The following is a 57,671-nucleotide window of genomic DNA, read 5'->3' on the forward strand; positions in this document are numbered from 1 at the left end:
AACAGTAGCAAATACCTCTGTTGTGTGATTATGGGGAAATAATATGCCTGCGTCCGAAGGACAAACAACCGCCGTGAACGATGTAAACTAGAGAGGAAGCTAGAACACGGGCCATGATGATGATTACCCGCCGAATAACGTACACCCCACACCCAAAACCCGCTTTTGACTTTCAGCAAAACTCCCTTAATTAAAATTAATGTTAAACTTATTGCAATATAACTTATGAGCTATTTATGCGCATAAAAGTATGCCTATACATAAGAACTTCATAGCGCTTGAATAACAGGTCTTGGGTATAAGGCTGCCCATAGTATTCCCGCATCATAAAACGCCTGCCATAGGTCATTTTCGAAAGCCATCCTAAATCACCTTTATTACAGAATCTGAGACTTAGGCGTAAAAATATTTTGAAACAAGATGACACAAAAAAGAACATGTAATACAATCTGACAAAATATGAATTTTTTTGAGCAAGCAATCAAATTGCTTAGTATCCAGGAATAAGTAATAGTTTTACATTTATTGGACTAAGGGAGTCAAAATGACACACAATGATATAAAAAATTCATCAAAGTACAGAAAAGTTGATTTTGATGATGCTCCTCTCTTCGCAGGACTAGAAAATGATTTTTTGCCTACCGTTTTCTCTAATCAAAAAACCGACTTAATAGGCAATAATGTTTCAACTGAAAAAAAGAAGACTAAAAGACAACCCCAAAAAACATTACCCGAAACAGATGTTGTTAATTTGGAAAAAAATCAAAATTCCCAGGGCATTAAAACTCGCCCTGCTGCACTTTTTCTGTCTGTAGCTGATTTATGTTCATTACTAAGCATTTCACGGGCGACCCTGGTTCGAATGGATAAAAATGATGCGGTTCCAGGCCGAGTCAAGCTAGGCGGTTCTGTGCGATATCATCGTGAAACTATTGAAAAATGGCTGACCGACTTGGTTGATAAAAAGTAACCTCTTATTTTAGTGGTGTACCTGCATTACTATTCCACTTGCTTTAGTACACTATTATCAGTATTATACGCGATGGATTTGTGAACACACAAACAAGGAGCTTTTAACTGCATGAGTAAAGAAGAAGCAATAGAAGTAGAAGGTACGGTTATAGAGCCGCTCCCGAACGCCATGTTTCGTGTAAAACTTGACAATGATCATGTTGTCCTAGCTCATATTTCAGGTAAGATGCGAAAATATTTCATCAAAATACTACCCGGTGATAAGGTTACTGTTGAGCTTTCACCTTATGACCTGAGTCGGGGACGTATTACCTACCGCGCAAAATAAATCTTTATAAAACTTTTGAAAACAAGAGCCCATGATTACGATGGGCTTCTCGCATTTTCGAATTACATATTAGTGAGGGTATAAATGTACAGTGTTGCAGACCTTAAAAAAGGATTGAAATTAACCCTCGACGGTGATCCTTACGTCGTCATCGCCTTCGATTTCACCAAACCCGGAAAAGGACAAGCCCTTTATCGCACTAAAATGCGTAACATGATCAACGGGACAATATTGGACCGCACTTATCGTTCTGGTGAGACTTTTGAGCCAGCAAGCCTTGAAGAGCGACAGATGGAGTACCTCTACAAAGAAGGCACCCATTACACATTTATGGATCAACAGACCTATGAACAGGTTGTTATGGAAGAGGAAACCCTTGGAGATTCTAAAAATTTCCTTCTTGAAAATCTAAAAGTGGATGTTTTGATTTTTGGTGAGAAAGCAATCGGAGCCTCCTTACCTAACTTCGTAAATCTTCGTGTTGTTCAGACTGATCCATGGGCAAAAGGAGACACCAGCGGTAACGATTCTAAGCCTGCAACGCTTGAGACAGGTTATGTACTCAGGGTGCCACCATTTATTGAAGAGGGCGAACTTATCACAATTGATACTCGAACCGGAGAATATTCTACCCGCGTCAAAGGTTAATAATCTGATTCAGAAAGATTAAGGCGAGTCCAGGACAGGATTCGCCTTTTTTTATGGATAAACATGTTATTTCGTCATAACAATCTCATTCGTAGAGCACGTATCATTCAAGAGATACGTCATTTTTTCGTCTCCCAAGGCTTTTTAGAGGTGGAAACTCCTTTACGAATTCCAGCAAATGCCCCTGAGGAATATATCGATCCTATTTGCAGTGCAAATTGGTTTATGCAAACTTCACCGGAAATTTGCATGAAGCGCCTATTGTGCCAGGGACATGAAAAAATTTTTCAAATTAGTCATTGCTGGCGCCGTGGTGAACGTGGCAGGCACCATGTTCCGGAATTTACTATGTTGGAATGGTATCGTGCCAACAACAGTTATTTGGATTTGATGAAAGACTGCGAGAATTTGCTCAGGTGGCTGGCTGTGGAATGCTGTCAGCAAGAAAATATTGTCTACCAAGGAAAAAACATATATTTGACACACACCGCAAAACGATTAACCGTGAAAGAAATGTTTCAAAAATTTAGTGCGCTGACAATGGAAGAGGCTATAGTCGGGGATACTTTTGACGAGATTATGGTGACACAAATTGAACCTGCCCTGCCTTTGGATATACCTGTCATTCTTATGGATTATCCGGTAGAAATGGCTGCCCTCGCCCGTGTAAAACCGAGTGATTCTACAATAGCCGAACGATTTGAATTTTATCTTGGTGGCCTTGAGTTAGCAAATGGGTTTAGCGAATTGAACGATCCATTTGAGCAGCGCAAACGTTTTTTACTCGCAAATTCAAAAAGATTAGCAACAGGTTCCGCCCCCCTCCCTCTTCCAGAACCGTTTCTTACGGAGCTTGCTGCCCTACCGCCATCGGCTGGCATTGCTCTTGGAGTCGACCGCCTAATCATGCTGTTGGTTGATGCGAATCGAATCGATGAGGTACTAGCTTTTAGTCCTGAAGATCTATAACAGTGGATCAATATCATGATAAGTGACCTTTTCTCCCTGATATGTCATCACAGTTAGCACATTTCCTTTCCGCACTACCATTTCTGGCAATAGTGGTACTTTTCCCTTTCCATTAGGTAAATCGATAACATAATGTGGCACTGCTAATCCTGATACGTGGCCACGTAACCCCCTTATAATTTCTAATCCTGTTGCCACTGATGTGCGGAAATGTCCAGTTCCTTTTACCAGATCCATTTGATGGATGTAATAAGGCCTGATGCGTAATCCCAACAAGCCTGTTACCAGTTCTCTCATGCATCCCACAGTGTCGTTTACTCCCCGCAGCAAGACAGATTGATTGCCCAATGGAATACCGGCATCTGCTAGTAAGGCGCAGGCCTGTGCTGATTTAGTGGTGATTTCTGATGGATGATTGAAGTGCGTATTTAAATAAAGCGGGTGAAATTTTTTAAGCATAGCACATAGCTCTGGCGTGACTCTGTCCGGTAACGTTACCGGAATTCGTGTGCCGATCCTGATGATAGAGACATGTTGAATTTTTCGTAGACTGCTAAGAACGTGATGTAGAGAAAAATCGTCCAACATTAGTGGATCGCCGCCTGAAAGGATAACATCCCGAATTTCAGGTTTCGAAGCAATGTAAGCAAGAGCTGCTTGCAACGCCGCAGGCCCAAGAGGTCTTTCCCCCTCCCCTACGTGCCGTTTGCGCATACAGAATCGGCAATACACTGGACAGCGATTGGAAACCAGCAGTACAACACGGTCAGGGTAACGATGAATGAGTCCTGGGACCGGACTCAAGGCCGTTTCGGCCAACGGATCAGAAGCCTGTTCATCATCTTCAAGTTCTTTTAGATCAGGAATGCATTGACGCCAAACTGCATCATCCTTTTTACGTATCAAAGCTGCATAATGGGCGGAAACACGGAAGGGGTAGGTTTTTATAACATCACTAAGACTGACAAGGTCTTTTGCTAAAGTTTGATTAAAATCTAAATCTTCACATTTTATGTAATGCATACGGCCTCACAATTTTAAGAGCTTAAAAAGGCTATTATGAAATTTATAAATTACTTGAAAATAAAAAGAGTATGTTAGAATATAGCAAAATTAAAATAGAAACTTGAAGAAACGGCCCTTATGTACACAAAATACTTTGGTTTCAATGAAAAGCCTTTCACCCTTACTCCTAATCCTCGATTTATTTTTCTTAGCAAAAATCATAAAGAAGCTTTTGCGCATCTATTATTTGGGATCAACAATCACTATGGTTTCATTGAATTGGTCGGCGAGGTTGGAACAGGAAAAACTACAGTTTTGCGCACTTTACTGGGGCAGCTTAAGGATGAAAGCTATCGCAGTGCTCTGATATTTAACCCCTGTTTGACCGGGGTGGAACTACTACGAAGTATCAATCAGGAGTTCGGTGTCGATGCGAATAGCGAATACGCCAATGAACTTCTAGCTTCACTGAATCAGTTCCTTTTGAACGAAAATAGTAAAGGTCGCACTGTTGTTTTGGTTATTGATGAAGCTCAAAATCTTCAGCCGGATGTACTTGAGCAAATTCGTCTCATATCGAATCTTGAAACTGAAAACGATAAATTAATACAAATCATACTTGCAGGACAACCGGAGCTTGAGGCTCTACTTCAACGTCCGGATTTGAGACAACTCAACCAGCGCATAGCTGTTCGTTATAAGCTCCGATCCATGAGTATGGACGAAACTCGTGCATACATCAGGCACCGCATGGAAGTGGCCGGGAATATGGGCGGTGTGTCTTTTGGCTATTACGCCTTAAAATGGATTTACATGTATACCCATGGCGTGCCCCGTATGATAAACATCCTCTGTGACCGTGCACTGCTGATAGCTTATGGTGACGAGCGTCGCAGTATTAATGCTAGGACAGTTAGCAGAGCGATTAAAGAAATACTTAATCTACCTACGGAAGGCAGAATGTTGTATGCGCGAAAAATTGCTTTCGCACTTGCAATGATCGGACTGCTGATTTTTTCAGTAGCTCATTGGATGCCGATTCCCTCTTCGAACAATGTTGCAGCCAAAACTGATAACATAAAAGCTCTTAAAAAATCGGTCATTACAGATTCTAATGCCTTGTCCCAACCAGCTCAAGTCAGGCAAGTTCCAAAGTTGGAACAAGAACTTCTTGACCGCGATCAAAATAATACCCATATAAAAGCCTTTAATTCATTGGCTTCGGCCTGGGGGGTACGTCCCATAAAAATATTCAAAGGAAAGATGACAGTTCCTGAAATGTTTAATACTCTTGCAGCCAAAAGGAACTTGCGGTGTACACTGTTCAAAGGTTCTCTTGACCAAGCAATTGGTCTAAATGTTCCGTTCCTAATGGTAACCAATGCCAAGGGATGGCTAGGAAATTATTGCGTTGCCGTCACATCTGCCGATAATGGTTCTATAACAGTTTCTCCTGCATTGTTCGGTAGTAGTATGATCAATAAGGAAGATTTAGCAAAAATTTCAACTGGCGCTTTTTATTTGGTGTGGCAAAATACCGGAAATATACCGGATAACATCTCTCCTGGAGAAAAACGTTACGAAATTCGCCAGCTGCAGCGTTTTCTTAAGCTAGCGGGTGTTTACAAGGGAAATATCGATGGAGATTACAGTAGCTTGACAATAAAGGCGGCACGTGATTTTCAACGTTCAAGAAATCTCTCCGTCGATGATACATTGGGAGAAACAACTTTGGCAGCGTTAACCAGCTATGATACTGCACGCCGAGTTCCGATTTTAAAACAGAATGTGGTCAACCGATGAGTTCTATTCTGAAGGCACTCAAAAAACTTGAGGATGAGAAAGTAACTCGTAAACCGGAATCGTTGAAGATACATTCAGAGATTTTACGCGATAGCACGACACTTAACCTGACTCCGCTGAGAGTAGGAATTGCAGCTGTGCTTGTATTTATTTGTGGTGGAGGTGCGACATACCTTTACGTAAAGTCCGATGTTCAAACCGCTCTTGTTTCTCCTGTAACTGAAGCTAATAAACAGCCAGCCCAATCTGCTGTTTCTTCCCCTTCGAAGGACATTCCCGTTGAGCGGGTAGTGTCGAATCCAATCGTGCCGGCAGAACCAAGACAATCACCGACGCCCCCCAGCCTTACTTCTTCGTACCGTGCTGTTGCTGTACAAAAAAACCGGCAGCAACCGCCTAAAAATACTGTTTCAATGTCAAATCAAATAACAACTAAGGAAAAAATAACATCAGTCAAGCCGATCCAACCACTTTTGCCCCTACCTGAGGCCCGTAAAACAACTGCTTCGTCACGTCCGTTGCTTAAAGTAGATGGAATTGCTTTTCAGGAAGGTGATAATAGTGTGGCAATAATTAATGGAGCGCAGGCTACAAAAACCTCCATTATTGAGGGAGCGAAGGTCGAGGCTATTTTAAGGGATCGTGTACTATTCACTCTGGCCGGCGAACGTTTTGAGGTTTTACTTGGACATACGAATCAGTGAATATCTACCGCACAATCACTCGAACAAACCTTACCAGATAATCCATACCTGACCACACTGTAAGCAGAGTAGCTATCCAAAGATAAAACATCCCTACATTGTGCATATTGACAATTAGTAATGGATCCTGAATTCCAAATAACCAATTATAATTGTAATGCAAAAGTAGTCCGATTATGGCAACAATCTGGAAAATGGTCTTGAATTTACCAAGATCGCTTGCGTGGATGATTATCCCCTCACTTGATGCAATCCCCCGCAAGCCTGTAATAATAATCTCTCTGCCCAAAATGACCAGAACCATCCAAGCTGGAACGCGGTTAAAGGGCAAGATCATTATCAGGGCTGCCATGACAATAAGTTTATCCGCAATCGGGTCAAGAAACTTCCCAAAAACAGTTACAATGCCCATGCGTCGAGCAAGATACCCATCAAGCCAATCCGTTATGGAGGCCAGCGCAAAGACCGCAGCTGCCCAGAAACCCGCAGGTTGGGATGGTGACATGAGCAGTCCTGCCAGCAAGGGAATAGCAGCAATACGTGTCATGGTTAAAATATTAGGTATATTAAAAATCGGATGGGGATTTGCGGAACTCATCAGTTCGCCTGATAGGATTGCATATAAGAAATAACCTTGTTTACATAGTTTTTAGTTTCATTATAAGGAGGGATCCCACGGTATTTGGCTACCTTGCTAAGCCCTGCATTGTATGCCGCCAATGCCAGGGAAACATCACCGCGGAAAGTATCCAACAGGAAACGCAGGTATTTTACTCCACCTTCTACGTTATCTTTGGGATTAAAGCTGTCAGTAACCCTAAGTGATCGGGCTGTGCCAGGCATTAACTGCATCAAGCCACTTGCCCCTTTTACTGAAACAGCATTAGGATTATAGCCTGATTCAGCATGGATGACAGCCTTAATTAACGGAATATTGACGCCATATTTTTCCGAGCAATTTTTAATTATGCTTTCATATTCAGCAGGATTAACAGTCTTTGAAAGCTTGAGTCGAGTGCGAAGTTCCTTGTCCTTTTTGATGTCTCGCATGAAAACAATAAATCTTTTGTCAGTTGGGGCGTCTGTGAAATGAACGATGCCTTCGGAATCTTCATAGCGGTATATGTCAGCGTGTGCCGGCAAGCAAGCAATCAGCAGAATCGATACTATCAACACTGTTGCCAGAGACTTTATTTGGTTTGTCTGGTAGATAGGCATGGTTTTTTATAATCGCAAAACAGCATGATTTGTCAAGTTTAAACGCTCCAACGGAGCAGGAACATATTCATTCTCCAGTTTGAAATTGACATTTCTCTGCCCATGTTTTACAAAGTCAGTTCGTCTAAGGAGGATAACGTTGAGCGATCAGAGAATTACTTATAAGGATGCCGGTGTGGATATCGCTGCCGGTAACAGTTTTGTAAACATGATCAAGCCTTTGGTAAAATCTACCTACAGGCCCGAGGTTATGGCAGATATCGGTGGTTTCGGCGGTCTGTTTTCGTTGAATACCTCAAAATTCAAAAACCCTGTTCTTGTTTCAGGCACAGATGGTGTTGGTACCAAGCTTAAAATTGCATTTATGGCTGACCGGCATGAGACGGTGGGAATTGATCTGGTTGCCATGTGTGTCAATGATATTGTGGTACAAGGAGCTGAACCGCTTTTTTTTCTTGATTATCTCGCTACCGGTGCTCTTTTACCTGAGAAGGCAGCTGCAGTTGTCAAAGGCATAGCTGAAGGGTGCCGTCAGGCTGGATGTGCTCTGATCGGTGGAGAAACCGCCGAGATGCCAGGTTTTTATTCTGATGGAGAATATGATATTGCCGGATTCGCAGTCGGTGTTGTTGATCGAGACCATATTATCGATGGATCAGGGATTGGGGTTGGCAACCGATTGATTGGGATTGCTTCAAGTGGGCTTCATAGTAATGGTTATTCTTTAGCCCGGAAGCTCGTCTTTGACTGCATGGGACTCTCTATCGATTCTGAATTACCAGGAACCGGACGTACTGTTGCTGACGAATTTCTAACACCTACCCGCATCTATATTCGTTCAATATTGAATCTGCTTAAAGATTTTACCATTAACGGTATTGCGCACATTACTGGAGGCGGTCTGCTGGAGAATATTCCCCGTATTCTGCCGCGAGGATGTCAGGCCGCAATACATCTTCCTCGATGGGAACGCCCTGCCCTTTTTGACATCCTGCAAAAAGCAGGAAACGTTGAACGAGATGAGATGTATAGAACATTTAACATGGGAATTGGTATGGTCTTGGTTGTGTCTGAAAAAGATGCAGAAGACATGATAGATCGTCTTACCGGCTTACAGGAGCGTGCTTGGATCATCGGTGAAATAACTTCCTGTAGTGAAAATAGTGAAAACATCGTATTGGTGGAGAGTTAATGATAACCCAGTCACCGCTCAAGCTTGCTGTTCTGGTTTCAGGTAACGGCTCCAATCTTCAGGCCATCATAGATGCAATTGAGGCCGGATCTATAAATGCGCGGATAACGTGCGTTGTCAGCAACAACCCCGATGCTTTTGCACTTAAACGCGCCATCAAACATGGCGTAACCACAGTGATTCACCAAAACCAGAACTTTTCCAATCGGCGTGAGTATGACTCAGCGCTGGTGCAGATTTTAAAAGATCATGAAGTTGAACTGGTTATTCTAGCCGGCTTCATGAGGTTGTTGTCTGAAATTATGGTAAACGCTTTTCCCCATGCCATTGTGAACATCCATCCTGCGCTGCTGCCTGCCTTCCCAGGCTTGCATGCTCAAAAGCAAGCACTAGATTACGGTGTTCGCTACAGTGGCTGTACGGTACATTTAGTTGACTGTGGGACCGATACCGGCCCCATAATACTTCAGGCGGTTGTACCCATTGAGCACAACGATACGGAGGAGACTCTCTCTGCCCGTATCCAGCGGGAAGAGCATCGGTGTTTTCCTGAGGCGATCAGGCTTTTTGCTGATGGAAAGATCCAGGTAAATGGACGTCACGTGCATATTAGTCCTTAATTTCCTTGACAATACATGGCAATCAATGGTAATAAACTCGCTTTAACTCAATCACTCAACGTAATTACGTTTATGGAGGTGCAGTTTGGCACATCACAAGTCGGCAATCAAACGGATCAAACAGAACGCGAAGAAAAATGCCCGTAACAGGCATGTTTCATCAACGCTTAAAACATACATCAAGCGTATTCGTGAAGCAGTTGAAGCCAAGGACAAGGAAGCAGCAACCGCAGCCCTTAAGGCTGCAATTCCAGTTATAGACGTTACAGCTACAAAAGGCGTCATTCATCGTTCGAATGCTTCACGCAATGTTTCGCGGCTAACAAAACTGGTAAATACGCTCGGTTAAGAAATAGCTAGTTCTAATGTAAAAAGGGACTTTCCTTATGGAAAGTCCCTTTTTTAATGTACGAAATGATGTTTTTACTCAAATCTGCCTTTACATATACCTACTGCCAGAGCATGCATCAATGTGTAGGGATGCCCTCCCGATTTAGAGGACACATCGCATCGGTAAAGCGCATCAAAGATTATTCGCAATTCCCCCCGTCCAAAATTTTTTGCCTGTTGCAGATATTCACCCAGAAAAAAAGTATTGATCCCCAATTCCCTACTTATGTCACCTTGGGAATTTTTTTGATCGAGCATTTCACGAACACGCCAAAGTTGTCTAAAATGGCGCGAAAGTGCCCCAAGAATGGGCGGTACCCCTTCTCCATTTTTAAAGAGTGTTTCTAGGCTCCTCAATGCATTCTGCAAATCTTTTATGCCTAGAAAGCGAGCGAGCTCAAAAGCAGTAAATGCCTTGCTGCTGCTGGCGATAGTGCGAACGTCTTCTGCAGTGATTCTTTGTCGGGATCCTGCATATACTACCAATTTTTCAATTTGAGATGATAACTCCTGCAGGTTATTGCCTATCAGAAGAGCGAGCAGGTCAGCCCCAGCTGGTTCAATTGGTTTGCCTGAAAGATTTGCTTCGGTCTGAACGAAGTTGGAAAGTTTGTTGTCATACAGACGCTTGAATTCTACAAGAGCGCCCTGTTTTTTAAACTCCGAAAAAATCTTCTTGCGTTGATCCACTTTTGTACCTGTGAAAATCAGGCAGGTTGATTCTGCAGGCTTCTGCACATAAGGGAGCAGTATTTCCAGTGCTTCGGCCTTGAGCAACTCTGAACGTTTCACCAGAACCGCTCGCCGCTCAGCAAACATGGGCAGCGTCTGAGCGGCATCAACGATGTCGATTCCTCTGCTTTCATTGCCGTAGAAAACATTAAAATTAAAATCTTTAAGAGATTGATCAATAGCGCGATCCAGCAACAGTCGCGCTGCACGCTCAACGAGAAATGATTCTTCTCCGTAGAGATAACAAAGTTTGGGAATTTGACCTTTCCTGATATTTGTTTCCAGTTCTTGTGATGTCATTTCAATATGCCTGTTCTGAAGCGACAAGCATTTTCTGCGCTATTATACGTGAAGCGGCAACCAGTGCCGCTTCTTCTGCATTTTGCTGCAACGCTAGATTATCCGATGCAGGGAAATCCTGATATGACTGCAAACTACCTTTCCAGAGTAGAGAATTCATTCCTTTGCGCCGAATTTCCAGTTCCACGTTAAGCATCAGACGGTATTCCCGGGCACGATCGGCAGCTGTGTAGGAAACTGCCTTACTTGAATATGAGCGAAGGGTACCGTTTACCACGAGTTCTGCATCACTCTCGCTAGCCGCTGGAAACAATCCCCGAAGCCGATGGGATTCCTCAAATAGAGCGCGGCGCAGGACGGTCTGGGCAATTGAACTTGTAGATTCGTTACGGATAAAAGAGACCCAGATAGACTGACCCGTAGCAATAGTGTTATCGCCCGAACCGGAAAAATGGTAGCCGCACCCTGACAGTTGCATAACAATAGCTATAGTGAGCAAGGCGCGTAATAGGATCATAAATTTGCTTGTTTTACGGAACACTTCCCTACCCCACCACAATATTGACAAGCTTTCCCGGCACACATATAACCTTGCGCACTTGGACTCCTTCCAGATAAGGCAGAATTTTTTCATCTGCCAGAGCGCGAGATTTAAGAGTCTCCTCGTCTGTTCCTGAAGCGACCGTTAATTTGGAACGCAGCTTGCCATTTACCTGCACTACCACAAGTACTTCTTCGTCGATGATAGCCTCACCATCATAGAGTGGCCAAGAGGATGATGACAATGGTATCGAGTGCCCCAGAATCTGCCATAGTTCCTCTGTAATGTGCGGAACAAAGGGGGAAAGCAGAAGAACCATACTTTCCAGCGCCTCTTTCATGACAGGTCCGCGCTGGGGTGAAGACAGATCGGCATTCTGAAGAGTATTTAGAAGTTCCATTACTGCAGATATGGCTGTGTTGAAATGAAAACGTTCTTCGATGTCTTCGGTCACTTTACGAATGGTTTTATGAACAGCACGACGCAAGGTACGTTCTTCAGCTGTCAGAGCTGTAGTATCCACCGCACCGCAGCCCTTCGTCATCTCAACTTTGTCTTGAATCAAACGCCATACTCGATTGAGAAACCTGAAAGAACCATCCACCCCTTGGTCACTCCAGTCCAGATCCTTTTCAGGTGGCGCGGCAAACAGTGAAAAGAGACGAGCAGTGTCTGCACCATAACGTTCAATAAGTGCATTGGGATCAACGACATTCCCCTTGGACTTGCTCATCTTGGCGCCATCTTTGATGACCATTCCCTGGGTTAGGAGATTGGTGAAAGGTTCGTCGCAGGTGACATAACCGAGGTCGCGCAGGACTTTTGTAAAGAACCGAGCGTAAAGCAGATGCAGAACCGCATGCTCAATACCACCTATGTACTGGTCTACTGACATCCAATAGTTTACACGTGAACTGTCCAGAGGACCTTCCTTGAAATCGGGACAACAGTAACGCAGGAAGTACCAGGACGATTGAACAAACGTATCCATGGTATCCGTTTCACGACGTGCAGGAATCCCACAGTGTGGACAGGGTACATTAATGAACGAATCCAGCTTGGCAAGGGGGCTGCCACCCTCCCCGGTAAATGCGACATCCATCGGCAACTGTACCGGCAGATCTTCTTCAGGCACAGGTACAACACCACAGACGTCACAATAGATAACCGGGATGGGATTTCCCCAGTAACGCTGGCGAGAGATGCCCCAGTCGCGCAAACGGAAATTAACAGTCTTTTTTCCCATTGACTGCTGCTCAAGGAAATCAGCAATGGCTTCTTTGGCTCCATCGCTAGACATACCATCAAATTGCCCGGAGTTGACAAGGATGCCCGGTTCGGTAAAAGCTGCTGTCATTGACTCAGCATTCAAACTAACACCATGGGGTTGAATAACTACTTGCAGCGGCAGAGAATATTTTACTGCAAATTCAAAGTCACGCTGATCATGGGTGGGCACAGCCATGACCGCACCGGTACCATAGTCCATGAGCACAAAGTTGGCCAGATAGATCGGCATGCGCTGGCGTGTGAGAGGGTTGATGCAGTATGAGCCGGTAAAAACCCCCTCCTTCTCAAAATCCTCGGCAGTGCGTCTGATTCTGTCGGTCTTTTTGACTTTATCAATAAAACTGTCCACTTCGAGCTTCCGGTCAGGTGTTGTCAGTTCAGCAGCAAAAGGATGCTCAGGGGCCAAGGACATGAAAGTGGCTCCAAAAACAGTATCTTGACGGGTGGTGAATACTTTGACAGCACCAGACCTGCCTTCAAGAGGAAAATCAATTTCGCAGCCAAAACTTTTACCTATCCAGTTACGCTGCATTACCAGTACTCGCTCCGGCCAACCTGCAAGAGCGTTAGTACATTCAAGTAATTCTTCCGCATAATCAGTAATCCGGAAAAACCACTGGTCCAGTTCTTTCTGTTTTACTTCATTATCGCACCGCCAGCAGGCACCATCCTCCACCTGCTCGTTAGCCAGAACCGTTTCGCAGTTGGGACACCAGTTTACGAAGGAAGTTTTTTTGTAGGCGAGTCCCTTTGAAAACATCTCCAGAAAAATTTTCTGCTCCCAGCGATAATATTCAACATCACAGGTGGCAAGCTCTCTTCCCCAATCATAGGAAAGTCCAAGCTTCTTGAGTTGTCCACGCATGTAATCAATATTTTCATAAGTCCATTTCGCAGGATGGCTTTTGTTCTGGATAGCGGCATTTTCGGCAGGCATTCCAAAGGCATCCCATCCCATTGGATGCAGTACATTCAGCCCTCGCATACGCTTAAATCTTCCAATGACATCACCAATTGAGTAATTACGCACGTGCCCCATATGAATCTTTCCTGAAGGATAAGGAAACATTTCTAGCAGGTAATATTTTTGTTTAGTATCATCTTCAGTTACTTTAAAGGTGGAATCTTTCTCCCACTGTTGCTGCCATTTCTGTTCTACATTTCGAGGGGTGTACTTCTGATCCACAACGGTATCCTTCCTTTCATGTCGTATAGTTAAAAAATGTTATTGAATTGGTTGAGGACGCCAGTTTTCTTCCTTCTGGTGGCAGCGTTCACAAGCCAAGGGATCCTTGACGCTAAAAGCCATGCTGAATCCATGACAGGTACCGCAGAACTTGCCCTGATCCATCTCTTTCATAGCCCATCGCTTGGTGCCAGCCCCGGAAGCGACCACGGCATAATGACAGTCGCTACAGTTATAACCTTTATCACCATGCAACTTATGGTTGAATTCCACATTGCCGGTAACAGGTGGCTGTTCATAACGAATCTTTGGCGGCGTACCGGGATGGCACTTATTGCAGTTAGCTTTAACACCAAAAGCGGTGCTGCCATCATGACAGGAACCGCAGGACTGCCGCTGTTCCATCATGGCCATGGTACTGTGTTTGTTGCCGGTTCCTGGAATAAAAAGAGAAGGATGGCAGTCATTACAGGTGTAGGCACCAGGGTGAAAGTTATGGTTGAACACTGCACCGCTTGGCCGGAAGGTTATCTTTCTGGCAGGATGGCATTGGGTACAATTCGATTTAACACTAAAAGCAGTGGTACCGTCATGACACGCGCCACAAGAATTACCTTGCTCCATCTCGGCCATTCTAAAACGTTTGGAGTTTTTACCAGGCATAAAGATGCTGTTATGGCAGTCACTGCATTTATATAATGCCCCATGATTTTTATGGCTAAACTGGGTAATACCGGTTTCTTTGACATTAAACGAAATGGTAACTGTTGATTTATGACATTTTTCACAGTCATTTAAGACGGTAAAAGCAGTTTTACCATCATGGCAGGCGCCACAAGATCCTCCTTGAGCCATTTCAGACATGGTGTAACGTTTGTTCGTCTTTCCTGCATTAAACAGCTTATTATGACAGTCACTGCATGTGTACATCTCAAGATGCTTATCATGGCTGAAACGCGCATCATCGGTGAATAATACTTCTTTGACCGGATGGCAGGCACTACATCCTTTTTTTACCCCGAAAGCCGTTTCATCATCATGACATGCTCCACAAGACCTGCCTTTTTCCATATCGGCCATGGAATATCGTTTGGAAGATACACCTGTGCCTATGAGAGCATTATGACAGTCGCTGCAGGCAAGAATGGAACGGTGCCTGGTATGGCTGAAACTGACGCTCCCGGCATCCTTGATTTTAAAATTAATATCGGCCATTGGGCCTGGATGGCACTTTTCACAGTGACCGGTAACGGAAAAAGCGGTTTTCCCATCATGGCAGGCGCCGCACGATGATCCTTTCTCCATCTGAGGCATTGTGTAACGAACGCTATGAATTCCCCCAGTAAAAAGGGCACTATGACAGTCATCACATTTAACTAATGTGGTATGGGACATATGGCTAAAGCGAGCATTGAATGCCTTGAAAGAAACGTCTCTGACATTTTTGTGGCATTTTAGGCAATCTGCCTTTACAGAGAAAGCTGTCTTCCCATCGTGGCAAGCGCCGCATGAAAAGCCTTTTTCCATATCCTTCATTGTACGTGAAATACGATTGACCCCCGAAACAAACAATTTATCATGGCAGTCTCTGCAATTGAAGGACATGTCAAGATGAAGCTTATGACTGAAATGGGAATCACCGGTAAGAACCACCTCAGGTGGTTGATGGCACCTGACACAGTCGCCCTTTACTGAAAAGGCGGTTTTACCATCATGGCAGGCCCCACAACTTTTCCCTCTTTCCATTTGCGCCATACTGAAGTGGGGATTGTCATGGGTGGTTCTGAAGAGCGTATCGTGGCAATCAGTACAGGTGTACATTTCGAGATGTTTACCATGGCTGAAGACCAGGTTTCCGAAGCCAGGAATCTTTATGTCGATATTGCCAGCAGGGTGACATCTGGTGCAATCGGTGAGCTTCACGCTATTGGTACTGCTGGTACTCTTATGGCAGGCGCCGCACGATTTTCCCTTTTCCATGTCTGCCATTGAGTATGTAGGGTTTTTCTTGCGTGCTACATGAAAAATTGAATTGTGACAGGCTGAGCAATTGTTCTCCAACTTCTGAAGGTGAACTTTGTGTTCAAAAGGGATATTACCAGCCTTGCTGGTAGTAATATCGATTATCTCATTAATATCAGCCTGAACACTTGTTGCCGATTGTATCAGTAATGCTACAAGTATCAGCAAAATCACTCTAAACACGCTTTTCTCCCGTTTCTATCTCTCCGGCTTTAGTTGTGAAATCATAAAAGTGAACTTTTGATCATAATTTCTTTGGCCACCTGCTGGAGTGGAACGATTTTGTCAACAAGACCAGTTGCTGCAGCTTCACGTGGCATGCCGTACACTACAGAAGTTTCATTCGATTCAGCAATGATATAACCGCCATGTTTCTTGACGGCCTTGATTCCTCTGGATCCGTCGTTACCCATACCAGTCAAAACCACTGCAATCATACGGCTTTGATAAATGGCAGCACAGGATTCAAACATGACATCGATACAGGGAATGTAACGTTCTGTGGGATCGGGTTGTTTGACGCGAGCAATAACTTGGTTTCCCTGAACGTCGAAAGTGAGATTTTTTCCACCCGGGGCTATGAGAACATGTCCTGGGCGAACCGGATCACCATCCTCTGCCTCCTTTACAGAAAAGGTCGAAGAACGATTTAGCCGCTCCGCGAATGCATGGGTAAAGCCGACTGGCATATGCTGGGAAACAACTATTGCTAAGGGAACACTCTGCTCAAAAGATGCAAAAATTCGCTGCAATGCAGGAGGTCCACCAGTTGAAGCACCAATGGCTACAACATCAACAGCGAGATTTACATCTGTAGCGGTGAAAGAAGTCAAATCACCTTTCACTGAATCAGGTAAAATCCCGGCCTGACAGAAAGGAATTCGTGTTTTGTTATTCATTACCTGAAGCACCTTTTGATGCAGATCTCCTTGAATCATCAGCAAGTCAGGCGATGCAGCACTGGATGGTTTAGGTATAAAATCAAAAGCTCCCAGTTCAAGAGCCTTGAAGACCTTATCAGCTTGGTTCTGTGCACTAATCACTATTACGGGAATGGAAAAGCGGGCTGTCAGAATACGGAGAAGGGTGAAACCATCCATCTTTGGCATTTCCAAGTCAAGGGTAACGAGATCAGGTTTAAGAGCGATTATCTTCTGAATACCCTCTTCGCCATTAATGGCGTATCCGACAACATCAATTCCGGGTAATCCCTCAAGCATTTTGGTTATGGTTCGCCTGCTGAAGGCAGAATCATCGATGACCATGACCCTGATCTTCATGGCATCCCTGCTGATTCAGAACGCTCCGGCTTTTGATAGATCATATCATTTTTGAAATGGCGAAGGGTAAACTGTGTAGTAATATTCATCAGAGATTCTGAGTGCCCAAGCAGCAGAAACCCACCATCGCAAAGAGTATTGTGAAATGATTCGACGACCTTTTTTTTGGCAGTGAGATCAAAATAAATAATTACGTTCCGGCAAAAAACCAGGTCCATTCGGCCCAACATTACCATTCGGTGAGAGTCAAACAGGTTGAGGTGGCTGATGGTCACTAATTCTCTAATCTTGTCAGTGATGCGATGCCCATCCTCCTGTTCCTGAAAGTACCGCTTAAGATATGTTTCGTCAGTCGCTCGAAACGCTGATTTACCATAAACTCCACGGCGTGCGTGCTGCAGGACACGCTGACTGATGTCGGTTCCTATTATTTCAATTTTCCATCCATGAAGTTCCGGTAAATCACTCAGCAACATCGCGATAGTATATGGTTCTTCACCTGTTGAACAACCTGCACTCCAGATGCGCAGTGTTTTGATACCTTGTCGTGTCTTTTTCTTTATTAGTTCGGGAATGATTTCTTCGGTGAAGGCCTTGAGTTGGAAGGATTCCCGAAAAAAATAGGTTTCATTAGTTGTGAGGATATCCATGATATCCATCATTTCCTGATCTTTTTTTCGGTTGTATTTTAAAAATTGGTAATATTCCTTGTAAGTTGAGATATTTAGTGTAGCCAAACGCCTGGAAAGCCTTTTCTCAAGCAAGTATTTCGATTCATCATCAAAATAAATTCCACAATGGGTGTGGATGCTGTCGCGAAAGAGGTGAAATTCTTCATTGGACATGATTTGCGCGGCAGGAGCAAAAATCATGGGAAATTTTCCAGAGCATTCACAATTTTTATCCTAACCAACTCACTCTGTTCAGTCTTTAAAGCTGCGTGGAGTATGTGAAATACGTCATCTGCGGGAAGACCTGCTAAAACACCTATCCATGTGGCACGTACCATTTCACTTGCATGTGTCAGAAGCCGTTCTGCATTAGCTACGATCCATTCGCCGCCCTGGCGGGCGAGAACTGTAACAGCCAGCGATACGATGTCATCGTCATCATTATCAAGCGCCGATTCCACCAGTTTCAACGCTTCTTGAGTGCCGATGACTTCAAGCTGTTCAATACAGCAGATCATCAATAGACCACTCGCTTCGTGTATCAGATTTTGGATTGCGAAAAAAGATTCAATATCATCAATGCGGGTGAGGCTTTTTAGCACTGCGCATTGCACCCAGCAATCCTCATCACCAAGGGCATGTACAAGGGCATTGACTGCATCATCCCCACCAATTTCTCCTATGGCTTCTGCAGCAGCTATACGCACGTCAGGATCCTCATCCACCAGAGCAATCCGGAGCAACCCCATATGTGAGGATAGATGCAACTTCCCTATATGAGTAACTGCTGTTTGACGAACATTTGAATCTTCATCCTTCACCATGAGCGCAAGATTGCCATGATCACCTACTGTCGCGTGGAGAACTGCAGCATCCCGGCGAGAGTAGGAATTTTCCGAAGTTCCCAACTGAAGAGCGACTTGCCGCACTGCTTCCCGATCATGGAGTGCCAATATCTGAAGACAGCTCACGACGGCAGAGCGCACCTCACAGTCCTGATCTTCAAACAAACGAACCATAAGAGGAATGCTTTCAGTAAGAGCCAAGCGACCTGCTGCAGATATAGCTGCCTTGCGAACCAAAGGAAACTCGTCGTTCAGAGCATTGATGATAATCCTGCTACCACCTCTGTAGTCAAGGGTACCGATAATGAAGCAGATTGCGGCACGTGCAGTTTCATCATATTCAGGGTACAGATCGATAAGAACTTTAACCCCTTCAGTACCGAGACGTTTAAATGAACTGAGAGCTGAGCCGGCCAGACGCTCGTCAGTACAGGCCGTTAGCAGAGTTGCCGCACCGCGTGTGTCGCCAACAATGCCGAGCAGCACTGTCACAGCTTCCGCAAGCTCAGGTTCTCCGAGATCAAAAGAATCTATAAGAGTCTGCAGTGTTTCATCGCCTTTCAGGCACAGAAAACTCTCTTCCATAGATAGGCGTACAGTAACGCTTGAACGCGAAAAGATTCGATACCACGATGTAATTGCTGCCTTTCTCTGACTTTTATGACGCGATGTAAATCCTTGGAGCAAGATCGGAGCTGAATTATGATCACCAATACTCCCCAGACATTCGTATACACTCTTACGCAGAGTATCCTGCTCGGCAAGCGAGATAATCTCCTGGGGTACTGGCATGTGAGAAGAAAGCTTTCCTAGAGCGACAAGAGCATTAAATCTAAAAAAATGTGAAGGGTTAGCAATAATGCTTCGGATTAATCCAGGAATCGCAGCAGCGTCTCCAATGTGCCCCAGATGCTCCGCTGCCGCTGAGGCAACATTAACATCTGGATCATTTAGTGAGGAAAGCAAGGTCGATAGAAACAAGGGACTTGCGATGGTACCCATAACATCAATGACGAATTTACGTACATCGGCGTCAGCATCATGAGTCAAGCGAATAAGGTAGTCGGCGGCTCTTGTGTCCAGCCTGGTTATGGCTTCAGCTGCGGAGTTTCTCAATCCCGCATTATCATCATTGCGCAAAAGTTCGAGAAGTCCGGCAATTGAGGCTTCGTCAGGTCTGGCAGCAACAAATCTTTCTACAGCTTCCTTGCGAACTCTCCAACTGTCATCGCCCATGGCAGTGAACAGCAACTCACGTATTTCGGGAAGCGCCATACCCTGCAAAGCCTGCAAGGTTAACCGGCGAGTTTCTTCATTGGTCGACTTAAGGGAGTTTTCGAATTCCTTTATTTTTTTCACCTGCATGCACCCCTATAGCAACAGCTTATCATTTTAAACTTTTGGTGGCGCTTGCGATACAACTGCCAGATGGTCCGATGGATCCAAAAGGGCATCTATGTCCAGAATCATAAAAACCTTCTCTCCGGAAAGACATACTCCCAATAAGCATTCAACACCCTTTGTTCGGTTTACCTCAGGCGGAGGTTTAATTCCTTCTGTAGGAATTGTTATAACTTCAAGCACATCATCAACCGTCAACGCCAAAACACGTCGAGAAAGAGCAACAATCAGAAGTTTGGGTTGTTTGCCTTCCGGAATTGCCGACATGCCAAAACGTTTCCGCAAATTCATGACCGGGATCACGGAACCACGGAGATTGATTACTCCCTCCAGGAATGGTGACGGTATAGGTAGACTTGAAAGTTTCAGTGGCTGAATGATTTCCTGAATGCGCATGATATCAACGGCAAACAGATTATCGCCAAGACTGAAACAGGCAAATTGTATATCGCGCACTCTTTCGTTCATATTTCCACTGATGTTCCGGCCCTGTTTAACAAGCCTTCGATAACTTCTATGATCATCGCAGATTTGAAAGGTTTAGTAAGATAGGAACTAGCACCACATTCAATACCACGTAACTGATCTTCTTGTGTTTTTTTTGCGGTCAGCATAACCACCGGAATGGTCGACCACGATGGGGATGCCTTTATTCTTCGACACACCTCAAACCCATCTATATCCGGAAGCATGATATCCAGAAGCACCAAGTCAAATCTTGCGCTTGCAAGCTTTACCAGGGCGTCATTACCGTCTACGGCACCGGTCACCTCATATCCTTTTACCGTCAAAAGAATAGTTTCAAGCTTAAGAAGGCTTTCCTCATCTTCAACAACAAGGATACGTTTTTTGTTCATGCTCGCTCCTTCAGTAAAGATTGATATCAGTGATGCTCTCAACATTCAGCAGAATCACCATGCGATGTTCGGCCCTACCGATTCCGGTTACAAAATCACGGTCAATTCCTTCTAATACTGCAGGTGCCGGCTCAAAAGCGTCCGTAGGTATTCGAACCACCTGCACTACCTCATCCACCACTAAACCAGTGTAGGCATCGCCTGTTTTGACTACAACAATACGTTCTTTGCCAGTCACCTTTTCACGATTTAGTCCAAGCCGATTGAGCATATCGATAACAGGGATGATAACACCACGCAGAGAGATAACACCGGACACAAAGGAAGGAGCACGTGGTACCTCGGTGACTGTGCGTGGTTTGATTATCTCCTTGATCTGCATGATGTTGATTCCATAAGTTTCATTGGATACATGAAAGCAGAGAAACTGTTCGTAGTTGTTCTTAACAGCAGGAACAAGTTCGACAGTGGTAAGCTGAATATCTTCATCACAGCCAGCGGCCTGTCTGCCTGCAAGAAGAACAGCAACCGGGTCAAAAAGCTTTTCCCATTGTTCAGATTCCAGGGGGTACGATGGTGTATTGGAAGAAGGTACAGGTGTAACTTCCAAGCTGACATGTTCAATTGAATCAGCGATACATTCAGTTAATACAGGAGTGCCAGGGATGTTGGCAGCTTCCGTGGAAGATGCATCAACTTGACGCGATATTGGCTGCATCACCGCTGAGCTTGATTTTTTTCGTATTTTTGCCAAATCCATAATCTCTGCCTACATCATCATTTCGTCTTTAATTTCATCAACAATAGTTGAGTCGATCAGGGCAGCATCACAACCATATGCTACCAAAAGTGCGTTCGTAGCCATTGAATTGATCCTGCGCGGTACCCCTCCGGTCAGTTCATAAATCTTCTGAACGGCATCAGGGGTAAACAGTCCGGCTGACCCGCCAGCAACTTCAAGCCTGAAATCCAGATACTCCATGGTCTCATCCAAAGAAAGCGGATGCAGATGGTACTGCAGAGCCACCCTTTGACAAAGCGGCTCGTAACGTGGAGACGCCAGCATATCCCGCAGTTCCGGTTGCCCCATGACAATTATGGCCAGAAGATTCCGGTCATCCAGCTGAAAATTGGTCAGCAAACGGATTTCATCAAAGACTTCGGCATCTGTAATCATTTGTGCCTCATCCACTACAATCACAGGACAGATGCCACGTTGGTAACTGTCATAGACAACAACATTTATCTGTTCAAGTAGATCATCTTTAGTGCTGGCGGGTTCCACTACTTCCAGCAGACGGGCAATGGTTCGAAGAAATTCGATTCCATTAAGGCGGGGGTTTACAATATAGCAAAAACGGTAGGTCTCCCCCAATCTATCCATCAATGCTCGGGAGATAGTGGTTTTTCCACATCCTATTTCACCAGTCAAAACTGCAATATCCCGCTCTTCAACAACAAACTCAAGACGTGCAAGCGCCTCTTCATGACCTTTACTGAGAAATAGAAAACGTGGATCCGGTGTCTTGCTGAAGGGTTTTTCTCTGAATCCGAAATAGGTTTTATACATATTTCAGCTTCCACTTCTTATAGCTTCGGAAATCATTCCCGCAACATCCAGGACAAGAATTGTGCGCTGGTCACCAAGATCGGCAGCCCCTGATATTCCCTTATATCGTTTGAATGCTTCTCCTAAAGATTTTATGACAATATCCTGTTGTCCCTGCAGATCATCGACAATAATGCCCAATCGTTTTTCTGCCACACCGACAACAACTACATAAAATTCTTCAGGTCGTGGCCCCTGACGTTCGAATCCAAAAAAACGATCGAGCCTGAGCAGAGGCAGTGTTGTTTCCCGTAGCTGTATTACCTCTTTACGTTCAACAGTATTTATATTCTTTTCGGCAAGCAATAACGTCTCAAGAACTGATGTGATCGGAAGAGCATAGGTCCTGCCAGAACAGGAGATAATCAAAACTTTAATAATGGCAAGAGTTATGGGTAGGGTAATGATAAAGCGGCTACCAAATCCTTTACTGGTTTCAATGTCCACCATGCCGGATATAGCAGTAATATTGTTTTTAACGACATCCATACCAACACCACGACCTGACACCTCACTTACCTTTTCGGTCGTGGAAAAGCCGGGAAGAAAAATGAAATCAATGGCTTCCTTGTCCGAAACCATGCTGACATCTTGTACCAATCCTTTTTGGAGTGCCTTAGCCTTGACTTTTTCAGTGTCAATTCCGCTACCGTCGTCCTCTACTTCAATGACAACATGATTTCCCTTCGAGAAGGAAGATATCCTGATGGTACCCTTTTCATCCTTACCTAGAGCTATTCTCTGCTCTGGCGATTCAATGCCATGATCTATCGCATTCCTGATGATATGCATCATCGGATCAGAAATGTCTTCAACAATCAGCTTGTCAAGTTCCGTATCAGCACCATAAAATTTCAGTTCTACTTTTTTGCCCTGTTCGCGTGAAATTTTACGGATTATGCGAGACATTTTCTCATAAAGCTGTCCAACCGGAATCATCCGAATTTCCATGACCCCTTTTTGAAGATCAGCCAGTTTACGTTCCAGACCTTTTGCCGATTTTCCAAGATCAACGGCAATACGGGAAAATCCTTGGTTGCGCATTTTAATAGCAAGAGCTGCTATAGAAGAATGGGCAAGAACAAGTTCACCAACAATATTCATCAGATCATCAAGTTTTCCTATATCGACACGTACAGTCCGGCTCATGCTCTTAGCCGATTGGATATCATCTCCTGTTGCGAGGGCCGGTTGAACAGGCACATCAGGAGAGACTAAAGCGGTCTGGACTGCTTTGGTGACAGGGATAAGGGGTTCAGAATGAATTGAATCAGGAAACGAAGATGGAGAAACGGTTGTATCAGCATGTCCCAAAAGAGCAACAGTGACAGCGTCGTTTCCAATCATTTGGGTTATTTCATTTAATTCTTTGTTGGAACTGAAGAGAAGGTCAAAATCAATGTTTGTTTCAACGATACCAGCCATACTCGGGAGTGTACTGATGAGCTCTCCACAGGCCTTTAAAGTGTCGGAAATTTTTGACAAATCAACATCGAAGGTACTCAGATCAAATGATGTATGAATCGTGTAAATCTTTTTCCCTTTGTTGATGTTCTCAAGTAGTCGATGCTCTTCATATTCAGTCAAAGCACCAAGAGTTTGTTCGGATAGGCCCAGATGTGCAAAAGGTGAGTTATTCGAAATTTGTTCTGGAGGAGCAAGGCAGGCGTTTATTTTGACAACACAGGCGGAAATTTCTGTGGAATGATTTGTCTCTCCACCTTCTGCAATAGTTCGGACCAGTAGCGTCAATAGTTCATGGGATTCAAAGAGTACAGCAATTACAACCTGGTCGAGCTTAATCTTGCCCAATCGCAACAAGTCCAACAGGTTTTCCATATTATGTGACAGTTCGGATATTTCACCAAACCCGAACATACCTGCAAGACCTTTAAGGGAGTGAGCACCCCTAAAAATGGAGTTAAGCAGATCAGGATCAAGATCGCCACTTTCAGCCATATCCGCCAGATCAGCCATTTCAGAGCCAAGTTGATCGGCAATTTCCTCGGCCTCTGCGAGAAAATCTTTTACCGCCTTATTTGCTGCTGTTAAATCCGTCATGTATGGAATCCAACTGAATGGGATTTTTCTGGTTTAGATTGTCTAAGGCAGTTTGTCAGCCAAGGTATAATTGAATCAACTCCTGCACTCTTGCCGGATCAAAAGGTTTGATTACATAATCATTGGCACCCAATTGTTTTCCTTTGTCGATATCCTTCTGACTCCCTTCCGAAGAGATTATAATTACCGGTATTTCCTGATAATTTGGATTGTTGCGGAGGTAACTGAGCAGTTCAAGTCCATTGATGTCAGGCATGTTGATATCAGTCAGAATAAGATCCACTTTTTCACGTGGTAGAAGCCTTAATGCTTCAAAACCGGTCGAAGCCTCAACAATATTGTAGTTGTTAATGGATTCAATTGTGGAGACCAACATGGCCCGCATAGTCTTGGAATCATCGACAATAAGGATTGTTTTGGAGCTCATGGTTCAAAACCTTTCTTTATGTTGTCGTCCGGCTTGCACAAATCAACACCAGTATAGGCAGGAGGTTTATAATCCAACAAAGTCTCGCTGCGTTATGACCCTCTCAAGCCGATCATTTGGATTCAATCATGGTCCCGTACAGGGCAAAAAAATGAAAGAAATATAGCCGATCAACAGCGGCAAGTAAAGCATTATGCTGGGTTGTGGGCTTGCCTGGCCAGGGTTTTCTTGTCTCTTCCGCGGAACATAAGGTGGAGGGGGGTTCCATTAAAGCCGAAAGCTTCGCGAAAACGGTTAACAAGATAACGCTCGTAGGAAAAATGAACACTTTCGGGCTGGTTGGTGAAGATAACGAAGGATGGAGGACGTGTTCCGACCTGTGTGGCAAAGTAAAATTTAACTCGTCTGCCATGGGCCAGGGGAGCATGATGGGATTCTGTTGCTTCAGTAAAGATGCGGTTTACTTCGGATGTGCTAACCCTACGCGTATATTGCTCCATAACTTCATCAACAGAGGCTATTATCTTGCCGATCCTTTGACCAGTTTTAGCTGATACAAACAGAATGGGAGCATACGCGAGATATTTGAATTCCATCCTGACCTTTTCCACATATAATCCAAAAGTAGCGTTGTCCTTGTCAAGGGCATCCCATTTGTTGATCACAAAAACGCATGCTTTACCAGCCTCATGGACATAGCCGGCAATTCGTTCATCCTGCTCGGTGACACCATCCTCGGCATTAAGAACCACCAGAACAACATCCGCCCTTTCAATGCTGCGCAGTGCATCAACAACACTATATTTTTCCAGTTTTTCAACGGTCTTGCCCTTGCGCCTGATACCGGCAGTATCTATAAGCAGATATGGTTTCTTGTTGCACATGAAAAGCGTGTCAACAGAGTCTCGGGTTGTGCCAGCGGTCGGATTGGCAACGACACGCTCGTAACCAAGCAGTCGATTAACCAGGGAGGATTTACCCACATTAGGTCTTCCAACAACCGCAATTTTGGTTAATTCTTCTCTGTCAGACGGTTCTGCAACGTCTGGCAAGGTATCCATCAGATCATCAACCATATCAAGAACACCGCGATTATGTTCCGCGGAAATGGTGTAAAACCTATCAACCCCCAGTGTGTAAAACTCGGCTGATTCGTGTTCCAGTTTGTCTCCGTCGACTTTGTTAACCAGATAAAAAACAGGTTTTTTGACACGACGCAGCATTTTTGCCACCTCAATGTCTGCAGGTGTCAGGCCGCTGCGCGCGTCCATCATGAAGAGGATGACATCTGCCTCCTCCATGGCCATAGTAGATTGTTCGCGCATCTGCTGCAGAAGCCGATCCTCTGTTACCGGTTCAAATCCCCCGGTGTCAATCAGGATGAATGGTTTATCAAATCGGCTGATATCGGCATAATTACGATCCCTTGTCACTCCGGGAGAATCATCCACCATTGCTCTTCTATGACCCAACAATCGGTTAAACAGAGTTGATTTACCAACATTGGGACGACCTACAATAGCTACTATCGGTTTCATCTATTCATACCCCAGTTCACGCAATACTGCCGTGCGTTCAGTCCAGCGCTCCTGGACCTTTACGTACAACTCAAGAAAAATGCGCGTACCCAGAAGACGTTCGATATCCTTACGGGCCTGTTCGCCAATTTTTTTCAACATTGCACCTTTTTTACCAATAATGATTCCCTTTTGCCCTTCACGCTCTACCAAGATCATCGCGGAAATTGCAATTACACCATTGTCGCGTTCCTTGAAAGCTTCCACCACTACAGCAGTTCCATAGGGAACTTCTTCATTAGTTAAACGAAAAACTTTTTCACGAATAAGTTCAGCGCATATGACCTTTTCCGGTTGGTCTGTGAGAATGTCTTCTGGAAAATACTGTATGCCGAGAGGAAGTCTTTGTCTCACCAGATCTACCAGATGCTCGACATTGCTGCCACTTTGAGCGGAAAGCGGTATTATTTCGGAAAATTCATACAGACCTGCAAAAGCCGCAATTATCTCCAGCAACCGTTCCTTTGGTTCAACAAGGTCTATTTTATTAAGCACAAGAAAAACAGGACAGGCAGCTTTCGTTGTGATCTTGCGGACAAAATCATCATCGGGTTTGGCAGTCGCATCAATCACAAGGACAAGCAGATCAATTCCTGATATGGCGTTGTAAGCAGCATCCACCATTGCCTGATTTATGCGGCTTTTTGCTGTATGGATGCCCGGTGTATCTACAAAAACAATTTGACTCGAATCATCGGAGAGAATGCCGCGAATTGCTGTTCGGGTAGTTTGTGGCTTATCCGAAACTGCCACAATCTTTTCTCCCAGAATGCGATTCAAAAGGGTTGATTTGCCGACATTTGGGCGCCCGACGATCGAAACAAAACCTGACTTAAAACTGTTATTTTTCATGGTGTTACACCTGTATCTTTCATGTATTACTTCTTCGACCACGTGTCTTTCAGCGTGACTACGCGGTTGAATACCAACTGGTCAATTACTGAGTCTTGAGGATCAAGACGGAAGTATCCCTGACGTTCAAACTGAACGCGTGTTTCCGGATCCAGGTCTCTCAGGTTAGGCTCGAGTTTGCAGCCGGAAAGGACCTCAATGGAAAGCGGGTTAAGAAACTGCTTGTAATCGATTTCGCCACGGTCTGGATTGGGATCGGAGAAAAGTCGGTCGAACAGCCGAACTTCAGCATCAACGGCATACTGGGCCGATACCCAGTGAATGGTCCCCTTGATTTTCCTGCCATCTGCGGCAGATCCTCCGCGAGAGGCAGGATCATATTCACAGTGAACCTCAACTACGGCGCCAGCTTCATCTTTAACAACTCCGGTGCAACGAACAATGTAGGCATAACGAAGTCGCACTTCGTTACCTGGTGTCATGCGGAAGAAGCCTTTCGGAGGATTTTCTGAAAAATCATCCTGTTCGATAAAAATTTCGCGCGAAAAGTTGATTGTCCGATTGCCCAACTCAGGATTCTGGGGGTGATTGGCAGCTTCAAATTCCTCCACCTGACCTTCAGGATAATTGTCAACTATCACCTTGAGCGGTCGCAAAACCGCCAGAGCACGTGGTGCCCGTTCGTTAAGGTCTTCACGTACGCACTCTTCCAGAACAGACATCTCTATCCAGGAGTCGCTCCTGCCAACACCAATCCGATCACAGAAGGTTCGTATTGATTCAGGTGTAAAGCCGCGACGCCTGAGCCCCATTAGAGTCGGCAAGCGCGGATCATCCCAACCATTGACAATCTTCTGGGAAACCAGTTCATGCAGTTTCCGCTTACTCATTACGGTATAGGTAAGGTTCAGTCGAGCAAACTCGTACTGCCGTGGACGTGCAGGTACCGGCAGAGTATCAAGAAACCATTCGTAGAGTGGTCGGTGCGACTCAAACTCCAAGGTGCAGATAGAATGAGTTATTCCCTCAATTGCGTCAGACTGACCATGTGCAAAATCATACATTGGGTAAATGCACCAGCTATTCCCAACGTGGGGATGAGGAGCATGGATGATTCGGTACAGCACCGGATCGCGAAGGCTGAGGTTGGGCGAGGACATATCAATCTTCGCTCTAAGCACTCTGGCACCATCTGGAAATTCCCCGCTCTTCATTCGACGAAATAGAGCCAGATTTTCATCTGTCGAACGGGAGCGGTAAGGACTTTCGATGCCTGGTTCGGTCAGGGTGCCACGATAGGCTCGCATTTCTGCTGCAGTTAGATCTTCTACATATGCCTTTTCCTGCAGAATCAAATACTCAGCCCACTGGTAGAGTTGCTCAAAATAGTCGGAAGCATGGTAAAGATTCTGTCCCCAGTCAAAACCAAGCCAACGAACGCTCTCCTTGATCGACTCAATATATTCCTGTTCTTCTTTGGCGGGGTTGGTATCGTCGAAGCGGAGATGGCATCGTCCACCAAAATCACGCGCAAGACCGAAATTGAGGCAGATTGACTTGGCATGTCCGATGTGCAGGTACCCGTTTGGCTCAGGTGGAAAACGCGTTACGATGGAAGCGTGTTTACCGGACTTTAAGTCATCTTCTACTATTGTGCGCAAGAAATTCGATGATGGTATGGTTTCTGTTGACATAAGTTCCTCTGTAAAAAATCCGAATATATGACGCTAGGCGATTTCACCCAGAAGCGAGTTCTGAAAAACATTCGTAATCCGCACTTCGACAAAACTACCAATCAGCTTCTTGTCACCGGCAAAATTAACTGTCCGGCCGTTATCAGCCTTGCCTGAAATTTGCCCCGATCGTTTTCCCTCACCTTCAACCAAAACAGACTGCACTGATCCAAGATATTCCGATTGAATTTCCATGGTGATGTTTTTTTGCAGATGCTGCAGGCGTTCAAGTCGACGTTGTTTTTCTTCCCTTTCAACTTCATCTGCCATTTCTGCTGCAGCAGTGCCTGGTCGTGCTGAATACACAAAAGAAAAGAGATCTATGTAACGGACCTCTTCCAGAAGAGAAAGTGTCTGCTCAAAGTCTTCTTCAGTCTCACCCGGAAAACCGACGATCATATCGCCGGTAATGGCAATCCCGGGACGGGCTGCTTTCAGTTTCCTGATTTTTTCAAGGTAGGTTTCCCGGGTATAACCGCGGTTCATCGCCTGCAGGATCCTATTGCTTCCCGATTGGGCGGGAAGCTGTATCTGACCGCAAAGTTTGGGGATCTCCCTGAAACAGTTGATCAGCTCGTCAGACATATCTTTGGGATGGGACGTACTAAAGCGGATCCTGTGTAAATCCTGAATTTCGGCTATTTTGCCGATAAGCTCTGCAAAGCCCGGTTCATTAGGGGTGTTGAGTCCGTAAGAATTGACATTCTGTCCCAGCAGCACTACCTCGCGAACACCTGCGTTGGTTAGGACTCTGATCTCATTCACAATATCATCTGAGCGACGACTGATTTCACGACCACGCACATAGGGCACGATGCAATACGAACAAAAATTATTGCAGCCTTGCATAACTGTAACGAAACTACTTAATCGGCTGGTAGTCTTTGTCACCGGAAACAGGTCCAAACGCTGGTCGTTGTCGATAAAGTCTGTCTCGCAGCGCCGCTCTCCGCCTTCAGCTGCGGCTACCATTTCAGGAAGGAGATGCAGGTTATGTGTGCCGAAAACAAGATCCAGCCAAGGAAGTCTTTTCAGCAATTCCTCTCCCTCTTGCTGGGCTACACAACCACCAACACCTACTAACAGGTGTTTGTTACGTTTTTTAAATACACGCAGGTTTGCAAGGCGCCTGTATACTTTTTCTTCGGCACCGCCGCGAACACTGCAAGTGTTCAGCAGAATCATGTCTGCATCAGATGGAGTACTTGTGGGACGATAGCCAAGATCTGCGAGCATCGTCACGATGCGTTCGGAATCGCTGACGTTCATCTGGCATCCGAATGTTTCTATGTAAAGGCGTTTACTCAACATGGTGAATTAATTTTTATACGCGACAACACTCTGTAAAGTCAATAAAATAGGTGTTTTTCAGCTACCGACTCATGCTCTTGCAGGCTTGACAAACTATCGTGATGGAACATATTCTTTGGGATATTAAAACTCGTGAAGGTAATCTGCCGATGAATGTTGACTGGAATCAAATAGACACCGTACTGCTGGATATGGACGGCACCCTGCTGGACCGGCATTTTGACGACCATTTCTGGCTTGAGCACGTTCCCAAGAGGTGGGCTGCTAAACATGGAACATCGCTCGATCATGCATGCAAATACCTGGTCTCACTCTTCAGATCACAGGAGAACACTCTCAATTGGACCGATCTTGATTATTGGTCTGATCGTCTTAATCTCGACATCCCTCTACTTAAAAAAGAAGTTGAACATCTCATTGCTGTCCATCCCTTTGTCATGGAATTCTTGCTCTTTCTTGCACACCACAACAAAAAAATATGGCTTGTGACCAACGCCCACTCTAAAACCCTTGACCTCAAGATGAAGAAAACACTGATAGGTCCTTATTTTACTGGAATAATTTCAGCCCATCAGGTTGGGCTCCCTAAGGAGGACAATCGCTTCTGGGGGGCTTTGCAAAATTTCATTCCCTATGATCCGCAGCGTACTTTGCTGGGCGAAGATAGTGAGACCAATCTTTCAACTGCCAAAGAATTTGGAATAAAATTCCTTATTTATATCAGCCGTTTCAGTTCCAAGATAACTCCCCAACCTTCCAGCCGATTCAGTTCAATTGAGTATTTTCGTCAATTGATTCCTGAACGAGACAGTATGATCACAAGCATATCAGGACCTGAAGGAGGGGCAGCATGAAATTAACTTTGTGGTCGATGCTTTTAATACTCTCATCGCTGTCCACAGTTTTGGCCGCCACTGAGCAGGAAATGCATTTGGGAAGGTTCAGCAACGGCGACATGACTGGCTGGAAAGAACAAACCCTCGGTTTAATGAAACCTAAAACAACTTATTCAATTTCCAAAATAAACGAACATTCCGTTTTACTTGCAACCTCTAAAAAATCCGCTTCTGGACAGATTTATAAGTTAAATATAGACCCGAAAGAGTATCCGATTCTTTCATGGTCTTGGAAGATTGATCATACAATTAAAAAGGGAGATGAAAGAACCAAAGAGGGAGATGATTTTGCAGCACGGGTTTATGTACTTTTTCCGCGCGGCTTTTTCACCAAAACTCGTGCGATTTGTTATGTATGGGCCAACAAGCTTCCCAAGGGAACACATGTAACCAGTCCCTTTACGGCCAATGTCATAACTGTTGCTGTGGATTCGGGAGATGAACTTGCTGGGCGCTGGACCAGCCATCAAAGAAATGTATACGAGGATTACAAGTCGTTTTTTAAAGAGGAACCACCGAAATTAGGTGCGGTTGCAATTATGACCGACACCGACAATACCTCTGAATCTGCTATTGGGTATTATGGGGACATCTCATTACTTCATTCTGGAAAAGTGGATGAACCTGATAACGGTAAAAAAGAACAGCGCCTGAAAGATACAAAACAGAAAGAACAAATCAAAGAAGAGCGGGGAAACAAAGGATTCTCACGATATTCTACGTCCGGCCCCTCCAGATGACCATAGTGAGATTCCTCTGAATCCCATAGTTTTTCGAAAGCTACATGCGGCTTAATTTTGTTCTAAATTTTTCCAGCTTGGAAGCACCCTCTTCGATCAGACGAATGAGATCTTTACGGGCACTGCCGGCAACATCTTTGCCCTTCTCCACCAAGTCATCGGTTTTGTCTCCAATGGATTCAACGAGATTGGTAATGGAGACAGAAAGGTCTTCAACTGCTTCATCGGCCCGAGTCCTAACTCTTTTTGCACATCGGTTAAGGTCCCGCCTGGTCCTTTCGCCAGATTGCGGAGCAAAAAGCAAGGCTACTCCAGCGCCAATTATTCCGCCCGCCACGATTAAAAGTGCTGCCGCCGCTAATTTTTTTTCTCTGTCTTCCATGATTATCCTCCATCATTTTTAATGTCTTTAGTTTACCTTAAGTTCGTGGAAAGATAAAAGTTATTTATTCAAAAACGATTACGTGCTATACCACCGCCATCAATAAAATTAATTATATTAAATTAGTTATTGCACACATTAAAGGAGATGGTTGTGAACATCCTTGTCAAACTCAGCAACCAGGTTTTGACCAACTCTCTCTGTGAATTTCTCAGTGGATCTCTGGAATCATGCCATTCTTTTGTTGCAGACGATATACATGGCAACCAGGAACCGGATCTTATTCTTATTGATGCAGTTACTCTCAAAACAAATTTTATTCAGACCTGGCCGACAGCCAAAATAATTCTTCTGGATACAGGATTACAGGAGAATGAAATGATCAAAGTTCTTCTTTCCTATAAACTGCAAGGCATCATAGCTACTGATACCGATACCCAACTTTTTTTTAAAGCACTTTCAGTTATACATGCTGGACAAATTTGGATCGATAATAGCAAATTGAAAGCACTTCTTGGTTATGCTGAATCAGCCTCTTTTTCCCAAAATCTCGACAAGATCAGCCCTAAGGAAAAAGAGGTAGTCATTCTGGTATCACAAGGCTTTAAAAACCGAGAGATTGCTCACAAACTCCATATCAGCGAACAAACTGTCAAAGTCCACATCAGCAACATTTTACGAAAAGCCCAGGCCAGCAACAGGTCTCAACTCGTACCACTCGCTATGCAACTGCGGTTTTCTCCCTCCTGAATCGCCTGTATTCTTTCTTTTAACTTACAACTTTAGATCTAACCCTACCCTGCTGAAACTATATACCCCTTAAGAACTACAAAATAAATAAACTCTAAGGTAATTGATTTTTTTAAATCTTAGGAACACTAATATCTTCAGTTAATTGCCAGCCGCCTACACGCGAATGGAGTTTGGCGGAGAGGAGTATGAGCAATGCAGACAAAATATGGGTTCCATCTTCTCACCATTGATGAATTTGACAGATGGTTACAAACGAACCTTTTCAACCGGGCAATCTCACTGCTGCAGAATCATCACACCTGGTTACCTGATTACGGAACCTTTACTGGTTCCAATCATTTCGCCTTGATGAAAAGCATGAATGATGCACACCTTGAGCGTGGCTTCGACATGATCGCACAAAATATTACCACTTTCCCTGATGGCACTCTGGCTGTTTGTCGTCCCCTGGACAGGGTACCAGCCGGCATTAAAGGGGCCAACAGCAAGGGAATCTGCATTGAGCACCTGGGCAACTTTGATAACAAGGACACTGTAACTGCGCTTCATCACGAGACGATCATCCGTGTAAATGCCCTACTGTGCCGAGAATTCAGCCTTATTCCAACAACCAGCAGTATCGTTTACCATCACTGGTTTGATCTTACAACCGGAGAGCGCACTAACGGCAGCGGTACAACCAAGAGCTGTCCTGGAACATGTTTCTTTGGAGGCAATACAGTGGAGACCGCAGCAGAGCATTTTATTCCACAGATCGTCACCGCAGCATCAGGACACGCTTCTGCTACAAATCCTTCCAGTACCTCAGGCGGTGAACAAGCCATAGTCACTGCCAACCCAACACTCAATATTCGTTGCAGTCCCTCCTCCGATGCACGGTCCATCGGAAGCTTGCGTCGCGGTTCATCGGTTAATGTATATGCACGGCAGGACAACTGGTGCCGAATTCATCCCAAGGAAAGCCATTGGGTTGCAGCTAGATACCTGGAATTTTGATAACCATACCGTTCGTGGAGGTTATTTGTGAGCAGATCGCCAATTTTACTCATTGATGCACCTGAAGATGTTGTTCAAAAACTGATGGAGTCAAATATTCAATCAACTTTCGATCTCGTTAAAAAGGGAGCCAACCCTTCTCGTCGAAAACAGATTGCAACTGCAGTCGGACTTGACCAGCAAGAATTCTACAGACTGACCAAACAAGCCGACCTGCTGAGGATTGATGGTCTTGATGCTAATAATGCAAAACTGTTGGTTTCTGCCGGTATTAGGGGGGTTGCCGATCTGGCGGCCTGCAAGCCTGATAAAGTGTTGCAACGCCTTACTCACCTTGATGGAAGCGGTAGTTCTTCATTGCCCAGTATAAGCCAATTTAAAAAGTGGAGGGAACTGGCCGGTGATCTAAAAAATGTTGTTTCTCCCGATGTAAATGATCGACCCGATCCGGGACTGATTGATGTTCAGGAGGGGAGCAGTCCACGTGAAGAGATGTTTGCTGATATGGTCGAAATGGTAACCAACTTGGGGCGTGGAATTGCTGTTGCCCAGCAGGAGATGGATGAACAGGCGATCCGGACCCAGAAACTGATCAATGCCGATCAACGTCTACGCAACCTGGGACTGATGGCAACTTGGTTTACTATCCCCGATGCCACCTTTAACTTAAAAATGAATTATTCAGTTATCCGTGAACAGGGGGCGGAACATGACGCACCGACCGGTAAACAAAAACTTAAGATCATGCCGCTCAATGCCCGGACCCAAAACTATTTCAAACTCAGTGAAGGAATGCAGAGTGAGCTGAATATCAGGTTCGCATCCCTGCCCCCCCCTCCCCACGTCACTCAACCACTCATAGTACCCAGTGTGATCGGCAAAACTCTGGAGGAGGCCAAGGTACTGCTTGCGGCAGAGAATCTCCGAGCTGGCACTGTCACTACCGTTTCGGGGCAGCCTGTGGACAACCACGATACGGATGTGACGGACCAGTCGCCTGTCCCGGGCGCTGATGCACGCTTTCAGGATCGTATCAATCTCTTTGTCCGCCGGAAGGATCAGCCGGCATAACAGGTTATGGAGCTCCCCATGGCACTCGACATCAAGCCAATTGAAGTTATCAAGAATGACCTCATCCGCCTGCAAGCTGAAACTGCTCTCAAGGACACGGTAATAACAAGCCTGGCTGCCGAAAAAACTACTCTACTACGCGAGAAGAAGGTTTTGAGTGAGGCTTTGGCAACCGCACAATCAACCGTTGACGCAGTACAGGGTCAATCCAGCGCTTTAAAAAAGCAGCTCGACAGCCTATTACAGGAATCATCGCAGCTTAAAAGTGAGTTGACTGCAAAAACGACAGCATTATCCGCAAAAGAAAAGGAGGTGACGGAACTACAGGAAAAGAATGCAGCACTGCTGAAAAAGGGAATTACAAATGAAACAGTGCTTACGGAACTGGCAGATCTAAGAATCCAGAACGAATTTCACAAGAGTCAATTGTTGGCCCGAAACCAGTATCTTCAGCAGATGAGCCTGGAACTTGAAAGCGTTCGTTCAGCACATGCTCGGATTCAGGCAGAAAGGGACGGAATTGAAAAGGTTCTTATTGCGGAACAGGGTAAACGGACTGCACTTGAGCAGGATCTTTCGTCTTTAAAAGGACGCTCAGAATTCAGCGCCAGTGAAGTTTCCGGGTATCTAAATGATGCCATTGACACATTCAACAGCCAGAAGAATCTGACCGACAGTAATGTCAATTACATCATCAGCGAACTAGAGGTAGATCTGAAAGCCGGCATAGGTACAACCAGCGGCTCAAACCTGACCATGCTGGTCCCATCCCGGACTCAATTGACAGAACAGGGACTCAGCAGTTTCAAATTCACCATCAGGGCCATTCCGCAGTCTGCGGAGCAAACCTGAGAACGCGTCCCCGGAAAGGAGGCATATCATGCCAAATGTCGGACAAGAGCTGTTGAATGTTCCCTTCGCGGAAATGGTGCTCAAACTGGCTTCAGCCATAGCAGAAGGTCAGTACAAGCTGGACATGGTAAGTTGCAAGATCGCCAAGTTCATGGGCGACAAGAAGACCGCGCCGATCTATCTTCCAGACCTTACTGATCCTGAGGGGAAAAAGGAAATTGTCACATCCCTGATCGGAGCAGGATTCCAGCCAACCTTCTACCAATTCACCGATACGATCATTGAAGTAAAGATGGCTATTTCGATGAACCAGACCACAGAAGCGTCAATCTCTACAGAAACCTCCGCCGGATGGGGACCTTTTTCAGCCTCGGTCAATGCCTCTTACTCGTCTAAATACTCTTACAGCGTTGAAGGCTCCAGCCTGTTGCGCACAAAGATCACACCGCTGCCGCCGAATCCCTTCATGCAGAAAGTTTTGGATATGAAGGCCCAGCAACTTCAGCAGCAGTTTGCACTCGAAATGAAGAAGATGGAGCTGCAGCTTGAAAAAGAACGGAAAGAAATTGAAACAAAGATGAAGGAAGAAGAGGGAAAAACTACCCCAACCCCGACACCTCCCTAAGCAGACTGTTGAGGAAGCCAGATGAAAGGCACACGGAACGGAGCAGGCGAGACATAAAACCAGTTAGCAAAGCTTGCGAATAGTATGCAACGCTTCAGATGACCTCAACAGTAGCTTTTCAACAGCCTGTCAAGCGATAGAGTGGTATCAGCTTTACTAATAAGCCCAAAAGGAGCCCGCTATGAGCGTAGGACATGATCTACTTGATGTACCTTTCCCGGAGATGGTGTCCCAACTTGGAATTGCCATTGCCCGTAGCCAATTCAACCTTGACCTTAACAGCATTGAGATCCTGAAGGTCATGGGAGACAAGAAGGCTGCCCCGGTTTCTATTCCCAACATAATCAATCAGACGGGAGCCTTGGCAAAAGATGACGGCACTGCTGGCAGCGAACCTGCAGAAATCGTCACGTCGATGATTGGCGCAGGTTTCCAGCCTACCTTCTATCAATTTGCTGAAACAATCATCGAAGTCAAAATGGCAATAAGTGCCAAGTCCGAAAGCAGTTATGAGCGGGAAACGAAGGGTACCCAGACCACTCAAACCAGTACATCCCGCTGGTGGGGACTTTCCAAGTCCACCACGATCACCACTACTCCTGTTGATGCTCGTTATTCCAGCAAATACAACTATACAGCTGAAGGGTCAAGCCTGCTGCGCACACGGCTTGTACCGATGCCCCCCAATTCTTTCATGCAAAGAATGCTTGATATGAAGGCCCAATCAATGCAGATGGCCTTTGAACTGGACATGCGCAAGGCAGAATTGGCAGTTGAAAAAGAACGCATAGCGGTCGCAGCAGCATTGAAAAAAGCTGAAGAAGATGCGGCCAAAACAATTCCTGTACCCACCCCCACCCCTACTCCTGCAGCTCCTGCTAAACCCAAATAGTCTTCCGATGGGGTCCGGCAGTGTATTGTCGGACTCCATGCAAGGATTCCCATGGATACACAAAATCCCTCAACTCCTGCATCAGCATTGCCTGAGGAACTTCTGCGTTACTCTTTGTTACTGGATGAAGATGGAGATATGACGCCTGATGATGTTCCTTCAGAAGATATCCAGACGGTAAACATATCCGATGATGTCGAAAGTGTTGATGCATTGTCTTTGGAGAGTCAGATCCCTCTCACATATCACCAGGTAGTAAAAAGGGAAATTGCTGTTTACCTGCGCGATCGTGCGCATCTGGTGGAACGTCTCTGCGCTCGGAAAAAGAATCTTCGATGTGTCCAACATGCTCTATGGGATATGAAAACTGTTATGCTGGAAAATAAGGTTCCTATGGCAGTACGGCTGCCGGTAAAGAAACAGAGCATTTATGGCAAGACTACCCCTTTTCCACAGCAAAGGAATGCTTTAGAACCGGTTCAACCACAAGAAATCAGGCGGCACAACTTGCAACCCAAAAACATGAAAATTAAGCTCCAGCCTTTAGATAGCACACACTCTCAGAATGTCCCCCTGACCTCTCCGTCAATATTACAAAAAACACTGAAAAATCATGAAATTCCGCACGATGACCCCTCACACGGTGCACCTCCTCCACTCTGGCAACCTCTGAGTATGTCTAAAACTGAAAATACCGGAACTAAGCCTGTTCAGACCAGACAATCTCCAACACTCGTTCAGCACCAGTCTTTGAATCATCCGCACGGAATGGGTCATCTAAAACTTTTTAGTAAAGAGAATAACTTTTTTAATATGAAAAACAAAAAAGAGAACAACTGCACAATATATTACAGTTTGATGGGGATATGGGATGAATGATCTTGCTTTCATGGAGATAGCGCATGAAATTAAAGCTCTGCATAACGGTGCTCTAAAATGTATAGCCCGAAGGAACTTTGCTGAAGCTGAAAAGCTTTACCAGAAGTGTCTGCAGATAACGGTCCTGATTTCCTATCATGAAGGAAGTGCCATCACGTTGTTCAGCATGGCCAATCTTGCATCTCTGGAAGAGAATTTGATCCTGGCCATCAGAAGAGCGGAAGAGGCCCGGGAATGTTTTTTTAAAGCAGCACTGAGACATGATGAATGCGAGGCCCTGCTTGGCAGACTCGCAGCAGCAGCTAAAAAGCATGGCGTAGCATTGGAGCGAAGCCATCGGTTTAATGAAGCGATAGATCATTTTAATGCTGCAATCCCGCATGCAGATGAAACTGGCAGTAGTGCCATGCGTCATGAAGTTGCACTTCTGAGGAGAATACTGGATGAAAGAAACGGAACGGATAGCCGGAGGGCTTCAGCAGCTTAACCATACTGCGGTGCAGGCAGCCGGCTCTGGTGACTACAAGCAAGCCTTGGCGCTCTTCAGGCAGGCTCTGCATTTCGAAGATACTCTTGGTTTCAAGACTCATGCTGCAGAAAGCTTGGCGAACATAGCAACAACCTGTCTCTTGTTGAGAGATTACTCGAGTGCCATGGAAGCAGCCGATACAGCAGAATGTATGTTCCGGGAACAATGGAGAAATGAGGATCTCCGGACCATTGCTGTACTAAAAGGGACCATAATGCTGCACAGCGGTTGCTATGAAATGGCGGCCAGGCAGTTTGATGTTTGTCTTAGTCAAGCCAGAACTCCTCAAGAACGTGGTGCCATATACTCCCAGGCAGCACATGCCCTTTGCAACCTGCAACAACAGCACCGGGCGCAGGAATATTGGGGGCGGGCAGTGGCTGAATACGAGCGGATAAATGACATACAAGGAACAATTTCCTGCCTGCGTCAGCGGGCGATGCTTTTCAAAACGTCAGGCCGTAAGGATCTGGCTGTTAAGGACCTTCAGCGGTGTGCTTTACTTGCCGGTATCCGAAAAGATTCCATGAAGGCTTACGAAGAACTGTGAGGTTCCACTTTTAGTAGTCGTTTTTTCTGCATTTCTTCCCTTGAAAAATCTCTCCCCCGTCATTATGTTGATAGCTCATTAATCTTCCATTTAGCCAAAGGAGAACCCAGAAGCATGTCCAAGACTACAAGGCAGTTTCAGACCGAAGTACAGCAACTTCTCGACCTCGTCATTCACTCACTTTACTCAAATCGCGACATCTTTTTGCGAGAGCTGATTTCAAATGCATCGGATGCCATTGATAAAGTGCGTTTCGAATCACATTCCAATGAATTACTGCTGGAAGGCAACAGTGACTGGAAAATTAAAATTATACCGGACAAGACTGCAGGAACTCTGACTATCCGTGACAATGGTATCGGCATGAGCATAGCCGAAGTGGAAGAGAATATCGGTACCATTGCTCGTTCTGGTACGAAGGCTTTCATGCAGGCTCTCAAGGATAAGGCATCCACCGATAGCCCGGAACTGATAGGCCAATTCGGAGTCGGTTTCTATGCATCTTTCATGGTTGCAGACAAGGTCACTCTGGAAACCCGTAAGGCAGGCGAGCCCGCTCATGGCTGCCGCTGGGAATCCATAGGTGACGGTTCTTATACAATTGAAGAGATTTCAAAAGAAGTTAGAGGTACCGAAATCACTCTGCACCTTAAAGAGGAATTCAAGGAATATCTGGAAGAGTGGAAGATCCGTTCAATAGTTAAGAAATATTCCGATTACATTCAGTACCCGGTGGTGATGGACATCACTCGTACTGAAACTCCGAAAGGAGTTGACGGCGAGGACATTGAGGGTGCAGGAACCATCGAGAAAACCGAAGAACAGACCCTGAACTCCATGAAGGCTATTTGGGCACGGCCAAAGAGTGAAGTTACCGAGGAAGAATACCAGGAATTTTATAAGCATATCTCACATGATTTTGAAAATCCCTTCAGCACTATTCATTTCTCCGCCGAAGGAACTAGTGAATTCAAGGCTTTGCTCTACATCCCGGCCAAGAAACCATTCGACATGTTCATGTCCGATCGTAAAAAAGGGCTGCAACTGTACGTTAAGCGGGTATTTATAACTGATCATTGCGAGGAGTTGATCCCCGACTATCTGCGCTTTGTGAAAGGGGTCGTTGATTCCAGTGATCTTCCGTTGAACGTTTCCCGTGAAATTCTTCAGGAAGATGTACAGATAAAGCGCATCCAGAAAGGATTAGTGGGTAAGGTTCTTTCTACACTGACAGATTCCAAGGAAAAGAACTTCGAAGAATATGTCAAGTTCTGGAAAGAATTTGGACCAGTTCTGAAGGAAGGGCTTCATTTCGATTATGCCAATAAGGAAAAGCTGCAGGACTTGTTGTTGTTTGAAAGCACCTCAACAGAGGCAGGTTCATTCACCAGCCTTAAAGAATACGTTGAGCGGATGCCTGAGACCCAGCAGGAAATCTTCTATATTACCGGGGATAACCGCGCAGTTCTGGAAACCTCACCTCATCTGGAAGTCTTCCGTGCCAAAGGGTATGAGGTTCTGTTCCTGACCGATCCGGTTGATGAGTGGGTTGTCCAGTCTCTGCAGGAATACAACGAGAAGAAACTGAAGGCAGTTGATCGCGGTGATGTTGATCTGGATAGCGAAGAAGAGAAAAAAGAGAAAGAAGCACAGCAGGAAGAAGCTAAAAAAGAATTCAGCGACCTGCTCTCCTTTGTAAAAAGCCGTCTGGAAAACAGCATCAAGGATGTACGCCTTTCCAAGCGTCTGACTGATAGCGCCTGCTGTCTTGTGGCTGATGAATATGGTATGAACGCCAATATGGAACGTATCCTTAAGGCAATGAATCAGCCTGTGCCCGATTCAAAACGCGTACTGGAACTGAATCCCGGTCACCCGATCATGAAGGTCATGGCCGACCTGTTCAAGGAAAACCAGCAGGACTCCCGCCTTGGTGACTACGCTGAGCTGCTCTACGATCAGGCCCTGCTCACCGAAGGCTCTCCTATCAAGGATCCCTTGCGCTTCACCAGATTGGTAAGTGAACTTATGGTGCGTGCTGCTGGTAAGTAGAACTCGTCATATGAAACTGAAAGGCCCGCTGGATATGCATCCAGCGGGCCTTTTTTATCTGCTGATCGAGGAAGAGGTCAGTGCTCTGTAACAAAGCCCATCATGACCCCTGCCCCATTTGGCAACGATAAGGGAAGGCGCTGTACATCCCTTGCGCCCGCATCAGTCAGCATGCTGTACAGTTCACTTTGGGAATAAGCCTGTCCTCCGCTAGTAAACAACAACATATTGAGTGAGAACAAGGCTGGAAACACCGGCCCAGCCTTGGAATCCTCCAGAATAAATTCCTGGATCAGGATAATTCCACCAGGTTCCAGAGCAGCGACCGCTTTTTTAAGGATGACAGCACACGCTTCAGGACTTTCCCCATGCAGAACATGAGACAACCATGCAACATCGAAAGTACCTTCAATGCCTTTTGTAATAAAATCACCATCATTGAAGATGACTCTGTCTGCCAGGTTAAAGCGCTGGATCGTCTTCTCTGCAAAAGGTCGTGTTGATGGCAAATCATATACAACAGCCGTAAGCTCGGGATTATGGAGACAGAATTGAATTGCGTAGGTGCCTGGACCGCCACCCAGGTCAAGCAGACGCTGTCGGCTACTGAGGTCGATTTCAGGAACTATCTTCGGTGCCAGTTGCATGGCCAGGTTGAACATGCCCATTAAAAAATTTTCCCGTACCTGAGCATCATCTGCATGTACCACACGCTCCTGAATCGCTTTACCGCTTATAACAGCCTCATCCAGTCGCGACCAGCCATCCATGAGATGATGGTGATGCATGATTATATGTCCCAGGTATTTTGGTGATGTCCGGCTCAGGAATTCTGCAGCAAAAAGTGTGGTTGCATATCTTTCTCCATCTTTTTTAAGCAGCCCCATGGCAGCCAGAGCATTAAGCAACATTGCCAGCCCACGCCGGTCGGCGCGAAGCAGATCGGCAAGTTCTTCTGAATTTGCTGCGCGATCTTGCAGCGGAGTAAAAACATCCAGCTTCACCCCGGCATGCAGTGCGCATGTATTCCAGTACCCGCCTGAGAGCTGCAATAAATCAGCGGGGGTCCATGCAGCAAGCTGTTCCATATAATACCTCCATGTAATAAATGACGTATACGAGCTGTGATTGGTTTCAATGAGTAGCAACAGATGTAATTTTAATTATTTACTGAAGACCATTCCTGTCAAGGGATGACAAAAATATCAGGAATATGAAAGAGAGTTGGTGTGAACTGCGGGGAAACTACTTTAGGTCAACTGATGCCATTTTTACTTTCTGCACAATAGCTTCGGTATCGATTACGACTGCTGCCGGTATAAAAGTATCAATTTCATTCATGGCCTTTCCGAACAGCAGGCGGGCCATTTCTCTGAAAAGAAGCAACTCCTGAGCAAACAGGGCGTTAAAACTGTGCCGCAGTTCAGGAAGCTGCACTGGGTCAGCTGTTGTAAAATTAAGGGTGCACCACTCGTCAAAGAGTTCTTCCCCACTCACATCAATGAGTGGAATGCCATTCAATCGGCAGGTCATGGGCCGGTAGTCGTAGGCAAGGCAGGTACCCTGATCTGAAAGAAGGACACAGGGGGTTTCATCCTCTTCCGGCATCAGGCTGTCCCATTCCTCTTCAGGAAGATCGTTGAGCAACCAGGGACGGGAAAAAGCAGGCCATGTTTCATGAATAGATTCAAGACGCTCCTTGGCCAGTTGTCTCAACTTGTCCTGGATGTCCGGTGATAGCTGCTTAACCCCTTGATTTAGATATAGGGCATCAAGCAAGGTTATATCGAATAGCCCCCGGCAACAGGCTGAACAACCTGCACCACAGGAAATCTGCTCGCCATGGTTCAATAAGCATGCTTTAAACCAGCTATCAACTTCTCGTAAAAGAGTTCCGTAGCGCTCTAACAGATCCAGCATCATTTCTCCGATAATCCAACACCCTGACAGTGGTTACATGTAGACCATGACTTTAATAGATATGTCGCCGGCAGCGGTTTTGAAAGGGATTGTTACACCTTTGCACTGCACATTCATGCTGGAGTGTTCGTCTGATTCTGCCGGCTCGGCGATTGCCCGCAACTGCCCGGAAATAACCAGTGGCAAGCCCAAGGCGACGCTGCCGTACTGCTCATGGTAGCGGGTTTTAAATACGCCGGCAATGTTGTTAGTCAGCTCTCCAATCGCATCCCGGATGCATTCATCATCTGCCTCGTCAACCATAAGCAGTTCCCTGGCAACATGTTGAGCTGTCGTTTTGTCGGCGGCCACAATGATATACCCGACCCGATCACCGGCTACACCGACAATACCAGTGACATCAGAATCCACCGGATCAACACGCTTCTCTACCTTGCCTGCCAGCAGGTCAATATTCATGTAACTTTTGAAGGTATCCTGCGTAGCTGACATGATGGTGAACATGATTTCTTCGAATGAAATGGTACTCACGCTGGTTACCTCTCTTTTAGTGATGTGCTTGATAATCAAGACGTTTGATTCTAATTAATGGCGGCACTATATCATAAAAAAAATCTTTTGCACGTGTGGCATAACACGGTGCAAAAGAATGAAGTGTAATAATAAAAAACCCGCCGTGTTTAACAGCGGGTCATTCAAACCTATTAAAAAAAAGTTATTCCCATTCAATCGTTGCAGGGGGTTTGCTGGAAATATCATACACTACTCTATTGATTCCCTTAACTTCGTTGATGATCCGGCCACTGATCCTGGCAAGATCCTCATAAGGAAGCGGGTACCAGCCAGCGGTCATGAAATCTTTGGTTTCAACTGCCCGCAAGGCAACAACATATTCGTAGGTGCGACCATCACCCATGACACCAACGCTTTTTACCGGAAGAAAAACGGCAAAGGCTTGACTGATTTTGTGATAATGACCGGAGGAATAGAGTTCCTCGATGTAGATTGCATCAGCCTGCCGAAGAATGTCGGCATATTCCTTCTTTACCTCGCCAAGAATACGAACCCCCAAACCTGGTCCGGGGAACGGGTGTCGCCAGACCATCTGGTGGGGAAGGCCAAGCTCTTCGCCAATGGAACGAACTTCATCCTTAAATAGCTCGCGCAAAGGCTCCAGCAGCTTGAGCTTCATGTGTTCAGGCAAACCACCGACATTGTGGTGGCTCTTGATATTATGTGCCTTTCCAGTTTTGGCACCGGCAGATTCAATTACATCAGGATAGATTGTCCCTTGAGCAAGCCAGCAGGCGTCTTGTATTCGTGAAGATTCTTCGTCAAAAATTTCTACAAAAAGACCCCCAATTATCTTGCGCTTTCTTTCGGGGTCACTTTCGCCTGCTAATGCTGCCAGAAAGCGTTCCTCTGCATTAACCCGAATCACCTTGACGCCCAGATTTTCGGCAAAGGTTGCCATAACCTGATCACCTTCAGCTAAACGCAAGAGTCCATTGTCGACGAACACACAGGTAAGCTGGTCCCCGATGGCACGATGTATCAGGGCGGCGGCCACAGATGAATCGACTCCACCGGAAAGCCCTAGAATCACCCTTTCCGTTCCCACATCATGACGAATACGAGCCACGGCATCTTCGATAATCTTGCCTGGCGTCCACTGACCGCTGCAGCCGCAGACCTTGCGAACAAAGGTATCGATGAATATTTCTCCTCGCGGAGTATGGTTGACTTCAGGATGGAATTGCACGCCATAAAGCCGGCGCTGTTCATCCTGAATGGCACACACCGGGGCATTGGCAGTCTGGGCTACGACTTCGAAACCAGGAGGTACAACGGACACATGGTCCCCGTGACTCATCCAGACCGGACTTTTTCCTTCTGCAAAAAAACCATCATAGAGCATACCGGGATGTCCGCAGGCCACCAATTCCGCATGACCGAATTCGCGCTTACCGGCAGGTACCACTTCTCCACCGAAATGCAGGCTCATCAACTGCATGCCATAGCAGATTCCCAGCACTGGGACACCAAGTTCAAAAAGTTCCTCTGCCACAGCAGGCGCTCCAGGTTCATATACGGACATTGGTCCGCCGGAGAGAATAATACCGCTTGGAGCAAAGGCACGTATGGCAGAAAATTCCATGTCGAATGGATGCAGCTCACAATAGACATGGGCCTCGCGCACCCTGCGAGCGATCAGTTGCGTATACTGGGATCCGAAATCAAGGATCAAGATCTTCTGGCTATGAATATCTGGCATGGTAACTTTCTTTAAATGTGTGAGTGGGGTGTGAATACGTTGTAAGGTCAGTTACAGGCTCAATTACCTACCCGGTAGTTAGGCGCTTCCTTGGTAATTGTTACATCGTGAACATGGGATTCTTTGAGACCCGCTCCGGTAATACGGATGAAGCGTCCTCGCTCCTGGAGCTCACCGATAGAGGCGCAACCGGTATATCCCATACCGGAACGAAGTCCTCCCAGCAGTTGGTGGATGTTTGCTGAAAGCGGTCCGCGCAAGGGCACCATCCCCTCAATTCCTTCAGGAACAAGCTTTACATCATCTCCGACTTCGGATTGGAAATAGCGATCCTTGCTGCCGTCCTTCATGGCACCGATGGAGCCCATGCCGCGATAGGTTTTATACGTACGTCCCTGATAAAGAACGGTATCGCCAGGTGATTCTTCGGTCCCCGCAAAGAGAGATCCAATCATGATGCAGTCTGCGCCTGCAGTAACAGCTTTGGGAAGGTCTCCTGAATATTTGATGCCTCCATCGGCAATCACCGGAACATCGTATTTGTGGGCTATTCGAGAGCATTCATGGATAGCCGTAATTTGCGGTACCCCTACCCCGGCTACAACACGGGTGGTGCAGATCGAGCCAGGTCCGATTCCCACCTTGATACCATCAACACCGGCTTTAATAAGTGCTTCAGCCGCCTCAGCCGTGGCAATGTTTCCTGCAATGATCTCAACTCCGGGAAAAGTGACTTTGGCGCGTATGACAGCATCAAGTACTCCTTGGGAGTGACCATGAGCTGTATCAATAACAATTACATCCACGCCAGCCTTTATGAGCGCATCCATGCGGGCTTCCATGTCAGCTGTAGGCCCAACCGCTGCTCCGACCCTGAGACGGCCTAGGCTGTCCTTGCAGGAATTAGGATATTTTTTTACCTTTTCAATATCTTTGATTGTGATCAATCCCTTTAGATTTCGATCGTCATCAACCACAAGCAGTTTCTCAACACGGGTATGTTTTAGGTGTTCCTTGGCCTGCTCCAGGGTTGTTCCTACAGGGACGGTAACAAGGTTGCGCTTGGTCATGCGATCAGAAATGGGCAGATCATAGTCTGTTTCAAAACGCAGATCACGATTAGTCAGGATGCCGACCAATTTCCCGTTAGGCTTAATGACTGGTACCCCAGAAATGCGGTAACGTTGCATTATGTCCAGTGCCTCGTTGATCTTCTGATTGGGGCGCATGGTTATCGGATCTACGATCATGCCTGATTCGCTCTTTTTGACTTTGTCGACCTCATAAGCCTGCTCCTTGATGGTGAGGTTCTTGTGGATGATACCAAGTCCCCCTTCTCTAGCCATGCAAATAGCAGTTCTGGCTTCAGTGACCGTATCCATGGCTGCGCTCACTAGAGGTATGTTCAGGTGAATGTTGCGTGAAACGCGAGTTGCGATATTAGTGTCACGAGGCAGTATCAAGGAGTGGGCAGGAACGAGAAGAACATCATCAAAGGTCAAGCCTTCCTGCAGCTTTTCATAGGGCATTTAGGGTACTCCTGCGAATGATAAATTTTATAAAAATTAGTACAGCAGATCAGGCAAGTCAAGTCAAAAGGGGTTAATTTTAATGGATCATAATGTGAGGTGGTGGTGAGGGTATTTCCCTCACCACCAGATTTTCAGGAAGGGATGAATTCATCTCGCGAAGTAATTTTTTCAAGAACCGCCACGATCAACTGTGCCGCATTTTCCAGGTCATTCAAAGAGAGTGTCTCGACAGAGGTATGCATATATCGCAACGGTATTTTGACGAGAGCTGTTGCCACACCGCCACGCGAAATCTGCATGACGTTTGCATCTGTGCCGGTAGCACGCGGTGCTGCAGTGTGTTGAATGGGAATATTCTCCGCCTCCGCGGCACAGTTCAACAATTCGAACAGACGTGGATTGATGTTTGGTCCGCGGGCAAGGATGGGACCTTTACCTAGGAAAATTTCTCCATTATGTTTTTTCTCAACATCTGGTTGATCGGTAGCAAAATCCACCTCCACACAGATACCAATGTCGGGATTAACTGAATAACAACTTGTGGTGCCACCCCGAAGGCCGATCTCTTCCTGTACTGACGAGACACCATACAGGTCCACATTCAACTGTTTACCGCTTTCTTTTACTAGACGCAACACTTCGGCTACGACAAAACAGCCAGCTTTGTCATCAAATCCTCGAGAAGCGACGCGCTCGTTATGAAGGCGGGTGAATGAGCTTTCGAAGGTAACTGCATCCCCTACCCTGACCAGTTTTTGAGCTTCTTCTTTATCTTTTGCGCCGATGTCTATGTATTGTGATTCGAGTTTGACAACTGTTTCCCTGTCTTTGCTATCCATAAGATGTATAGGTTTTTTCCCTATGACACCCGGAAGGGCGCCTGTTGATGTATGAACATTGACCCGTTTACCCGGCGTAAGGTGAGCATCTACGCCGCCAACTGCTGCAAAAAAAAGAAATCCCTTGTCATCAATATATTTAATCTGCAGGCCGATTTCATCCGTATGGCCCACCACCATGACCTTGGGTAGGTTCTGTCCTTTACCGCCAACCTTGGCAATAACATTACCCATTATGTCCGTAGTGATTTCATCACAAAATGCAGCTACGTAATCTCGAAAGACTCGCTGAGCCGGCTGTTCATAGCCGGATGGACTGGGAGCATCAAGAAGCTTTTCAAGAAAAATATTCGATTCGGTGCGCATGTTTTACCCTTTCTTGTTCTTTTGATCAGTGGAGCTTTAATTACTATACCAGCGCCTTTTTTAAATAGGGAGGCTTTTCACCTTAGTACGTTAAGTATTGGGCTCGTTTACCATTGTTTTAAGTTTGTTAAATAAAACCAATTTGATATTATGGCTCGAATCCACTCATGAACAGGAGGATGTCGTGGCTTTGGAACAGAAGTTTTTCAAACAGCAGCTGGAATTCCGAAAACGGTTGATGGAAAAGATTAATGAGATACATTCTTCTGACAGCCTTGATGTACTTCTGGTCAAGATAAAGGAAAGCATCGCCCCACTTTTCGATGCTGAGCGCATTACTATTTATCTGACAGATACCAGAAACAAAATCCTTGTATCGAAAGTAAAGAGTGGTGGTGAGTTGCAGCAGATATCCATTCCCATCAGCGACAACAGTCTTTCTGGGTTTTGCGCATATACCGGCAGAACAATAAATGTCAGAAATGCTTACGATACTCATGAATTACTTATGATCGGCAGCAATCTCAGGTTCGACGACACTTGGGACATAAAGACAGGTTTCCGTACCAAGCAAGTACTCTGTGTACCAATGAGTTTTAAAAACATCTTGTTAGGTGTAATCCAGATCATGAACAAGAAGAACAGCACTTTCTTCACGGACCTTGATGTCAATTATGCAACGGAGCTGGCTACATCGCTCTCCATAGCCATTAACAATATCAACCGTCTTACGGTTAGCGCCAACAGCATCCGCCACAGATCTCGATATAATTATCTATTTGACAAGAATCTGATCGACGAAAAGGCGCTGAATCAACTTGATGCTCATCCGGACCTACCTACTATTGGCCTGGACGTTATCCTGATGCGGGAGCTTGGGGTATGTCGGGAAGACATGTCAAAGAACCTCTCATTATATTTTGGTACCGAATTCATCGGGTTCGAACCGGCAACAATGTGGCTAGACAATGAACTCCTCAAACGAGTCAAGCCGGAACGACTGATGAAGGAGTGGTGGGTTCCTTTTAAATTAGAAAACGGCAGGCTGCATATCATTATGGATGATCCAACTGATCTCGCACGCCACGAAACAATAAAGTTCATATATCCCGAATTCAAGCGCATTAGCTACATGGCCGCCTTTAGGGAGGATATCCAGAACTATATTAGCCTCTTTTACGGAAACGGCGGGCCTGGCGGTAAGGACAGCAGCATTAATGAGCTTATTAGTAAACTGGACGCAGGTGAAGAACCAGAGATTGAATGGGAGTCCCGCAAGGTTTCTGAGCAAGACAATGTAATTGTTCAGCTGGTCAACAAGATCATTGTTGATGCAGTGCGCAATAAAGCTTCAGACATACACATCGAGCCGTTTCCTGGCAAGGAAGATGTCCGGGTTCGAATGCGCTTCGATGGCCGCTGCAAAATCTATCAGATGATCCCATACAAGTATAAATATGCCATACCCTCGCGCATCAAAATAATGTGTGGTCTTGATATTTCAGAGCGGCGCAAGCCACAGGACGGAAAGATAGCTTTTAAAAAATTTGGTCCATTGGATGTCGAATTGCGTGTAGCCACGGTACCAACAGCCGGTCAAATGGAAGACGTTGTCATTCGTGTATTATCTTCCGGTGAACCTATTGGCTTCAATAAGTTAGAATTGACACATCGTAACGCTTGTGTTTTGGAAAGATGTATCAGGCAGCCATACGGTCTTGTTTTGGTGGTCGGACCAACCGGATCTGGCAAGACTACTACTCTTCATTCAGCCATCTCCGTCATCAATACGCCTGAAACCAAAATCTGGACTGCCGAAGATCCTGTAGAGATTACACAGCCTGGCCTGCGCCAAGTTCAGGTACACTCAAAAATAGGCTTCACTTTTGCTGCGGCATTACGCTCGTTTCTGCGGGCAGATCCGGATGTAATCATGGTGGGCGAGATGCGTGATAAAGAAACTGCAGAGATAAGCATAGGGGCCTCGCTAACCGGTCATCTCGTTTTTTCCACACTGCACACAAATTCAGCCCCTGAGACAGTAACTCGTTTACTGGATATGGAGCTGGATCCTTTCAGCTTTTCCGATGCTATTCTCTGCATACTGGCCCAACGGCTGGCCCGCAAACTTTGTACCACCTGCAGACAGGAATACATCCCTCACAAGGAAGAACTGGAAGAAATAATTTTAGAATATGGAATTGATGATTTTCTCAAGAGTGGTATCAATCCAGCTGCAATCAGGTTATACCGGTCAGCAGGTTGCGCTACATGTGGAGATACCGGATACGTGGGACGTCTGGGGCTGCATGAAGTGCTGGAGGGAAGCGATCAGCTAAAAGCACTGATAAAGCGCAAGGCAGAAATTGAACTTATCCGCCAACAGGCGATGGCTGATGGCATGACGACTTTGAAACAGGATGGGATTCTTAAATGTCTTAAAGGCCTTACTGATTTGCGCGAGGTAAGGAGAGTCTGTATCAGGTAAAGGATGCGAGACCTCAAAGGTGCTCGTTTTTACCTTGTTTGAATTGCATCTTCAGTACCACTAGAAAAAAAGGAAAGACACCGCACAAAAGCCCCCATAGATAAGGGTTCTTGCCGCGTTTACGGGCCATCATGAACCCAAAGATGCCAGGCAGACCAAAAAACAACAGAATAAAGATGAGTTCGCTCAAAAGATTTCCTAACGAGTTGTTTGCTTACAGGGAATAAATAGTAACATTCATTTTTATGGATTTCAAACTGATGAATACTCGAAATTAGCGTGCCGTCCACAATTTAGACTAAAGTAATCCATGGTCGTTTTAACTGTTATAAACATCCTGGGTCATCAGTAGCCAAAAGGCTGCTGCTGCTGGAGAAAGCTCCCTGCCAGATCTCTTCACTGCATAAAAGTTTCTCGATATCTCCAGACCTAATATTGTTAAAACTGCCAGTGTGCCGTCCTCCAGATCCTTTGCAACTGCCAGATTGGACATGAAGGCACACCCAGTTCCGTTCATGACTGCCCTGCGTACGGCCTCGCTGCTACCGAGAACAGCAGTCGTGCGTAGTTTTTCCTTTTTTACCCCGGCAGAAAAAAGTGCCTTATGTACAGCCTGTTGTGTGCCTGATCCATCTTCACGCGCTACAAGCGGAATTTGGCACAATTCAACTGGAGTAAGGTTATTCCCTATTTTTTCCATGATGGTAGGTGGGGCCACACAGATAATATTGTCCTGACCGATGGGAACGGACTGCAACCTCTCATCGTCAACGTGTCCTCCAACAAGGCCAAGCTCAATCTGGCCATTTAGCAATTGTTGCTGAATGGAAGTACTATCGCCTTGAATTACGTCAAGGCAAACTTTGGGACAGACTTTAAGGTAATCACCGAGCATTGCGGGAATTAAACAAGTGCCTGGGATACTGCTGGCACCCACTTTTAGAACAACATTTTCCATACCGCGGAACCGTCGGATCGCTGAGAGCGAGTTCGAACATTCCTTGATAATCTTGAGTGAGTGTTCAAGAAATAAAGTGCCCGCTTCAGTGAGAAACACACCACTACGGCTGCGATCGAACAACCTGATTTCAAGTTCATCTTCAAGTGCGTGTATATGCTGACTTGCAGTTGATTGTGTAATGCAGGCCTTCTCAGCACCTTTTGAAAAACTGAGATATTCTGCCACGGCAACGAAAACTTCTAATTGCTTTAATGTCACGTTCAATCTCCTTTGATTCACAACAAGGTACAACAGTTGGTGATGCTTGTAAAATCCTTCCTTGGATGGAGTTGACCATCTTGACGGTACGGTTCCCACGTAGTAATCTTTCCGGATTAAGTATCCATTCATGATTTCATGGAGACAAGCATGCCACAGACTGACCTCACTTGGAACACTTCCCTGCTTTATTCAGCTCCCGATTCACCCGAACTTGAGGCGGAGCTGAATTCATTTGAAAGTATGGCGGCAAGTTTCCGTCAGCGTTATTTCGAGAAGATTTCTCAGCTTGATCCTCAAAGTTTACTTTCTGCTTTACGGGAATACGAGGCGATGCAGGTTTCGATGGCAAAGCCTTTCTGTTACGCCCATTTGCTGTTTGCTGCTGATTCGACTAACGAAATTAATCGTGCTCTTTCTCAGCGCTGTTCAGAACTGGGTAACCGTCTATCTCAACAATTGCTGTTTTTCGATTTAGAATTAATGAACATGGAAGACGATCGCTTTGAAACGTTGTGCTCACTGCAGGAAGCTGATAGATATCTGCATTTTTTGAGGAGCATTCGCAAGTTCCGCCCTTTTACTTTGAAAGAAAATGAAGAACGACTTCTTACCCGTAAGAATCTTACCGGACTTAGCGCCTTCACTAAACTGTTCGATGAGCTTTCTGCCTCATTCCGTTACACCATGGAAATGGACGGTGAAGAACAGGAATTTACGGGTGAGGAATTGCTTTCCCTGCTTCACCATCCCTCCCCCGATGTACGCTTTCGCGCTCTGACGCTTTTCCTGGAACGACATGGCGAGCATGGCATAGTCTACAACTCAGTGTTTAACAATATGGCACTAGACCATGGGCAGGAAATGGAACTGCGCAATTACACCTCACCCATTCAGCCAACCAATATTGGAAACGAGATACCGGATGAGGCGGTGGAACATCTGATGGAAACTACGGAGGCTAATTATGGCCTCGCCCAGGAATATTTTCGATTAAAAGCAAAAATGCTGGGCATGGACAAAATTCGTAACTGTGACATGTATGCTCCAGTGGCCGAAAGTGAAAAGAAATTTGAATTCAATGAGGCTCGCAACATGGTGGTAGCTGCTTACACAGCATATGATCCTGAATTTGGCCGCATTGTGGAGGCTTTTTTCAGTGAACGTCGGGTTGATGTGATGCCTCGTACCGGCAAATCAGGTGGTGCTTTTGCCATGGGCATAAGTCCCGAAGCCCCACCCTTCCTGCTGCTCAATTATACCGGCACTCTGCGAGATCTGGCTACCATAGCCCATGAGGCCGGTCACGGCCTGCACTTTGTCCTGTCACAGAAACAGAACATGCTTAACTACCATGCTCCGCTTCCCTTGGCAGAGACAGCCTCCGTGTTTGGAGAAATGCTGTTGACACGCATGCTGTTAGAAAATGAAAGTGATCCGGTTGTTCGCCGCTCTCTCCTGTGCGCCAAAATCGAAGATATAATCGCAACCACTTTCCGCCAGACTGTACTTACCCGTTTTGAGCTGCGCCTGCACCGCGAACGTTCGAAAGGATTGCTTTCAAATGTGAGGATCGGAGAAATCTGGTTGGAGGAAAATGCAAAACTATTCGGGAATGCAGTCGAGATGATCCCGGCCTATCAATGGGGATGGAGCTATATCAGCCACTTCATTCACAGCCGATTTTACTGCTATTCATATACCTTTGCAGAGCTATTGGTGCTGGCGTTGTTTCAAAAATATCGTGAAGAAGGCGAGAGTTTCAAGCCTGGTTACCATTCCCTGTTGGAGTCCGGCGGTGCACTCTCACCAGCGGAAACGGCCCGACTCGCAGGAATTGATATAAATGAAGGGAATTTCTGGCAAAAAGGATATGATTTCTTAGCGGGATTAATTGATGAACTTAAAGCAATAGTTTAACTACTAAAGCAGCTGTTTGCTTCGATTTTTCGAGGCAGACGGCTGTGGTTATCTCACTTCTCATAATTTACCAGAAAAAACCTTCACACCGTCTCTGGTTGATTCCTTAACCTCGTACATTGCCTTATCGGCGGCCTGCACTAGTCCACGCTTTGAGTCAGCATCATCAGGAAAAGATGCAATGCCGAAACTTGCGGTAATGACAAGTTGTTCTCCTGTATCGGTAAAAAAATGATGTTTAGCAATGGCGCTGCGCAGATTCATTGCCATAAACAATGCGCCACGCTTTGAAGTTTCGGGCAATATTATGACAAATTCATCCCCACCGTATCTTGCAGCCATATCTGTGCCACGAATACTCTTTTGGAGCAGAGCACCAAACTCTGAGAGTATCCGGCTGCCCACCAGATGACCGTAGGCATCATTAATGTGTTTAAACCGGTCAAGATCTATAAAAACAAGTGAAAATGTTGATGAATAACGTTTTGTGCGCTCGATTTCTACATCCAGCAATGTGTGAAAATGAGTGGCATTAAAGAGTCCGGTCAATTCATCAGTAATGACCAGTTCATTTACCTTCGTGAAGTTTCGGGCGTTTTCTATGGCAATGGCGGCATAATCCGCAATAGTATCCAAGGTTTTCAAGTCACTGTCGGTAAACTGCAGGTCATCCAAACTGTTGATTAGTTGGATAACACCAACCACTTTTCCTCTGATTTTGAGGGGAACACAGATAATGGAGCGGGTTAAAAAACTAGTCGTGTGCTCGAAAGGAGCAATAAAGCGTTCGTCATTGCGCACATCTTCGATCAGGACAGACTCGGCATTAAGAGCGACCCACCCAGCAATACCTTCGCCTTTTTTAAAACGGAAATCTGCAAGAAGTTCATCGACGGGAGGAACTGCAATTTCGAAATAAAGTTCATCAGTGGCATCGTCGATTAAAAGCAGGGACCAAGCTTTGGGCTTTAGCAGCAGACTGACCTTCTGCATGATAATCTCAAGCACTTCTTGAAGATTCAGGCTGGAAGTAAGTGTTTTTCCAATCTCTACCATGATATTCAATAGCGAGTTGGTACGTTCCAGCTTTTCCAAGTAAAGATTTGAATCAGGTGTGCTTGACATTGGTATGGATCTCATCTCCTTATGGTCATTCAATATTTTTCTATGGACACCAACCGGGCCACCGCTTCCGGCGTAAGTACCGACTCAGTAGAGCTGCCATCTTCCATTTTTTTGAAAGCAGCGTGACCGTTAGCAACTTCATTCCCACCAATCACTACACTAAAACGTGCCTTTAGTTTTCCGGCACGCCGCATCTGGCTTTTCAAGCTTTTTCCTTCATAGTCTATTTCCGTTCGAACCCCCAGATTGTGCAGTCCTGTCATCAATGTAAAGGCAGCAGCCCGTTCTTCCGCACCCATCGTAGCAATAAAAAGGTCTGGGGGGCTTGTGAAATCCCTTTCTCCAAGCAGCAGGGCAACTCGCTCAACTCCAATGGCAAATCCGATACCAGGAATGGAGGGTCCCCCAAGTTGAGAAATAAGTCCATCATAACGCCCCCCGGCAGCAACGGCCGATTGTGATCCAAGCTGTCCAGTTACCATTTCGAAGGTTGTACGGGTGTAGTAGTCAAGCCCGCGAACCATTCTTGGGTTGATATGAAAAATAGTATCTGTACTTTTCAAGTAGCTTTGTACTGCCTCAAAATGTTCATCACACTCTGTACAAAGATGAGCCAGCATAGATGGGGCCCCTTGTGTAGCCTCTGCGCAGCTTGGCACCTTACAGTCAAGAATACGTAGCGGATTAGTGGTAATGCGCCGGCGACAGTCATCACACAGTTGAGACAGGCGACTTTCCAGGAATTTAACCAGAATTTCTCTATACTGAGGGCGGCATTGGGGGCATCCAAGTGAATTAATCTGCAGAGATGGTTCGTCCAGTCCAATCTCGCTAAAAAAAGCACACAACATGTTGAGAATCTGGGCATCAGCAAGCGGATCGTTGACACCGGTAACTTCTACACCAATTTGATGAAACTGACGATAACGCCCCTTCTGTGGCCGTTCATAACGAAACATTGGGCCCAGGTAGTATAATTTTGTAACAGGATCTTGTGCATGTAGCTTATGTTCAATAAAAGCCCGCATTACACCGGCAGTGCCCTCGGGTCGCAGAGTTACGCTATTTTCTCCTTTGTCCGTAAAAGTGTACATCTCCTTTTCAACGATATCGGTAGCATCACCAATGGAACGACAAAACAGTTCGGTTTTTTCCATGACAGGAACTCTGATTTCAGAAAACCCATTGCATTCAAAGATCCGGCGCGCAGCTTGTTCTATGTACTGCCACCTGCCTGATTCACCTGGTAAAATATCATTAAAGCCTTTTATCGCGGTAATGGCCATACGTTTCCTCTTTAAGTGGGATTTTTAGGGGGATTCAGGAGGTTTTCTTGTGGCGGGTAACGCAGTTCTTGCCGCTGCCCTTGCCTGCATACATGGCGATGTCAGCCATTTCAAGCAGCTCGTGCTTACTGAGGGTATCGTCCGGACAGCAGGAATAGCCGATGCTGCAGGTAATTTTGATATTCAACCCTCTCTCGGCCAAAAAAGAATGGGATTCAACCTGCTTTCGAACACGTTCCGCAACTGAAGCAGCCGCTTCAGGACTGGTTTCAACCAGTATGATTGTATATTCATCGCCACCGTAACGAATAACCACATCAACATCCCTGACGGATATTCTCAACAAAATACCTACTTCCCTCAGAACTTGACTGCCGACAAGGTGACCGTGAGTATCATTCACCTGCTTAAATGCATCCAGATCTAGGAAAAGAACAGCAAGCTGAGAAGAGTAGCGTTCTATTCGCTTTAGTTCCCGATCAAGAGCGATTTCAAGGTAGCGGTGATTGTAAAGGCCGCTCAGGTCATCAATAAAGAGCATATCATTCGCAAGACTGAAGCTTTTGGCATTTTCGAATGCTTTCAAAGACTGTTCCATTAAAAATAAAATATTCTCTTTGCTGTCGAAAAAGTCAGGCAACTCCAGCCCCGGATTATTAAATAAAACCATAACCCCCTGCAACAAGTCTTGGTGGTTATGCATAAATATCAAAAAAGCTTCTTCCATGTCGGTGTCGACCATATCCGGAATTGTTTTTGGCAGATCCTTGATATGTTTCACCAGCTCAGTTTCAGCAATTCCTCTGCCAACCTCTGTCTCTATTATAGTTTTCAAACAAGATGCAGTTTCTGCGGTTACATTTCGACTTTGTAGTATTTCAAGCGCTTTATCGGACCGGAACACCCCCATATAGCGGTCAACGCCTACTTCTCTTGCAAC

54 protein-coding genes (1 of these 54 running past the window's edge) are annotated in these 57,671 nt (G+C 45.6%); 23 read left to right on the top strand and 31 right to left on the bottom strand.

Annotated elements, in window-relative coordinates:
• The first annotated feature begins 544 nt into the window (after positions 1–544).
• The 4 genes from KJB30_RS07525 to epmA all read left to right on the top strand — a co-directional run bounded on the left by KJB30_RS07525 (position 545) and on the right by epmA (position 2,917).
• Positions 545–970, top strand: coding sequence for a helix-turn-helix transcriptional regulator (locus tag KJB30_RS07525; protein WP_214297596.1), 426 nt, complete (start codon positions 545–547; stop codon positions 968–970).
• A 111-nt stretch (positions 971–1,081) separates the two neighbouring features.
• Complete coding sequence (infA, locus tag KJB30_RS07530) at positions 1,082–1,300, top strand: translation initiation factor IF-1 (protein ID WP_214297598.1); 219 nt, start codon at positions 1,082–1,084, stop codon at positions 1,298–1,300.
• An 84-nt stretch (positions 1,301–1,384) separates the two neighbouring features.
• A complete protein-coding gene (gene efp, locus KJB30_RS07535) occupies positions 1,385–1,948 on the top strand; it encodes an elongation factor P (RefSeq protein ID WP_214297600.1) in 564 nt (187 codons plus the stop codon).
• A gap of 63 nt (positions 1,949–2,011) precedes the next feature.
• Positions 2,012–2,917: an EF-P lysine aminoacylase EpmA gene (gene epmA, locus KJB30_RS07540; RefSeq protein ID WP_214297602.1), complete on the top strand. Its 906-nt coding sequence runs from the start codon at positions 2,012–2,014 to the stop codon at positions 2,915–2,917.
• Here epmA and KJB30_RS07545 read toward each other — a convergent pair.
• Positions 2,912–3,940, bottom strand: coding sequence for a KamA family radical SAM protein (locus KJB30_RS07545; RefSeq protein WP_214297604.1), 1,029 nt, complete (start codon positions 3,938–3,940; stop codon positions 2,912–2,914). The two genes, epmA and KJB30_RS07545, sit on opposite strands and share 6 nt — an antisense overlap.
• Positions 3,941–4,060: 120 nt before the next feature.
• Here KJB30_RS07545 and KJB30_RS07550 point away from each other — a divergent pair, with 120 nt between their 5' ends.
• A complete protein-coding gene (locus KJB30_RS07550) occupies positions 4,061–5,725 on the top strand; it encodes an ExeA family protein (RefSeq protein WP_214297606.1) in 1,665 nt (554 codons plus the stop codon).
• The gene (locus KJB30_RS07555; protein WP_214297608.1) at positions 5,722–6,429 is read left to right on the top strand and encodes a hypothetical protein; all 708 of its coding nucleotides are present in this window, start codon (positions 5,722–5,724) and stop codon (positions 6,427–6,429) included. Before KJB30_RS07550 ends, KJB30_RS07555 begins: the two co-directional genes overlap by 4 nt.
• 4 nt (positions 6,430–6,433) lie before the next feature.
• Here KJB30_RS07555 and pgsA read toward each other — a convergent pair whose 3' ends face one another.
• Together pgsA and KJB30_RS07565 are read right to left on the bottom strand one after the other, a co-directional pair.
• The gene (pgsA, locus tag KJB30_RS07560) at positions 6,434–7,027 is read right to left on the bottom strand and encodes a CDP-diacylglycerol--glycerol-3-phosphate 3-phosphatidyltransferase (RefSeq protein WP_214297610.1); all 594 of its coding nucleotides are present in this window, start codon (positions 7,025–7,027) and stop codon (positions 6,434–6,436) included.
• On the bottom strand, positions 7,027–7,647 hold the full coding sequence (locus KJB30_RS07565; RefSeq protein WP_214297612.1) for a lytic transglycosylase domain-containing protein: 621 nt from the start codon (positions 7,645–7,647) through the stop codon (positions 7,027–7,029). The genes pgsA and KJB30_RS07565 overlap by 1 nt, the downstream gene beginning before the upstream one ends.
• 139 nt (positions 7,648–7,786) lie before the next feature.
• Here KJB30_RS07565 and purM point away from each other — a divergent pair, with 139 nt between their 5' ends.
• The 3 genes from purM to rpsT all read left to right on the top strand — a co-directional run bounded on the left by purM (position 7,787) and on the right by rpsT (position 9,808).
• Complete coding sequence (gene purM, locus KJB30_RS07570; RefSeq protein WP_214297614.1) at positions 7,787–8,839, top strand: phosphoribosylformylglycinamidine cyclo-ligase; 1,053 nt, start codon at positions 7,787–7,789, stop codon at positions 8,837–8,839.
• Positions 8,839–9,459 carry a phosphoribosylglycinamide formyltransferase gene (gene purN, locus KJB30_RS07575; RefSeq protein WP_214297616.1) on the top strand — a complete coding sequence of 207 codons (621 nt, stop codon included), beginning with the start codon at positions 8,839–8,841 and terminating at the stop codon, positions 9,457–9,459. Before purM ends, purN begins: the two co-directional genes overlap by 1 nt.
• Before the next feature lie 85 nt (positions 9,460–9,544).
• The gene (gene rpsT / locus KJB30_RS07580; protein WP_214297618.1) at positions 9,545–9,808 is read left to right on the top strand and encodes a 30S ribosomal protein S20; all 264 of its coding nucleotides are present in this window, start codon (positions 9,545–9,547) and stop codon (positions 9,806–9,808) included.
• A gap of 74 nt (positions 9,809–9,882) precedes the next feature.
• On the opposite strand, the gene holA is transcribed toward rpsT, so the two are convergent.
• The 17 genes from holA to miaB all read right to left on the bottom strand — a co-directional run bounded on the left by holA (position 9,883) and on the right by miaB (position 30,544).
• A complete protein-coding gene (gene holA / locus KJB30_RS07585; RefSeq protein WP_214297620.1) occupies positions 9,883–10,881 on the bottom strand; it encodes a DNA polymerase III subunit delta in 999 nt (332 codons plus the stop codon).
• 1 nt (position 10,882) lies between these two features.
• A complete protein-coding gene (locus KJB30_RS07590; protein ID WP_214297622.1) occupies positions 10,883–11,398 on the bottom strand; it encodes an LPS-assembly lipoprotein LptE in 516 nt (171 codons plus the stop codon).
• Positions 11,399–11,426: 28 nt separating this feature from the next.
• A complete protein-coding gene (leuS, locus tag KJB30_RS07595) occupies positions 11,427–13,898 on the bottom strand; it encodes a leucine--tRNA ligase (protein ID WP_214297624.1) in 2,472 nt (823 codons plus the stop codon).
• A gap of 39 nt (positions 13,899–13,937) precedes the next feature.
• The gene (locus tag KJB30_RS18435) at positions 13,938–16,103 is read right to left on the bottom strand and encodes a c(7)-type cytochrome triheme domain-containing protein (protein ID WP_214297626.1); all 2,166 of its coding nucleotides are present in this window, start codon (positions 16,101–16,103) and stop codon (positions 13,938–13,940) included.
• 41 nt (positions 16,104–16,144) lie between these two features.
• The gene (locus KJB30_RS07605) at positions 16,145–17,200 is read right to left on the bottom strand and encodes a protein-glutamate methylesterase/protein-glutamine glutaminase (protein WP_214297628.1); all 1,056 of its coding nucleotides are present in this window, start codon (positions 17,198–17,200) and stop codon (positions 16,145–16,147) included.
• Positions 17,197–18,072 (bottom strand): CheR family methyltransferase, encoded by an 876-nt coding sequence (locus KJB30_RS07610; protein ID WP_246545572.1) that lies wholly within the window; start codon positions 18,070–18,072, stop codon positions 17,197–17,199. Before KJB30_RS07610 ends, KJB30_RS07605 begins: the two co-directional genes overlap by 4 nt.
• A complete protein-coding gene (locus tag KJB30_RS07615; RefSeq protein WP_214297630.1) occupies positions 18,069–20,075 on the bottom strand; it encodes a HEAT repeat domain-containing protein in 2,007 nt (668 codons plus the stop codon). The genes KJB30_RS07610 and KJB30_RS07615 overlap by 4 nt, the downstream gene beginning before the upstream one ends.
• A 33-nt stretch (positions 20,076–20,108) precedes the next feature.
• Complete coding sequence (locus tag KJB30_RS07620) at positions 20,109–20,585, bottom strand: chemotaxis protein CheW (protein WP_214297632.1); 477 nt, start codon at positions 20,583–20,585, stop codon at positions 20,109–20,111.
• The gene (locus tag KJB30_RS07625; RefSeq protein WP_214297645.1) at positions 20,582–20,974 is read right to left on the bottom strand and encodes a response regulator transcription factor; all 393 of its coding nucleotides are present in this window, start codon (positions 20,972–20,974) and stop codon (positions 20,582–20,584) included. Before KJB30_RS07625 ends, KJB30_RS07620 begins: the two co-directional genes overlap by 4 nt.
• Positions 20,975–20,984: 10 nt before the next feature.
• Positions 20,985–21,734 carry a chemotaxis protein CheW gene (locus tag KJB30_RS07630; RefSeq protein ID WP_214297647.1) on the bottom strand — a complete coding sequence of 250 codons (750 nt, stop codon included), beginning with the start codon at positions 21,732–21,734 and terminating at the stop codon, positions 20,985–20,987.
• Between the two features lie 9 nt (positions 21,735–21,743).
• A complete protein-coding gene (locus KJB30_RS07635; protein ID WP_214297649.1) occupies positions 21,744–22,544 on the bottom strand; it encodes an ExeA family protein in 801 nt (266 codons plus the stop codon).
• 3 nt (positions 22,545–22,547) lie between these two features.
• Positions 22,548–24,644, bottom strand: coding sequence for a chemotaxis protein CheA (locus tag KJB30_RS07640; RefSeq protein ID WP_214297651.1), 2,097 nt, complete (start codon positions 24,642–24,644; stop codon positions 22,548–22,550).
• A gap of 55 nt (positions 24,645–24,699) precedes the next feature.
• A complete protein-coding gene (locus tag KJB30_RS07645; RefSeq protein ID WP_214297653.1) occupies positions 24,700–25,071 on the bottom strand; it encodes a response regulator in 372 nt (123 codons plus the stop codon).
• A gap of 191 nt (positions 25,072–25,262) precedes the next feature.
• Positions 25,263–26,609 (bottom strand): ribosome biogenesis GTPase Der, encoded by a 1,347-nt coding sequence (gene der, locus KJB30_RS07650; protein WP_214297659.1) that lies wholly within the window; start codon positions 26,607–26,609, stop codon positions 25,263–25,265.
• Positions 26,610–27,500, bottom strand: a complete 891-nt coding sequence (era, locus tag KJB30_RS07655; protein ID WP_214297661.1) for a GTPase Era — start codon at positions 27,498–27,500, stop codon at positions 26,610–26,612.
• Positions 27,501–27,526: 26 nt separating this feature from the next.
• Positions 27,527–29,194 (bottom strand): glutamine--tRNA ligase/YqeY domain fusion protein, encoded by a 1,668-nt coding sequence (locus tag KJB30_RS07660; RefSeq protein WP_214297663.1) that lies wholly within the window; start codon positions 29,192–29,194, stop codon positions 27,527–27,529.
• A 33-nt stretch (positions 29,195–29,227) separates the two neighbouring features.
• Positions 29,228–30,544, bottom strand: coding sequence for a tRNA (N6-isopentenyl adenosine(37)-C2)-methylthiotransferase MiaB (miaB, locus tag KJB30_RS07665; protein WP_214297665.1), 1,317 nt, complete (start codon positions 30,542–30,544; stop codon positions 29,228–29,230).
• Positions 30,545–30,693: 149 nt separating this feature from the next.
• On the opposite strand from miaB, the gene yrfG reads away from it, so the two are divergent.
• Both yrfG and KJB30_RS07675 read left to right on the top strand, forming a co-directional pair.
• Complete coding sequence (yrfG, locus tag KJB30_RS07670) at positions 30,694–31,398, top strand: GMP/IMP nucleotidase (protein ID WP_214298016.1); 705 nt, start codon at positions 30,694–30,696, stop codon at positions 31,396–31,398.
• Complete coding sequence (locus KJB30_RS07675; protein WP_214297667.1) at positions 31,395–32,180, top strand: DUF3047 domain-containing protein; 786 nt, start codon at positions 31,395–31,397, stop codon at positions 32,178–32,180. The genes yrfG and KJB30_RS07675 overlap by 4 nt, the downstream gene beginning before the upstream one ends.
• 40 nt (positions 32,181–32,220) lie before the next feature.
• On the opposite strand, the gene KJB30_RS07680 is transcribed toward KJB30_RS07675, so the two are convergent.
• On the bottom strand, positions 32,221–32,562 hold the full coding sequence (locus KJB30_RS07680) for a YtxH domain-containing protein (protein WP_214297669.1): 342 nt from the start codon (positions 32,560–32,562) through the stop codon (positions 32,221–32,223).
• Positions 32,563–32,940: 378 nt separating this feature from the next.
• Between KJB30_RS07680 and KJB30_RS07685 the strand changes: the two genes are divergently transcribed.
• The 10 genes from KJB30_RS07685 to htpG all read left to right on the top strand — a co-directional run bounded on the left by KJB30_RS07685 (position 32,941) and on the right by htpG (position 41,761).
• Complete coding sequence (locus tag KJB30_RS07685) at positions 32,941–33,312, top strand: helix-turn-helix domain-containing protein (RefSeq protein WP_214297671.1); 372 nt, start codon at positions 32,941–32,943, stop codon at positions 33,310–33,312.
• 195 nt (positions 33,313–33,507) lie between these two features.
• The gene (locus KJB30_RS07690; protein ID WP_214297673.1) at positions 33,508–34,311 is read left to right on the top strand and encodes an amidase; all 804 of its coding nucleotides are present in this window, start codon (positions 33,508–33,510) and stop codon (positions 34,309–34,311) included.
• 27 nt (positions 34,312–34,338) lie between these two features.
• Positions 34,339–35,382 carry a DUF4332 domain-containing protein gene (locus KJB30_RS07695; protein ID WP_214297675.1) on the top strand — a complete coding sequence of 348 codons (1,044 nt, stop codon included), beginning with the start codon at positions 34,339–34,341 and terminating at the stop codon, positions 35,380–35,382.
• Positions 35,383–35,400: 18 nt separating this feature from the next.
• A complete protein-coding gene (locus KJB30_RS07700) occupies positions 35,401–36,234 on the top strand; it encodes a hypothetical protein (protein WP_214297677.1) in 834 nt (277 codons plus the stop codon).
• 28 nt (positions 36,235–36,262) lie between these two features.
• Entirely contained in the window at positions 36,263–36,859 is a 597-nt protein-coding gene (locus KJB30_RS07705; RefSeq protein ID WP_214297679.1) for a hypothetical protein, read from the top strand.
• Positions 36,860–37,040: 181 nt separating this feature from the next.
• Complete coding sequence (locus KJB30_RS07710) at positions 37,041–37,751, top strand: hypothetical protein (RefSeq protein WP_214297682.1); 711 nt, start codon at positions 37,041–37,043, stop codon at positions 37,749–37,751.
• A 51-nt stretch (positions 37,752–37,802) separates the two neighbouring features.
• A complete protein-coding gene (locus KJB30_RS07715; RefSeq protein WP_214297684.1) occupies positions 37,803–38,630 on the top strand; it encodes a hypothetical protein in 828 nt (275 codons plus the stop codon).
• On the top strand, positions 38,623–39,117 hold the full coding sequence (locus tag KJB30_RS07720; protein WP_214297686.1) for a hypothetical protein: 495 nt from the start codon (positions 38,623–38,625) through the stop codon (positions 39,115–39,117). The genes KJB30_RS07715 and KJB30_RS07720 overlap by 8 nt, the downstream gene beginning before the upstream one ends.
• Positions 39,074–39,709 carry a hypothetical protein gene (locus KJB30_RS07725; RefSeq protein ID WP_214297688.1) on the top strand — a complete coding sequence of 212 codons (636 nt, stop codon included), beginning with the start codon at positions 39,074–39,076 and terminating at the stop codon, positions 39,707–39,709. Before KJB30_RS07720 ends, KJB30_RS07725 begins: the two co-directional genes overlap by 44 nt.
• A gap of 114 nt (positions 39,710–39,823) precedes the next feature.
• Entirely contained in the window at positions 39,824–41,761 is a 1,938-nt protein-coding gene (htpG, locus tag KJB30_RS07730; RefSeq protein WP_214297690.1) for a molecular chaperone HtpG, read from the top strand.
• 77 nt (positions 41,762–41,838) lie between these two features.
• Here the strand turns inward: htpG and KJB30_RS07735 are convergent, their stop codons facing one another.
• The 6 genes from KJB30_RS07735 to KJB30_RS07760 form a co-directional block, all read right to left on the bottom strand.
• Positions 41,839–42,849: a methyltransferase gene (locus KJB30_RS07735; protein ID WP_214297692.1), complete on the bottom strand. Its 1,011-nt coding sequence runs from the start codon at positions 42,847–42,849 to the stop codon at positions 41,839–41,841.
• A gap of 157 nt (positions 42,850–43,006) precedes the next feature.
• Positions 43,007–43,681, bottom strand: coding sequence for a YkgJ family cysteine cluster protein (locus KJB30_RS07740; protein WP_214297694.1), 675 nt, complete (start codon positions 43,679–43,681; stop codon positions 43,007–43,009).
• 33 nt (positions 43,682–43,714) lie between these two features.
• A complete protein-coding gene (locus KJB30_RS07745) occupies positions 43,715–44,212 on the bottom strand; it encodes a chemotaxis protein CheX (protein ID WP_214297696.1) in 498 nt (165 codons plus the stop codon).
• A gap of 184 nt (positions 44,213–44,396) precedes the next feature.
• Positions 44,397–45,956: a glutamine-hydrolyzing GMP synthase gene (guaA, locus tag KJB30_RS07750; protein ID WP_214297698.1), complete on the bottom strand. Its 1,560-nt coding sequence runs from the start codon at positions 45,954–45,956 to the stop codon at positions 44,397–44,399.
• Positions 45,957–46,015: 59 nt separating this feature from the next.
• On the bottom strand, positions 46,016–47,485 hold the full coding sequence (gene guaB, locus KJB30_RS07755) for an IMP dehydrogenase (RefSeq protein ID WP_214297700.1): 1,470 nt from the start codon (positions 47,483–47,485) through the stop codon (positions 46,016–46,018).
• A 134-nt stretch (positions 47,486–47,619) separates the two neighbouring features.
• Positions 47,620–48,693 (bottom strand): M42 family metallopeptidase, encoded by a 1,074-nt coding sequence (locus KJB30_RS07760; protein WP_214297702.1) that lies wholly within the window; start codon positions 48,691–48,693, stop codon positions 47,620–47,622.
• Positions 48,694–48,931: 238 nt separating this feature from the next.
• Between KJB30_RS07760 and KJB30_RS07765 the strand changes: the two genes are divergently transcribed.
• A complete protein-coding gene (locus tag KJB30_RS07765; protein ID WP_214298018.1) occupies positions 48,932–51,181 on the top strand; it encodes a GspE/PulE family protein in 2,250 nt (749 codons plus the stop codon).
• 319 nt (positions 51,182–51,500) lie between these two features.
• Here the strand turns inward: KJB30_RS07765 and KJB30_RS07770 are convergent, their stop codons facing one another.
• Positions 51,501–52,400, bottom strand: coding sequence for a selenium metabolism-associated LysR family transcriptional regulator (locus KJB30_RS07770; RefSeq protein WP_214297704.1), 900 nt, complete (start codon positions 52,398–52,400; stop codon positions 51,501–51,503).
• Positions 52,401–52,550: 150 nt separating this feature from the next.
• On the opposite strand from KJB30_RS07770, the gene KJB30_RS07775 reads away from it, so the two are divergent.
• On the top strand, positions 52,551–54,320 hold the full coding sequence (locus KJB30_RS07775) for a M3 family oligoendopeptidase (protein WP_214297707.1): 1,770 nt from the start codon (positions 52,551–52,553) through the stop codon (positions 54,318–54,320).
• A gap of 60 nt (positions 54,321–54,380) precedes the next feature.
• Here the strand turns inward: KJB30_RS07775 and KJB30_RS07780 are convergent, their stop codons facing one another.
• The 3 genes in view from KJB30_RS07780 to KJB30_RS07790 are tightly spaced (at most 34 nt apart) and all read right to left on the bottom strand, a layout consistent with a single transcriptional unit that may run on beyond the window.
• Positions 54,381–55,445 (bottom strand): GGDEF domain-containing protein, encoded by a 1,065-nt coding sequence (locus KJB30_RS07780; RefSeq protein ID WP_214297709.1) that lies wholly within the window; start codon positions 55,443–55,445, stop codon positions 54,381–54,383.
• A 29-nt stretch (positions 55,446–55,474) separates the two neighbouring features.
• Entirely contained in the window at positions 55,475–56,731 is a 1,257-nt protein-coding gene (gene hisS / locus KJB30_RS07785) for a histidine--tRNA ligase (RefSeq protein WP_214297711.1), read from the bottom strand.
• A gap of 34 nt (positions 56,732–56,765) precedes the next feature.
• Positions 56,766–57,671: the 3' portion of a GGDEF domain-containing response regulator gene (locus KJB30_RS07790; protein ID WP_214297713.1), read on the bottom strand. The gene runs 474 nt beyond the window's last position; 906 of the gene's 1,380 nt are visible here — the last part of the coding sequence; its start codon lies beyond the right edge, outside the window; the stop codon is at positions 56,766–56,768.

Origin of the sequence: Pelotalea chapellei, from assembly GCF_018531195.1 — a bacterium.
GTDB classification, from domain to species: Bacteria; Desulfobacterota; Desulfuromonadia; order Geobacterales; family Pseudopelobacteraceae; genus Pelotalea; species Pelotalea chapellei.

Excerpts from the sequence above, each read along its gene's own strand:
- KJB30_RS07525 (WP_214297596.1), top strand. The coding sequence starts at position 545 with ATGACACACAATGATATAAAAAATTCATCAAAGTACAGAAAAGTTGAT.
- infA (WP_214297598.1), top strand. The coding sequence starts at position 1,082 with ATGAGTAAAGAAGAAGCAATAGAAGTAGAAGGTACGGTTATAGAGCCG.
- efp (WP_214297600.1), top strand. The coding sequence starts at position 1,385 with ATGTACAGTGTTGCAGACCTTAAAAAAGGATTGAAATTAACCCTCGAC.
- epmA (WP_214297602.1), top strand. The coding sequence starts at position 2,012 with ATGTTATTTCGTCATAACAATCTCATTCGTAGAGCACGTATCATTCAA.
- KJB30_RS07545 (WP_214297604.1), bottom strand. The coding sequence starts at position 3,940 with ATGCATTACATAAAATGTGAAGATTTAGATTTTAATCAAACTTTAGCA.
- KJB30_RS07550 (WP_214297606.1), top strand. The coding sequence starts at position 4,061 with ATGTACACAAAATACTTTGGTTTCAATGAAAAGCCTTTCACCCTTACT.
- KJB30_RS07555 (WP_214297608.1), top strand. The coding sequence starts at position 5,722 with ATGAGTTCTATTCTGAAGGCACTCAAAAAACTTGAGGATGAGAAAGTA.
- pgsA (WP_214297610.1), bottom strand. The coding sequence starts at position 7,027 with ATGAGTTCCGCAAATCCCCATCCGATTTTTAATATACCTAATATTTTA.
- KJB30_RS07565 (WP_214297612.1), bottom strand. The coding sequence starts at position 7,647 with ATGCCTATCTACCAGACAAACCAAATAAAGTCTCTGGCAACAGTGTTG.
- purN (WP_214297616.1), top strand. The coding sequence starts at position 8,839 with ATGATAACCCAGTCACCGCTCAAGCTTGCTGTTCTGGTTTCAGGTAAC.
- holA (WP_214297620.1), bottom strand. The coding sequence starts at position 10,881 with ATGACATCACAAGAACTGGAAACAAATATCAGGAAAGGTCAAATTCCC.
- KJB30_RS07590 (WP_214297622.1), bottom strand. The coding sequence starts at position 11,398 with ATGATCCTATTACGCGCCTTGCTCACTATAGCTATTGTTATGCAACTG.
- KJB30_RS07605 (WP_214297628.1), bottom strand. The coding sequence starts at position 17,200 with ATGAAGATCAGGGTCATGGTCATCGATGATTCTGCCTTCAGCAGGCGA.
- KJB30_RS07610 (WP_246545572.1), bottom strand. The coding sequence starts at position 18,072 with ATGATTTTTGCTCCTGCCGCGCAAATCATGTCCAATGAAGAATTTCAC.
- KJB30_RS07620 (WP_214297632.1), bottom strand. The coding sequence starts at position 20,585 with ATGAACGAAAGAGTGCGCGATATACAATTTGCCTGTTTCAGTCTTGGC.
- KJB30_RS07625 (WP_214297645.1), bottom strand. The coding sequence starts at position 20,974 with ATGAACAAAAAACGTATCCTTGTTGTTGAAGATGAGGAAAGCCTTCTT.
- KJB30_RS07630 (WP_214297647.1), bottom strand. The coding sequence starts at position 21,734 with ATGGATTTGGCAAAAATACGAAAAAAATCAAGCTCAGCGGTGATGCAG.
- KJB30_RS07635 (WP_214297649.1), bottom strand. The coding sequence starts at position 22,544 with ATGTATAAAACCTATTTCGGATTCAGAGAAAAACCCTTCAGCAAGACA.
- KJB30_RS07640 (WP_214297651.1), bottom strand. The coding sequence starts at position 24,644 with ATGACGGATTTAACAGCAGCAAATAAGGCGGTAAAAGATTTTCTCGCA.
- KJB30_RS07645 (WP_214297653.1), bottom strand. The coding sequence starts at position 25,071 with ATGAGCTCCAAAACAATCCTTATTGTCGATGATTCCAAGACTATGCGG.
- der (WP_214297659.1), bottom strand. The coding sequence starts at position 26,609 with ATGAAACCGATAGTAGCTATTGTAGGTCGTCCCAATGTTGGTAAATCA.
- era (WP_214297661.1), bottom strand. The coding sequence starts at position 27,500 with ATGAAAAATAACAGTTTTAAGTCAGGTTTTGTTTCGATCGTCGGGCGC.
- KJB30_RS07660 (WP_214297663.1), bottom strand. The coding sequence starts at position 29,194 with ATGTCAACAGAAACCATACCATCATCGAATTTCTTGCGCACAATAGTA.
- miaB (WP_214297665.1), bottom strand. The coding sequence starts at position 30,544 with ATGTTGAGTAAACGCCTTTACATAGAAACATTCGGATGCCAGATGAAC.
- yrfG (WP_214298016.1), top strand. The coding sequence starts at position 30,694 with ATGAATGTTGACTGGAATCAAATAGACACCGTACTGCTGGATATGGAC.
- KJB30_RS07675 (WP_214297667.1), top strand. The coding sequence starts at position 31,395 with ATGAAATTAACTTTGTGGTCGATGCTTTTAATACTCTCATCGCTGTCC.
- KJB30_RS07680 (WP_214297669.1), bottom strand. The coding sequence starts at position 32,562 with ATGGAAGACAGAGAAAAAAAATTAGCGGCGGCAGCACTTTTAATCGTG.
- KJB30_RS07685 (WP_214297671.1), top strand. The coding sequence starts at position 32,941 with ATGATCAAAGTTCTTCTTTCCTATAAACTGCAAGGCATCATAGCTACT.
- KJB30_RS07690 (WP_214297673.1), top strand. The coding sequence starts at position 33,508 with ATGCAGACAAAATATGGGTTCCATCTTCTCACCATTGATGAATTTGAC.
- KJB30_RS07700 (WP_214297677.1), top strand. The coding sequence starts at position 35,401 with ATGGCACTCGACATCAAGCCAATTGAAGTTATCAAGAATGACCTCATC.
- KJB30_RS07705 (WP_214297679.1), top strand. The coding sequence starts at position 36,263 with ATGCCAAATGTCGGACAAGAGCTGTTGAATGTTCCCTTCGCGGAAATG.
- KJB30_RS07710 (WP_214297682.1), top strand. The coding sequence starts at position 37,041 with ATGAGCGTAGGACATGATCTACTTGATGTACCTTTCCCGGAGATGGTG.
- KJB30_RS07715 (WP_214297684.1), top strand. The coding sequence starts at position 37,803 with ATGGATACACAAAATCCCTCAACTCCTGCATCAGCATTGCCTGAGGAA.
- KJB30_RS07720 (WP_214297686.1), top strand. The coding sequence starts at position 38,623 with ATGAATGATCTTGCTTTCATGGAGATAGCGCATGAAATTAAAGCTCTG.
- KJB30_RS07725 (WP_214297688.1), top strand. The coding sequence starts at position 39,074 with ATGAAAGAAACGGAACGGATAGCCGGAGGGCTTCAGCAGCTTAACCAT.
- htpG (WP_214297690.1), top strand. The coding sequence starts at position 39,824 with ATGTCCAAGACTACAAGGCAGTTTCAGACCGAAGTACAGCAACTTCTC.
- KJB30_RS07735 (WP_214297692.1), bottom strand. The coding sequence starts at position 42,849 with ATGGAACAGCTTGCTGCATGGACCCCCGCTGATTTATTGCAGCTCTCA.
- KJB30_RS07740 (WP_214297694.1), bottom strand. The coding sequence starts at position 43,681 with ATGCTGGATCTGTTAGAGCGCTACGGAACTCTTTTACGAGAAGTTGAT.
- guaA (WP_214297698.1), bottom strand. The coding sequence starts at position 45,956 with ATGCCAGATATTCATAGCCAGAAGATCTTGATCCTTGATTTCGGATCC.
- guaB (WP_214297700.1), bottom strand. The coding sequence starts at position 47,485 with ATGCCCTATGAAAAGCTGCAGGAAGGCTTGACCTTTGATGATGTTCTT.
- KJB30_RS07760 (WP_214297702.1), bottom strand. The coding sequence starts at position 48,693 with ATGCGCACCGAATCGAATATTTTTCTTGAAAAGCTTCTTGATGCTCCC.
- KJB30_RS07765 (WP_214298018.1), top strand. The coding sequence starts at position 48,932 with ATGGAAAAGATTAATGAGATACATTCTTCTGACAGCCTTGATGTACTT.
- KJB30_RS07775 (WP_214297707.1), top strand. The coding sequence starts at position 52,551 with ATGCCACAGACTGACCTCACTTGGAACACTTCCCTGCTTTATTCAGCT.
- KJB30_RS07780 (WP_214297709.1), bottom strand. The coding sequence starts at position 55,445 with ATGTCAAGCACACCTGATTCAAATCTTTACTTGGAAAAGCTGGAACGT.
- hisS (WP_214297711.1), bottom strand. The coding sequence starts at position 56,731 with ATGGCCATTACCGCGATAAAAGGCTTTAATGATATTTTACCAGGTGAA.